General features: G+C 66.4%; 52 protein-coding genes, 4 tRNA genes, 1 other RNA gene and 2 pseudogenes (1 of these 59 running past the window's edge). 35 read left to right on the forward strand and 24 right to left on the reverse strand.

What is annotated here, in order from left to right; genetic code table 11:
• Window positions 1–5: 5 nt before the first annotated feature.
• Window positions 6–746: a FadR/GntR family transcriptional regulator gene (locus tag ARGLB_RS13385; protein WP_043419145.1), complete on the reverse strand. Its 741-nt coding sequence runs from the start codon at window positions 744–746 to the stop codon at window positions 6–8.
• 242 nt (window positions 747–988) lie between these two features.
• Between ARGLB_RS13385 and gnd the strand changes: the two genes are divergently transcribed.
• Together gnd and ARGLB_RS13395 are read left to right on the forward strand one after the other, a co-directional pair.
• On the forward strand, window positions 989–2,425 hold the full coding sequence (gene gnd, locus ARGLB_RS13390; protein ID WP_003803330.1) for an NADP-dependent phosphogluconate dehydrogenase: 1,437 nt from the start codon (window positions 989–991) through the stop codon (window positions 2,423–2,425).
• Window positions 2,426–2,561: 136 nt separating this feature from the next.
• Window positions 2,562–3,395 (forward strand): oxidoreductase, encoded by an 834-nt coding sequence (locus tag ARGLB_RS13395; RefSeq protein ID WP_003803331.1) that lies wholly within the window; start codon window positions 2,562–2,564, stop codon window positions 3,393–3,395.
• Here ARGLB_RS13395 and epsC read toward each other — a convergent pair.
• The 3 genes from epsC to msrA form a co-directional block, all read right to left on the reverse strand.
• A complete protein-coding gene (gene epsC, locus ARGLB_RS13400) occupies window positions 3,392–3,976 on the reverse strand; it encodes a serine O-acetyltransferase EpsC (RefSeq protein WP_003803332.1) in 585 nt (194 codons plus the stop codon). The genes ARGLB_RS13395 and epsC overlap by 4 nt on opposite strands.
• Window positions 3,977–4,017: 41 nt before the next feature.
• Window positions 4,018–4,953 carry a cysteine synthase A gene (gene cysK / locus ARGLB_RS13405; protein WP_003803333.1) on the reverse strand — a complete coding sequence of 312 codons (936 nt, stop codon included), beginning with the start codon at window positions 4,951–4,953 and terminating at the stop codon, window positions 4,018–4,020.
• A 67-nt stretch (window positions 4,954–5,020) separates the two neighbouring features.
• Window positions 5,021–5,545 (reverse strand): peptide-methionine (S)-S-oxide reductase MsrA, encoded by a 525-nt coding sequence (msrA, locus tag ARGLB_RS13410; protein ID WP_003803334.1) that lies wholly within the window; start codon window positions 5,543–5,545, stop codon window positions 5,021–5,023.
• Window positions 5,546–5,646: 101 nt separating this feature from the next.
• On the opposite strand from msrA, the gene ARGLB_RS13415 reads away from it, so the two are divergent.
• Together ARGLB_RS13415 and ARGLB_RS13420 are read left to right on the forward strand one after the other, a co-directional pair.
• Window positions 5,647–6,549, forward strand: a complete 903-nt coding sequence (locus ARGLB_RS13415) for a Nif3-like dinuclear metal center hexameric protein (protein WP_003803335.1) — start codon at window positions 5,647–5,649, stop codon at window positions 6,547–6,549.
• Between the two features lie 180 nt (window positions 6,550–6,729).
• Window positions 6,730–7,467, forward strand: a complete 738-nt coding sequence (locus tag ARGLB_RS13420) for a zinc ribbon domain-containing protein (RefSeq protein ID WP_003803336.1) — start codon at window positions 6,730–6,732, stop codon at window positions 7,465–7,467.
• 66 nt (window positions 7,468–7,533) lie between these two features.
• Here the strand turns inward: ARGLB_RS13420 and ARGLB_RS13425 are convergent, their stop codons facing one another.
• Together ARGLB_RS13425 and ARGLB_RS13430 are read right to left on the reverse strand one after the other, a co-directional pair.
• Window positions 7,534–8,298, reverse strand: a complete 765-nt coding sequence (locus ARGLB_RS13425) for a YaaA family protein (protein ID WP_003803337.1) — start codon at window positions 8,296–8,298, stop codon at window positions 7,534–7,536.
• Between the two features lie 63 nt (window positions 8,299–8,361).
• On the reverse strand, window positions 8,362–9,009 hold the full coding sequence (locus ARGLB_RS13430) for an alpha/beta hydrolase (RefSeq protein WP_003803339.1): 648 nt from the start codon (window positions 9,007–9,009) through the stop codon (window positions 8,362–8,364).
• A 16-nt stretch (window positions 9,010–9,025) separates the two neighbouring features.
• Between ARGLB_RS13430 and ARGLB_RS24120 the strand changes: the two genes are divergently transcribed.
• The 5 genes and pseudogenes from ARGLB_RS24120 (at window position 9,026) to ARGLB_RS13445 (ending at window position 13,077) form a co-directional block, all read left to right on the forward strand.
• Entirely contained in the window at window positions 9,026–9,301 is a 276-nt protein-coding gene (locus ARGLB_RS24120; RefSeq protein WP_003803340.1) for a hypothetical protein, read from the forward strand.
• A gap of 57 nt (window positions 9,302–9,358) precedes the next feature.
• Window positions 9,359–9,750: RNase P RNA component class A (gene rnpB / locus ARGLB_RS22475), an RNA gene on the forward strand.
• A 575-nt stretch (window positions 9,751–10,325) separates the two neighbouring features.
• Window positions 10,326–11,819: a glyceraldehyde-3-phosphate dehydrogenase gene (locus ARGLB_RS13435; RefSeq protein WP_083839658.1), complete on the forward strand. Its 1,494-nt coding sequence runs from the start codon at window positions 10,326–10,328 to the stop codon at window positions 11,817–11,819.
• Between the two features lie 115 nt (window positions 11,820–11,934).
• Entirely contained in the window at window positions 11,935–12,144 is a 210-nt protein-coding gene (locus ARGLB_RS13440; protein WP_043419152.1) for a TolC family protein, read from the forward strand.
• Window positions 12,145–12,274: 130 nt separating this feature from the next.
• Window positions 12,275–13,077, forward strand: a pseudogene (locus ARGLB_RS13445) (HNH endonuclease family protein).
• Between the two features lie 28 nt (window positions 13,078–13,105).
• Here ARGLB_RS13445 and def read toward each other — a convergent pair.
• From def to orn, 3 genes are all read right to left on the reverse strand, one after another.
• Window positions 13,106–13,678: a peptide deformylase gene (def, locus tag ARGLB_RS13450; protein ID WP_003803345.1), complete on the reverse strand. Its 573-nt coding sequence runs from the start codon at window positions 13,676–13,678 to the stop codon at window positions 13,106–13,108.
• A gap of 126 nt (window positions 13,679–13,804) precedes the next feature.
• Window positions 13,805–13,877, reverse strand: a tRNA-His gene (locus ARGLB_RS13455).
• 154 nt (window positions 13,878–14,031) lie between these two features.
• The gene (orn, locus tag ARGLB_RS13460; RefSeq protein ID WP_050934364.1) at window positions 14,032–14,661 is read right to left on the reverse strand and encodes an oligoribonuclease; all 630 of its coding nucleotides are present in this window, start codon (window positions 14,659–14,661) and stop codon (window positions 14,032–14,034) included.
• Between the two features lie 250 nt (window positions 14,662–14,911).
• Between orn and mptB the strand changes: the two genes are divergently transcribed.
• The gene (mptB, locus tag ARGLB_RS13465) at window positions 14,912–16,468 is read left to right on the forward strand and encodes a polyprenol phosphomannose-dependent alpha 1,6 mannosyltransferase MptB (protein WP_043419154.1); all 1,557 of its coding nucleotides are present in this window, start codon (window positions 14,912–14,914) and stop codon (window positions 16,466–16,468) included.
• Here the strand turns inward: mptB and ARGLB_RS13470 are convergent.
• The 4 genes from ARGLB_RS13470 to ARGLB_RS13480 are packed head-to-tail and all read right to left on the reverse strand — an operon-like array spanning window position 16,461 to window position 18,926.
• Window positions 16,461–17,147, reverse strand: a complete 687-nt coding sequence (locus tag ARGLB_RS13470; RefSeq protein WP_003803348.1) for a DNA alkylation repair protein — start codon at window positions 17,145–17,147, stop codon at window positions 16,461–16,463. The genes mptB and ARGLB_RS13470 overlap by 8 nt on opposite strands.
• A gap of 14 nt (window positions 17,148–17,161) precedes the next feature.
• Entirely contained in the window at window positions 17,162–17,671 is a 510-nt protein-coding gene (locus ARGLB_RS24125) for a GNAT family N-acetyltransferase (protein ID WP_003803352.1), read from the reverse strand.
• Window positions 17,599–17,778 (reverse strand): hypothetical protein, encoded by a 180-nt coding sequence (locus ARGLB_RS24130; protein ID WP_245531538.1) that lies wholly within the window; start codon window positions 17,776–17,778, stop codon window positions 17,599–17,601. The genes ARGLB_RS24125 and ARGLB_RS24130 overlap by 73 nt, the downstream gene beginning before the upstream one ends.
• A gap of 56 nt (window positions 17,779–17,834) precedes the next feature.
• Window positions 17,835–18,926, reverse strand: coding sequence for a LacI family DNA-binding transcriptional regulator (locus tag ARGLB_RS13480; RefSeq protein WP_003803354.1), 1,092 nt, complete (start codon window positions 18,924–18,926; stop codon window positions 17,835–17,837).
• A 175-nt stretch (window positions 18,927–19,101) separates the two neighbouring features.
• On the opposite strand from ARGLB_RS13480, the gene ARGLB_RS13485 reads away from it, so the two are divergent.
• From ARGLB_RS13485 to ARGLB_RS13500, 4 genes and pseudogenes are all read left to right on the forward strand, one after another.
• Window positions 19,102–20,271 carry a Gfo/Idh/MocA family protein gene (locus ARGLB_RS13485; RefSeq protein ID WP_003803356.1) on the forward strand — a complete coding sequence of 390 codons (1,170 nt, stop codon included), beginning with the start codon at window positions 19,102–19,104 and terminating at the stop codon, window positions 20,269–20,271.
• On the forward strand, window positions 20,271–21,485 hold the full coding sequence (locus ARGLB_RS13490) for a dihydrodipicolinate synthase family protein (RefSeq protein WP_003803358.1): 1,215 nt from the start codon (window positions 20,271–20,273) through the stop codon (window positions 21,483–21,485). The genes ARGLB_RS13485 and ARGLB_RS13490 overlap by 1 nt, the downstream gene beginning before the upstream one ends.
• A pseudogene (locus ARGLB_RS13495) lies at window positions 21,482–22,338 on the forward strand (sugar phosphate isomerase/epimerase family protein). Before ARGLB_RS13490 ends, ARGLB_RS13495 begins: the two are co-directional and overlap by 4 nt.
• 284 nt (window positions 22,339–22,622) lie before the next feature.
• Complete coding sequence (locus ARGLB_RS13500; RefSeq protein ID WP_003803363.1) at window positions 22,623–22,907, forward strand: SRPBCC family protein; 285 nt, start codon at window positions 22,623–22,625, stop codon at window positions 22,905–22,907.
• Window positions 22,908–22,930: 23 nt separating this feature from the next.
• Here ARGLB_RS13500 and ARGLB_RS24135 read toward each other — a convergent pair whose 3' ends face one another.
• Window positions 22,931–23,413 (reverse strand): LapA family protein, encoded by a 483-nt coding sequence (locus ARGLB_RS24135; protein ID WP_003803364.1) that lies wholly within the window; start codon window positions 23,411–23,413, stop codon window positions 22,931–22,933.
• 207 nt (window positions 23,414–23,620) lie between these two features.
• Window positions 23,621–23,693, reverse strand: a tRNA-Arg gene (locus ARGLB_RS13510).
• A 210-nt stretch (window positions 23,694–23,903) separates the two neighbouring features.
• On the opposite strand from ARGLB_RS13510, the gene ARGLB_RS13515 reads away from it, so the two are divergent.
• The 3 genes from ARGLB_RS13515 to ettA all read left to right on the forward strand — a co-directional run bounded on the left by ARGLB_RS13515 (window position 23,904) and on the right by ettA (window position 26,868).
• Window positions 23,904–24,473, forward strand: a complete 570-nt coding sequence (locus ARGLB_RS13515) for a single-stranded DNA-binding protein (RefSeq protein WP_003803366.1) — start codon at window positions 23,904–23,906, stop codon at window positions 24,471–24,473.
• Between the two features lie 231 nt (window positions 24,474–24,704).
• The gene (locus ARGLB_RS24140) at window positions 24,705–25,142 is read left to right on the forward strand and encodes a DUF6993 domain-containing protein (RefSeq protein ID WP_245531539.1); all 438 of its coding nucleotides are present in this window, start codon (window positions 24,705–24,707) and stop codon (window positions 25,140–25,142) included.
• Window positions 25,143–25,185: 43 nt separating this feature from the next.
• Window positions 25,186–26,868: an energy-dependent translational throttle protein EttA gene (ettA, locus tag ARGLB_RS13530; RefSeq protein ID WP_003803368.1), complete on the forward strand. Its 1,683-nt coding sequence runs from the start codon at window positions 25,186–25,188 to the stop codon at window positions 26,866–26,868.
• A gap of 105 nt (window positions 26,869–26,973) precedes the next feature.
• On the opposite strand, the gene ARGLB_RS13535 is transcribed toward ettA, so the two are convergent.
• Entirely contained in the window at window positions 26,974–27,945 is a 972-nt protein-coding gene (locus ARGLB_RS13535; RefSeq protein WP_003803371.1) for an acyl-CoA thioesterase, read from the reverse strand.
• Window positions 27,946–28,008: 63 nt separating this feature from the next.
• Here ARGLB_RS13535 and ARGLB_RS13540 point away from each other — a divergent pair, with 63 nt between their 5' ends.
• Window positions 28,009–28,671: a DUF8185 domain-containing protein gene (locus ARGLB_RS13540; protein WP_003803373.1), complete on the forward strand. Its 663-nt coding sequence runs from the start codon at window positions 28,009–28,011 to the stop codon at window positions 28,669–28,671.
• A 19-nt stretch (window positions 28,672–28,690) separates the two neighbouring features.
• Here ARGLB_RS13540 and ARGLB_RS13545 read toward each other — a convergent pair whose 3' ends face one another.
• The 4 genes from ARGLB_RS13545 to pepN all read right to left on the reverse strand — a co-directional run bounded on the left by ARGLB_RS13545 (window position 28,691) and on the right by pepN (window position 32,978).
• Window positions 28,691–29,164, reverse strand: a complete 474-nt coding sequence (locus ARGLB_RS13545) for a globin (protein ID WP_003803375.1) — start codon at window positions 29,162–29,164, stop codon at window positions 28,691–28,693.
• 2 nt (window positions 29,165–29,166) lie between these two features.
• Window positions 29,167–29,829, reverse strand: a complete 663-nt coding sequence (locus tag ARGLB_RS13550) for a mechanosensitive ion channel family protein (RefSeq protein ID WP_003803377.1) — start codon at window positions 29,827–29,829, stop codon at window positions 29,167–29,169.
• A gap of 107 nt (window positions 29,830–29,936) precedes the next feature.
• Complete coding sequence (locus ARGLB_RS13555; protein ID WP_003803378.1) at window positions 29,937–30,416, reverse strand: OsmC family protein; 480 nt, start codon at window positions 30,414–30,416, stop codon at window positions 29,937–29,939.
• A 9-nt stretch (window positions 30,417–30,425) separates the two neighbouring features.
• Window positions 30,426–32,978 carry an aminopeptidase N gene (pepN, locus tag ARGLB_RS13560; protein ID WP_043419160.1) on the reverse strand — a complete coding sequence of 851 codons (2,553 nt, stop codon included), beginning with the start codon at window positions 32,976–32,978 and terminating at the stop codon, window positions 30,426–30,428.
• A 208-nt stretch (window positions 32,979–33,186) separates the two neighbouring features.
• On the opposite strand from pepN, the gene ARGLB_RS13565 reads away from it, so the two are divergent.
• From ARGLB_RS13565 to ARGLB_RS13580, 4 genes are all read left to right on the forward strand, one after another.
• On the forward strand, window positions 33,187–34,218 hold the full coding sequence (locus ARGLB_RS13565; RefSeq protein WP_003803382.1) for a hypothetical protein: 1,032 nt from the start codon (window positions 33,187–33,189) through the stop codon (window positions 34,216–34,218).
• Between the two features lie 125 nt (window positions 34,219–34,343).
• On the forward strand, window positions 34,344–34,838 hold the full coding sequence (locus tag ARGLB_RS13570) for a ribose-5-phosphate isomerase (RefSeq protein ID WP_003803384.1): 495 nt from the start codon (window positions 34,344–34,346) through the stop codon (window positions 34,836–34,838).
• Window positions 34,838–35,752: an Fpg/Nei family DNA glycosylase gene (locus ARGLB_RS13575; RefSeq protein ID WP_003803386.1), complete on the forward strand. Its 915-nt coding sequence runs from the start codon at window positions 34,838–34,840 to the stop codon at window positions 35,750–35,752. Before ARGLB_RS13570 ends, ARGLB_RS13575 begins: the two co-directional genes overlap by 1 nt.
• A 32-nt stretch (window positions 35,753–35,784) precedes the next feature.
• Complete coding sequence (locus ARGLB_RS13580) at window positions 35,785–36,942, forward strand: winged helix DNA-binding domain-containing protein (protein ID WP_003803387.1); 1,158 nt, start codon at window positions 35,785–35,787, stop codon at window positions 36,940–36,942.
• 46 nt (window positions 36,943–36,988) lie between these two features.
• Here ARGLB_RS13580 and ARGLB_RS13585 read toward each other — a convergent pair.
• Window positions 36,989–37,062 (reverse strand) — tRNA-Gly (locus ARGLB_RS13585).
• Between the two features lie 139 nt (window positions 37,063–37,201).
• On the opposite strand from ARGLB_RS13585, the gene ARGLB_RS13590 reads away from it, so the two are divergent.
• The 6 genes from ARGLB_RS13590 (at window position 37,202) to ARGLB_RS13615 (ending at window position 42,507) form a co-directional block, all read left to right on the forward strand.
• Window positions 37,202–37,276, forward strand: a tRNA-Pro gene (locus ARGLB_RS13590).
• Window positions 37,277–37,355: 79 nt separating this feature from the next.
• Entirely contained in the window at window positions 37,356–38,744 is a 1,389-nt protein-coding gene (gene tig, locus ARGLB_RS13595) for a trigger factor (protein ID WP_003803389.1), read from the forward strand.
• A gap of 243 nt (window positions 38,745–38,987) precedes the next feature.
• Window positions 38,988–39,602, forward strand: a complete 615-nt coding sequence (locus ARGLB_RS13600) for an ATP-dependent Clp protease proteolytic subunit (RefSeq protein WP_003803391.1) — start codon at window positions 38,988–38,990, stop codon at window positions 39,600–39,602.
• A gap of 38 nt (window positions 39,603–39,640) precedes the next feature.
• On the forward strand, window positions 39,641–40,300 hold the full coding sequence (locus ARGLB_RS13605; RefSeq protein ID WP_003803394.1) for an ATP-dependent Clp protease proteolytic subunit: 660 nt from the start codon (window positions 39,641–39,643) through the stop codon (window positions 40,298–40,300).
• 203 nt (window positions 40,301–40,503) lie between these two features.
• Complete coding sequence (gene clpX / locus ARGLB_RS13610) at window positions 40,504–41,790, forward strand: ATP-dependent Clp protease ATP-binding subunit ClpX (protein ID WP_003803395.1); 1,287 nt, start codon at window positions 40,504–40,506, stop codon at window positions 41,788–41,790.
• A gap of 102 nt (window positions 41,791–41,892) precedes the next feature.
• Window positions 41,893–42,507: a mycothiol-dependent nitroreductase Rv2466c family protein gene (locus ARGLB_RS13615; RefSeq protein ID WP_003803397.1), complete on the forward strand. Its 615-nt coding sequence runs from the start codon at window positions 41,893–41,895 to the stop codon at window positions 42,505–42,507.
• A gap of 385 nt (window positions 42,508–42,892) precedes the next feature.
• Here the strand turns inward: ARGLB_RS13615 and valS are convergent, their stop codons facing one another.
• A complete protein-coding gene (valS, locus tag ARGLB_RS13620) occupies window positions 42,893–45,514 on the reverse strand; it encodes a valine--tRNA ligase (RefSeq protein ID WP_003803399.1) in 2,622 nt (873 codons plus the stop codon).
• An 82-nt stretch (window positions 45,515–45,596) separates the two neighbouring features.
• On the opposite strand from valS, the gene ARGLB_RS13625 reads away from it, so the two are divergent.
• Together ARGLB_RS13625 and ARGLB_RS13630 are read left to right on the forward strand one after the other, a co-directional pair.
• Window positions 45,597–45,971, forward strand: a complete 375-nt coding sequence (locus ARGLB_RS13625) for a DUF488 domain-containing protein (protein WP_003803401.1) — start codon at window positions 45,597–45,599, stop codon at window positions 45,969–45,971.
• Between the two features lie 77 nt (window positions 45,972–46,048).
• Window positions 46,049–46,828, forward strand: a complete 780-nt coding sequence (locus ARGLB_RS13630) for an SDR family oxidoreductase (protein WP_003803403.1) — start codon at window positions 46,049–46,051, stop codon at window positions 46,826–46,828.
• A 9-nt stretch (window positions 46,829–46,837) separates the two neighbouring features.
• On the opposite strand, the gene ARGLB_RS13635 is transcribed toward ARGLB_RS13630, so the two are convergent.
• Complete coding sequence (locus ARGLB_RS13635) at window positions 46,838–47,920, reverse strand: endonuclease/exonuclease/phosphatase family protein (protein ID WP_003803405.1); 1,083 nt, start codon at window positions 47,918–47,920, stop codon at window positions 46,838–46,840.
• A gap of 337 nt (window positions 47,921–48,257) precedes the next feature.
• Between ARGLB_RS13635 and ileS the strand changes: the two genes are divergently transcribed.
• The 4 genes from ileS to ndk are packed head-to-tail and all read left to right on the forward strand — an operon-like array spanning window position 48,258 to window position 53,877.
• Window positions 48,258–51,587: an isoleucine--tRNA ligase gene (gene ileS / locus ARGLB_RS13640; protein ID WP_003803406.1), complete on the forward strand. Its 3,330-nt coding sequence runs from the start codon at window positions 48,258–48,260 to the stop codon at window positions 51,585–51,587.
• Between the two features lie 3 nt (window positions 51,588–51,590).
• Window positions 51,591–52,952 (forward strand): bifunctional folylpolyglutamate synthase/dihydrofolate synthase, encoded by a 1,362-nt coding sequence (locus ARGLB_RS13645; RefSeq protein ID WP_003803408.1) that lies wholly within the window; start codon window positions 51,591–51,593, stop codon window positions 52,950–52,952.
• Entirely contained in the window at window positions 52,952–53,416 is a 465-nt protein-coding gene (locus ARGLB_RS13650) for a DUF4233 domain-containing protein (protein WP_003803410.1), read from the forward strand. The genes ARGLB_RS13645 and ARGLB_RS13650 overlap by 1 nt, the downstream gene beginning before the upstream one ends.
• 41 nt (window positions 53,417–53,457) lie before the next feature.
• A complete protein-coding gene (gene ndk, locus ARGLB_RS13655; RefSeq protein WP_003803412.1) occupies window positions 53,458–53,877 on the forward strand; it encodes a nucleoside-diphosphate kinase in 420 nt (139 codons plus the stop codon).
• Between the two features lie 131 nt (window positions 53,878–54,008).
• Here ndk and ARGLB_RS13660 read toward each other — a convergent pair whose 3' ends face one another.
• Window positions 54,009–54,692, reverse strand: coding sequence for a vitamin K epoxide reductase family protein (locus ARGLB_RS13660; protein ID WP_003803415.1), 684 nt, complete (start codon window positions 54,690–54,692; stop codon window positions 54,009–54,011).
• 457 nt (window positions 54,693–55,149) lie between these two features.
• On the opposite strand from ARGLB_RS13660, the gene ARGLB_RS13665 reads away from it, so the two are divergent.
• Window positions 55,150–56,366 carry the 5' portion of an Rne/Rng family ribonuclease gene (locus ARGLB_RS13665; protein WP_043419164.1) on the forward strand. It continues 2,077 nt past the right edge of the window, so 1,217 of the gene's 3,294 nt are visible here — the first part of the coding sequence; its start codon is at window positions 55,150–55,152; its stop codon lies off the right edge, out of view.

A 56,366-nucleotide genomic window follows, 5' to 3' on the forward strand; every position in this document is an offset into this window, starting at 1 on the left:
CAGAGCTAGGCCGACTGCGGGCGCCGCTGCAGCGGAACGAAAACCCTCGGCTGCTCCACCCAGACGGGTTCCATCTCCGAGATGGTGCGGCGCATGATCCTGCTCGACGCCTCGCGGGCCTCCGACGCGTTGCCACCAAAGATGGCTTCAGCCACATCGAGGTGCCACTGCAGCGTGAGGTCGCGGGGGCGGTCGGGCATGAGGCCGTGCACGGTGCGGCCGGTCAGGGTTTCGGCCACCTGGCCCACGAGGTTGGCAAACATCTCATTGCCGGAGCCGCTGAGCAGCAGGGAATGGAACTGGATATCGAGCTCCAGGAAGCGTGGCACGTCGCCGGCCTTGCCGGCCTCGCGCATTGCCAGGGCCACGTCGAGCAGCTCCTGCCGAAGTTCCTGCGGTGCATTGACCGCCGCGAGTTCGGCGGCCACAGGCTCGACGGCGGAGCGGAGTTCCGCCAGGGAACGCAGCTGGGCGCCGCGCCCTTCCCCGGCCAGCCGCCACCGGATGACGAGCGGATCAAACGGATTCCAGCGGTGCGCCGGCAGGACCTTGATGCCGACGCGCTTAGTGGTTTCGACCAGGCCAAGCGACTGCAGCACACGGACGGCTTCCCGGATCACAGACCGGGATACCTGCAGTTCGTCCTCCAGCTGCTCCGCCAGCATCACGTGCCCTGGCGGGAGGCTGCCGTCGACGATTCTGGTACCCAGGTGCTCGACGGCACGGTGGTGGAGGCTGGTTGACATAGTGGTAAGCATAATCGGGCGGGGAGGCTTTGGTGCCCAGCAACCAGGGCAGTCTGGACGGCGCTGTGGGGACACGCCATAAACTCTTTAAGGCGCGGTTTGCGTCCAAGGAGTGGTCACCCGCTTTCGCCCTCGACCGCGAATATATATGCTTTATTCACGATCTGCTTTTCTGACGGGTGCTCCGCAGGACATGCGGGACCCAACGCACACACGTTGCACAGACTGAATGGGAGTTTTTGATGTCAGCACACATCGGTGTCACCGGCCTTGCGGTGATGGGCGCCAACCTGGCCCGCAACCTTGCCCGGAACGGCTTTACGGTTGCCCTGCACAACCGCTCGGTCGGCAAAACCGACACCCTGCTCGAAAAGCACGGCCACGAGGGTGACTTCGTCAGGACCGAGTCCCTTGAGGAACTGGTTAACTCCCTCGAAAAGCCGCGCCGCGTCCTGATCATGGTCAAGGCCGGCAAGCCGGTTGACTCCGTGATTGAGCAGCTCGAACCGCTGCTGGAGGCCGGCGACATCATCATCGACGCCGGCAACTCGCACTACGAGGACACCCGCCGCCGCGAAGCCGCACTGGCCAAGAAGGACCTGCACTTCGTGGGCGTCGGTGTCTCCGGCGGCGAAGAGGGCGCCCTCAACGGCCCGTCCATCATGCCCGGCGGCTCCAAGGAATCCTACGAAGCCCTTGGCCCGCTGCTCGAAAAGATCTCCGCCAAGGTCGACGGCGAGCCTTGCTGCGCTTGGGTCGGCACCGACGGCGCAGGCCACTTCGTCAAGATGGTCCACAACGGCATCGAGTACGCCGACATGCAGGTCATCGGCGAAGCCTTCGATCTGCTGCGCTCCGGTGCCGGGATCGAGCCGGCAGAGCAGTCCAAGATTTTCACCGAGTGGAACAAGGGCGAGCTGTCATCCTTCCTGATCGAAATCTCCGCCGAGGTCCTGGGCCACGTTGACGCCAAGACCGGCAAGCCGTTCGTCGACGTCGTGGTGGACGCAGCGGGCCAGAAGGGAACGGGACGCTGGACGGTCATCTCGGCACTGGAGCTTGGCTCGCCGGTTTCCGGCATCGCCGAGTCCGTCTTCGCCCGGGCACTGTCCTCCCAGGCCGACCAGCGGAAGCTGGGCCAGGAGCTGCTCGCCGGCGAGGAAGCCGCCGTCGAAATCCCCGAGACCTTCGTTGAGGACGTCCGCCAGGCGCTCTACGCCTCCAAGCTCGTTTCCTACGCCCAGGGCCTGGACATGCTGACTTCGGCAGCCAAGGAATACAACTGGGACCTGAAGCTGGACGAGATTGCCTCGCTGTGGCGCGCCGGCTGCATCATCCGCGCCGAACTGCTCAAGGACATCACCAAGGCCTACGCTGCGGACGAGAAGCCTGCCAACCTGCTGTTCGCCCCGGCCTTCACCAAGGCCATCGCTGACGCGCTTCCGGCCTGGCGCCGCGTTGTGGCCACCGCCGTCCAGCTGGGCATCCCGGTACCGGTGTTCTCATCCTCCCTGGCGTACTACGACGGTCTGCGCCGCAAGCGCGTGGCCGCTGCCCTGATCCAGGGCCAGCGCGACCTCTTCGGTGCGCACACCTACGGCCGCGTCGACGCCGAGGGCACGTTCCACACCCTCTGGGGCGAGGACAAGTCCGAAATCGAGGCAGTGGACACCCACTAGCTTCTGCGCCACACCGGCTTTGACCGTAACGGCCGGCGCTTGCCCGATAGTCTGGGGAGCGCCGGCCGTTGCCGTTTAACGGAATCGGCCTTGCGTGCCGGCTGTCCGCCGTTGCCGTGTCCAAGGAGTGCCGCACATGTCCCAGCCAGTTGCGTTTGTCACCGGTGCGTCCACCGGCATCGGGTTCGAAGCCGCCCGGAAGCTCAGCGAACACGGGTTCACCGTGTACGCCGGGGCCCGGCGGGTCGAAAAGATGGAACCGCTGAAGGCCGGCGGAGTCAACGTCCTGGCCCTGGACGTGACCGACGAGGCGTCCATGGCAGCAGCTGTCGCGGCCATCCTGGAAGCCCACGGCAGGATTGACGTCCTGGTCAACAATGCAGGCTACGGCTCCTACGGATCGCTTGAGGAAGTGGAGCTGGCCGAGGGCAGGCGGCAATTCGAAGTCAATGTCTTCGGCCTGGCACGCATGACCCAGCTGGTGCTTCCCGCCATGCGTGCCGCAGCGCAGGGGAGGATCATCAACGTGTCCTCCATCGGCGGCAAGATGTACGAGCCCCTCGGCGCCTGGTACCACGCCACGAAGTTCGCGGTGGAAGGTCTAAGCGACTCGCTGCGGCTGGAGCTCAAACCGCACGGCATCACGGTGTCGATCATCGAACCGGCGGGGACACGGACGGAATGGGGCGGCATCTCGGGCGAGAGCCTGCTGGCAACATCCGGGCACGGACCGTACGGGGAGCAGGCGAAAATCGTCGCCGGGGCGCTGGCATCCACTTCAAGTTCAACCATGGCGACGCATCCGGGTGTGATCGCCGATGCCATTGTTCACGCCGCGACGGCGCCGCGACCGAAAACCCGCTACCCGGCCGGCAAGGGTGCCCGCGCTATCCTGACGTTGCGCAGGCTCCTGCCCGACACCGCGTTCGACGTTGTGCTGTGGACGATCTACAAGCGGTTTGCCCGCTAGATCCGGTATTCGATGTAATACTCTGCCGGGTCCACGGCGGGCTTGGTCTCCCGCTGCGCGTCGCGGTGCCGCCAGCTCGCCGGGATGCCCGTAACAATGGACTCCGGCGGTGCGTCCTTGACGACGACGGCGTTCGCCCCCACGGCGCTGTCGTTGCCGATGAGGATCGGACCCAGGATTTTGGCGCCCGCGCCGATCGTCACCCGGTCCCCGATGGTCGGGTGGCGCTTGACCTTCGCGAGGGAGCGGCCGCCGAGCGTGACGCCATGGTAAATCATGACGTCCTCACCGATCTCGGCCGTTTCGCCGATGACCACACCCATGCCGTGATCGATGAAAAAGCGGCGTCCGATGGTGGCGCCGGGATGGATCTCGATGCCGGTCAGGAACCTGGTGAGCTGCGAGATCAGCCGTGCCGGAAACCGCGTGGACGGGTTCTGCCACAGCTTGTGCGTCAGACGGTGCGCCCAGATGGCGTGCAGCCCTGAGTACGCGAAAAAGTTCTCAAAAGAACCTCGAGCCGCCGGGTCGTGGGACCGGGCGGCGTCGAGGTCTTCCTTAAGTCTTGCGAAGAAACCCACAAAGATCTTTCTACAGGAAACGGAAAGCAGCTGGCTAAGGTCTAGCCGCGGATGTCGTCATAGAGCACGGTGGAGATGTAACGCTCACCGAAGTCGCAGACCACCGCGACGATCAGCTTGCCGGCGTTCTCCGGGCGCTTTGCCAGTTCCAGGGCGCCCCAGACGATGGCGCCGGAGGAGATGCCGCCCAGGATGCCTTCCTTGACGCCGAGCTCGCGGGCGACGGCCACGGAGTCTTCCAGGGTGGCGTCCAGGACCTCGTCGTAGACGTTGGTGTCCAGGAGTTCGGGGATGAAGTTGGCGCCGAGGCCCTGGATCTTGTGCGGGCCGGGTGCTCCACCGTTGAGGATGGGGGAGTCCTTGGGTTCCACGGCAACGATCTGGACGTCCGGGTTGCGCTCCTTCAGGACCTGGCCGACGCCCGTGATGGTGCCGCCGGTGCCGATGCCGGAGACAAAGATGTCAACCTTGCCGTCGGTGTCGGCCCAGACCTCCTCAGCGGTGGTCTTGCGGTGGATCTCCGGGTTGGCTTCGTTGGCGAACTGCTGTGCCCAGATGGAGTTCTCGGTGTTGGCCACGATTTCCTGGGCCTTTTCCACGGCACCGCGCATGCCTTCGGAGCCCGGGGTCAGCACAATCTCGGCACCGAAGGCGCGGAGCATGACGCGGCGTTCGGTGGACATGGTTTCCGGCATGGTCAGGATGACCTTGTAGCCGCGGGCTGCGCCCACCATGGCCAGCGCGATGCCGGTGTTGCCCGAGGTGCCTTCGACGATGGTTCCGCCGGGCTTCAGCGCGCCCGACTTCTCCGCAGCGTCGATGATGGCGACGCCGATACGGTCCTTGACGCTGTTGGCCGGGTTGTAGAACTCAAGCTTGACCGCAACGGTGGCGTCAAGGCCTTCAGTCAGGCGGTTGAGCTTGACCAGCGGGGTGCCGCCCACCAGTTGTGTTACATCGTCGTAGATCCGTGCCATGTGTACTTGCGCCTATCTCTCAGGAGGGAATACTTTGGTCAGCCTAACGATGGGGTCAGCGCCCCTGCTAAGCATTAAGCCATGCAGAGTAATATTTCCGCGCCTTGGCCAGCTTCGGGTTAATAATGACCTGGCAATACCCCTGCTCCGGGAACTTGGCGTAGTAGTTCTGGTGAATGTTCTCCGCCGGATAGAACACAGGGAGCCGGCTGACCTCTGTCACAATCGGCCGGGACCACAGGGCCTGGTTCCGTTCGATCGCCTCCTCGAAGAGGATTTTCTCCTCGGTGGTCTCATAGAACATTGACGAGCGGTACTGCGTTCCGACGTCGTACCCCTGGCGGTTGAGCGTGGTGGGGTCGTGCAGGGCGAAGAACATGTCCAGGATGACCTCGGCCGGGATGACATCCTCATCGAAGGTCACAGCAACCACCTCGGCGTGCCCGGTGGTGCCGGAACAGACAGAGTAGTAGTCGGGGTGGCGTTCATGGCCGCCGGTGTATCCCGAAACCACCGACGAGACGCCCATCGTTTTCTGGTAGACGGCGTCCAGGCACCAGAAGCAACCCCCGCCAAGCACAAAAGTTTTCATGTCCTCTTCAATGGTTCGCACGCGCCAATGATTCCCCCAGCCCACCCTAGGGTCATATGCCGCTCAGAGGCCAGAGCCGACTGTAGGGTAAAAGTATGAGTATGGAACCTGTGAACAGTGACGTTGCAGCGGAACCGGAAGAAGCTCCCGACGCCGCCGGGTCACCCGCCGTTGCAACGCTGGGGCAACTCATGCTGGCCGTGGAGGAGCTCTGGCCGGAGTCCCTTGCAGAGGCATGGGACGAGGTGGGGCTCGTGGCCGGCCATCCGTCAGCTGAAGTCACGCGCGTCATGTTCGCCGTGGATCCCACACTAGAGGTCATTGACGAGGCCATCGAATGGGGCGCGGAACTGCTCATCACGCATCACCCGCTGCTGCTCAAAGGCGTCACCTCGGTGGCCGCCAACACAGCCAAGGGCCGGGCGGTCCACCGCCTGATCGAGTCCGGCACGGCACTGCTGACGGTCCATACCAACGGAGACTCAGCGGTGGGCGGCGTTTCCGACGTCCTTGCCGACGCCCTGGGACTGCAGAACGTGGCGCCACTGACCCCGGCAGCCGACGGCCTTCCGGAGGAAGGCATCGGGCGCGTTGGGGACCTTAACGAGCCCATGACGCTGGGCGATTTCGCCGCGCGGGTCTTCGGCATCCTTCCCTCGGTGGCCGGCGGCGTGCGCGTCTCCGGGGACAAGGACGGTCTGGTGCAGCGGGTTGCCGTGTGCGGCGGGGCCGGGGATTCCCTCTTCGACGAGGTCAGGGCCAGCAACGCGGACCTTTACATCACCGCCGACTTGCGCCACCACCCGGCCTCCGAAGCCAGGGAGGCGGCGGTGAACGGCCGCCCCTACCTCATCGATGTCTCGCACTTTGCCAGTGAATGGCTGTGGCTCCCGGCTGCCGCCGAGGCGCTGGGCAACGTGCTCGCGGACCAGGGCCTCGACGTCGAAATCAAGGTCAGCACCACCAACAGCGACCCGTGGGACTTCATACTGACTCCCGGCTAAGCCTGGCGCGCGAAGTCCATGGCAGGGCCCATGCCAGCGAGGGGCCCGCACCGAGCGCAGCGAGGTTTGGGAACCGGTGGGGATGCGTAGCGAGGCTGGGGAGCGCGTTAGGCGCTAGAGTCTAGAAGACCCCATAGGGGTGCCGGCCAAGGGCCGGATGGGATCAAGCGGAGGTAAAACGTGGCCAAGGCAGCACCGGCGGAACAATTGAAGTTGCTCGAGCTCCAGGGCCTCGATGCCCGGCTGAAGTCACTGTCGAACCGCCGCCGCAGTCTTGAAACCGATCCGCGGATCACCGACCTCGAAGCGGCCCTGAGTGTTGCCAACGGGGAACTGGGCGCCGCGAAACTCGCCGTCCACGATGCCGAAGCCGAACTGAAGCGGGCCGAGGCGGATGTGGAGCAGGTGGCAACCCGGATTGAACGGGACGAGGCCAGGCTCAACAGCGGCACCGGTCTCTCCAAGGATCTCGTTGCCCTGCAGAAGGACATCGCCTCGCTGAACAAGCGGCGCTCGGACCTGGAGGACGTCGAACTGGAGGTCCTGGAGCGGCTGGATGTCCTGCGCGAACGGCAGGCGGCCCAGCAGAGCATCGTGGACGATATCCAGGGCTCGTTCGGCGGGATCCGGGCCGAACTCGACGAGCAGTTGGCGGAGGTCAACGCTGAGGAGACCGTACTTCGCAGCCAAAGAGCAGAGTTCGCCGCAGGGCTGGACGCCGGAGTGCTGGCTGTTTACGAAAAGACGCTGGCTCGGCGCGGCGTGGGCGCGGCGCGGCTCTTCCACGGAACGTCGGAAGGCTCGGGCATGCAGCTGAGCCCCGGCGACCTGGCCGAGATCAAGGCCGCCGCCGAGGATGACATCGTGTTCTGCCCGGACTCCGGCTGCATCCTGGTGCGCTCCGCCGAGTGGGTCTGACGCAACTAACTTGCAGTTGATGCCGTTCTGGGCTCTCAAAACGGCATTGACTGCCAGCCGGTTGGGTCAGCCCGGCAGGACGATGTTGAGGGCGTGGGCCTTGCGCGCCGTGCCCGGAACGAGTTCGGCCTGCCACTTCTCGGCTGCCGCCTTCCGCAGCTGCTCCGGCGTCGCCGGGGCTTTGCCGCGCCGCGTCAGCAGGTGCCGGGCCAGCTCGCCCCGGGTGTGCTTGGCAAAGTGGCTGACCACCTTGCGCGCGCCGTTCACCTCCGTGAATACATTGACCGTCACGGTGTCGGCCGGCGGGGGAGTCCAGGCGGCCGCGTAGGTGCTGGACCGGCAATCGACCAGGAGCTCGCCGCCGGCAATTTCGCCGAGGGCGTCGGTCAGCTGCGGTTTCCAGAATGAGGCAAGGCGTCCGACGTCGGGCAGTGCTGTTGACATGGACAGCCGGTAGGCGGGCACTGAGTCTGCGAACCGGATGGCGCCCCACAGTGCGGAGATGACCAGCACCGACTCATCCGCCCGGCGCCGCTGCGCCGGCGTCATCGACTTGTAGCCGAGGGCGTCGTACAGCACGCCGGAGTACACCTGGTGCGCCGGCGCCGCCGGTTCGGCGTGGAGCCGCGTGTTGCGTTCGACGTCGTCCTTGAGCGAGGCTCCGACGCCCAGCAGGGCGAGGGCATCCTCATGTGCGCTGACTGTCCCCAGCGCATCGAGCACCTTCGCCCGGTAGGTATTCAGCACAGGGAAACTCAACGAAGCCCAGTCCATGGCGTCTCCACGGACGGCCGGAGTCTTGCCTTCGGATGGGGGGAGCAGAATCAGCACCGTACGATCTTACCGGCCGGGTGCGGGATCAGCTGAAGGGCGGGATCGATTGACGGCGGGGGCTCAGCCCAGGGAACGGCCCAGGAAGTCCAGCACGTCCGGCAGGACGGACCGCCAGTACAAGGCGTCGTGGCCGCCGGGCTGAAAACCGCCCTCTACCCTGCCGGGAAGTCCCGAACGGTACTTGTGCACCGTAGGGGCAAGATTGTCCTCACTGCCGCAGTCGATCCTTTTGGGAATCGCCGCAAGTCTCGGCCGGAGCGCAAAAACGTCGTTCGCCCTGAAATCGGCCGGGCCGTCGAAGGCGCCCTCCATGCCCTCTTCGTAGCTGGACCAGACGGCCGGGCTCATGGCCGCAACGGCGCGAACTCCGGACACCCTGCCCCGGGATGCCAGGAGGAGCGCGCCGAACCCGCCCATCGACGTGCCGAAGATGCCGACCTTTCCGAGGTCAAGCCCCTGGTCGCCCAGGAACGGCAGGAACTCCTGCACCAGCATCGACTGCGTGTCGCTGCCGTCGGCGCGGGCATGCCACCAGGAATCGCCGCCGTCCACGGCGGCGACCGCAAAGGACGGGCCGCCGTCGTCCAGGTGACGCTGCAGGGCCCGGTCCGCCGCGAGGTCGCCCAACAGAACCTCACTGCTGCCGCCCAGCCCGTGCAGGAACACAGCCACCGGCAGCAGCTGGCCCGCCTCGTCCGGAAGCGGCACGGCCAAGGACCAGTGCGTGGTGACCGACGGACGGAAGCGGGAGACAAATGCCCCTGTCCGGGTCGACACCGTGGAAGGCGGCGATGGGGGAGCCGGCGGAACGGCCGCCGTCGTTGCTCCCGGCGAAGTAGGTGTTCCGGCCGAATCGGGCAGGGAACTGGACGTCGCGGGGCCGGGAACAGGTGGCGGCGGCGCCGTGCAGGCGGATGCCGAGGTCAGACCGGCAGCGACACCTGCCAAATGCAGCAAGCGTCGCCGTGTGAAGGACGGCTGGTCCATTTCCCGATTTTAGACCCCGCGCCGGGCGCGTGTCCGGGTCCGCGCGAATGCCCGTAAACTGGACTGCGGATGGGTTGACCAGGCGGCCGCGCGCCACGCAAGTGGCTCGAGGAACGTCCGGGCTCCACAGGGCAGGGTGGTGGGTAACGCCCACTCGGGGTAACCCGCAGGCCAGTGCCACAGAAAACAGACCGCCTGCGTCGCGCCGGTTTGAAAGCGGCACGAAGCAGGTAAGGGTGAAACGGTGGTGTAAGAGACCACCAGCTTCCCGGGTGACCGGGAAGGCTAGGTAAACCCCACCCGGAGCAAGGCCAGACAGGACACGTTTGAGGGCTGCCCGCCCGAGTGTCCGGGTAGGCCGCTGGAGGGCGCCGGCAACGGCGCTCGTAGATGGATGGCCGCTACTCCCGCGCCGGCAACAGCGCGGGAGCACAGAACCCGGCGTATCGGTCAACCCATCCACTCAAAGCCGGCAGCAGGTTGGACCGTCATGCTGCGTCCTGGCCGGCGACTCCGTGAGCGGGACAGTCCGGGTTGGTGGGGCGGGGATGCTGCGGACTGTACCGCCAGGGTGCACACGTGCATCCGGGTGTCCGGTTGGTTGGGCGCTGCCATGCACTCCCGGCTCCGAGGGCGACCATTTCATACATCATTTGGCCTTTCTTTCGCAGACGGCATATTTACGAGTGCATCGCCGTCAGGGCCGTCAGCTTATGGCCCCCCGAAGGCGTGCGGATAGTGGTTGCCGGGATTGCGTCGATAACAATCCGGCATCCCGGGCGACAGGCATCACACCCGGTGTGAGTGATTTCACGGGCTCCGGGGCAAGAGAAGCCCCCGGGCGCGCCTAGAATGGATGGTGAACGTAGAAGTTCTACCGCCGGATCTGCGTTCGCAGCCGGCGGTTTTTCTTTGCACGGTCAACGGCATCCGGGGTGGACCGAAACCCTGCCGGTGCCAGCTTGCCCTGGATAACTTCCAGTGGCCGCCATCCGGTTTACGAGGACGTAGCCGGTTGAACCAAGGAAGGTAGTTCTGTGAGCCAGACGTCAGATTCTTGTCTTGATACGTGGATGGGCCGTGAGGCGCTCGCCGAGGCCATGATCCCGGTTATCGGCCGGCTGTACCGTGAAAACAACGTGGTTACCTCCATCCACGGACGCAGCCTGATCAACAAGTCCACCATGAACATCCTGAAGGCGCACCGCTTTGCGCGCCGGATGAGCAAGGATGAGCTGCTCCTCGAGGAGACGGCACCGCTGCTGAACACGCTGGCGCAGCTGGACCTGGGTGCCGCTGCCATCGACATCGCCCGTCTGAACCAGAAGTTCAAGTCCGACGGCGGCGATCTGACTCTGGAGGAATTCCTCCGCGCCGAGCTGGCTGAGGTAGTGGGCAAGCGCGGCGCCGACGACCGCACCAGCACCGACGTCGTGCTCTACGGCTTCGGCCGCATCGGCCGCCTGCTGGCGCGCCTGCTCATCGAAAAGGCGGGCGGCGGCCACGGCCTGCGCCTGCGCGCCATCGTGGTCCGGCGCGGCTCCGACAACGACCTGGCCAAGCGGGCAAGCCTGCTGCGCCGCGACTCCGTTCACGGTTCCTTTGAAGGAACCATCAAGGTGGACACCGACGCCAACACCATCACGGCCAACGGCGTCCAGGTCCAGGTCATCTACTCGGACAACCCGGCAACGATCGACTACACCGCCTACGGCATCAAGGACGCCCTCGTGGTGGACAACACCGGCCGCTGGCGCGACGCCGAGGGTCTCGGCCAGCACCTGCTGAGCAAGGGCGTGTCGCGGGTGCTCCTGACCGCGCCGGGCAAGGGTGACCTGAAGAACATCGTGCACGGCATCAACCACCGCGACATCACGGACGCGGACCGGATCGTGACGGCCGCCTCCTGCACCACCAATGCCATCACCCCGGTCCTGAAGGCCCTCAACGACAAGTACGGCGTGATCCACGGCCACGTGGAGACCGTTCACTCGTTCACGAACGACCAGAACCTGATCGACAACTTCCACAAGGGCGACCGCCGCGGACGCTCCGCCGCCCTGAACATGGTGATCACCGAAACCGGCGCCGCCAAGGCTGTGGCCAAGGCTCTCCCGGAACTGCAGGGCAAGCTCACCGGCAGCTCCATCCGCGTCCCCACCCCGGACGTGTCCCTGGCTGTCCTGAACCTCAGCCTGGAACACGGCACCACCAAGGACGAGGTCAACAACTACCTGCGCGAGATGTCGCTGCACTCTGAGCTGCGCAAGCAGATCGACTACATCGACTCCCCGGAGGTCGTCTCCACCGACTTCGTCGGTTCCCGCCGTGCCGGCATCGTGGACGGCCTCGCCACCATCGCCAACGACAAGAACCTGGTCGTCTACGTCTGGTACGACAACGAGTTCGGCTACAGCTGCCAGGTGGTCCGCGTCATGGAGGAAATGGCAGGGGTCAACCCGCCGACCTTCCCGGCCAAGGATTCCGCAAAGGACGCTGCCCCGGTCCTGGCCGTGGCAGCCCCGGTCTAACCGAAGCGTTCCGTCAGCCCCGCCGGCACACCTGTGCCGGCGGGGCTGACCCGTTCCCGGGAACTTCCCGGGCAATTCTATGGAATCAGCCGGTAAACGGGCACAAACTTGTGTCATGGAACAGAACCCGACACTCCAGCATGAGACAACCCTGGAACATGCCCTCGAAGTTGCCAAGGCCAACCAGAAAGAAGCCCAACGGCTTCTGGACCAGGCCCGCACTTCACATGCGGCAGGGGAGATCGGCGATGACAGGGTGGCCCAGCTGGAGCGGCTGCTTGATCTCGCCAACACCGATCTTCATCGGGTCATGCGCGAGCAGTAGGCCACCCGCCCTCCACTGGGCACCTGTCCTCCACACTGTGGATACCCGCACAGCGCCGGCCGGTTTCGCCTAGGCTCCTGGATGTGTACCCGCATCCTGACCCGGAGCCCTGGCGCCCCGAGGCGTGCCTGTGAGCATCAGCTGGGCCGGCTACCGGCGCGCCCGGCGTAAATCCCGGCAGGCGTGGGCGGTGCTCGGTGTCGCCGCGGCAGCGGTGGTCGCCGCCACTGTGTGGTTTTTTGCGGCAGGCCAGTTCATCGCCGCCGAGCCCGCCGTGTCCGGGCCCAGCGAGGCTCCGGTATTCGATGCCGCCTGGATGAAGCCCGTGACGCCCCCGTACCCGGTGCCGCGGGGCAGCGCGGCCGCTGCGCTGGGAGCCCTGGCGGTTAAGGGCAGGGCAGGGCATCCGGCAGCGACTACGACCGGTCCGCCTTCGGCCAGGCCTGGCAGGACGCCGACCACAACGGCTGCGACACCCGCAACGACATCCTGCGCCGGGACCTTCACGACGTTGCGTTCACCAAGGGATCAAAGTGCAAGGTTGCCGCCGGCACCATGCATGAGCCGTACGTGGGGCTGGTGGTCAGGTTCGTCCGCGGGGCAGATTCCAGCAAGGACGTGCAGATCGACCACGTCGTCGCGCTGGGCGACGCCTGGCAGAAGGGGGCCCAGCAACTGACGCCGCAGCAGCGGCAGAACCTCGCCAACGATCCGCTCAACCTCATCGCCGCGGACGGTGACGCCAACCAGGAGAAAAGCGCGTCTGACGCCGCCACCTGGCTGCCGAAGAACAAGGCGCTTCGGTGCCACTATGTGGCGCGGCAGATCTCGGTGAAGGCAGCGTACGGCCTCTGGGTCACGCAGCCGGAAAAGGACGCCATGGCCCGCGTGCTGGCTTCATGCCCGCAGCAGCAGACGGTGGTGCCCGGGTAGGGCCTCAGCGGCAGGAAGAGCGCCGGTATCAGTGGCCGAACGGGTCCGGGTCCACGCCCGGCATCCAGGTCAGGCCCGGGACGCCCCAGCCGCTCTTCTTGGCCTGCTTCATCGCCTTGCGGGCATACCTGTCGATGAGCCGGTTGACGTACAGCTTGCCGTCCAGATGGTCGTATTCGTGCTGGATGATGCGGGCAAACCAGCCGGTCGCCTCGAAATCCACTGGCTTTCCGTGCCCGTCAAAGCCCTGCACGCGTACCCATTCGGCACGCTTGAGCGGATACTGCCCACCGGGGAAGGAGAGGCAGCCCTCCACCTCCTCGTCCGGATCCGGCAGCGCCCCGGAGACCTTGGAGAGGGTCAGCACAGGATTCACCACGACGCCGGCCGGGGGAGCGCCGTCCTCGTTCTCGAACTTGTACACGAAGATCCGCTTGCCCACGCCGATCTGCGGCGCGGCCAGTCCCACGCCGTTCGCCATGTCGTTCGTTTCGAACATGTCGGCAATCAGCTGGCGGAGCCCGTCGTCGAACTCCTCCACTTCAGCAGCCCGGCGGTGCAGCACCGGCTCACCCCAGATGGTGATGGGCAGAACGGTCATGTCAGGGAATTTCCTTCGGCGCTTTGCCGGGGCGAGCCGGCAGGGGGTGGAAACCAACAAAGGCCGCACCGGATAACCGGTACGGCCTTTGTTGCTGGCCGGCAATAAACTGCCGTCCTCGGTGCGGGTGAGCGACGGGGGTTGAACCCGCGACCTCCTGGACCACAACCAGGCGCTCTGCCAACTGAGCTACGCCCACCATGTGCCCTGCGGACCGTCCGGTTTCCCGGCCTTCCGAAAAGGCAACGACATATAGCTTACCTGCTGTTGGGGGATGCTTTTGCCACTTTTGGCTGTTTCGGCAAAATTTCCCTCAAACGTGGCGCAGATTACTTTCCGGGCTGCTCCGCTGCTTACTTTCCGGGCTGCTCCGCAGCGGTCGGCGTCAGGCCTTCCGCTGCCGGCTGGCCGACCGCGGAGGGCGACGACGAGATGCGCTGGGAGATCTTCTGGGCCGTGGCGCTGTCCGGTCCCGGTGCGGGCACGAAGACGGCGTCGCGGTAGTACCGGAGTTCGTCGATGGAATCCTTGATGTCCCCGAGGGCGCGGTGGCCGCCGAGCTTCGCCGGCGCCTGGAAGTAGGCGCGCGCATACCAGCGCCGGGACAATTCCTTGATGGTGCTGACGTCGATGATGCGGTAGTGCAGGTGCTCCACCACCGAGGGCATGTCCCTGGCGAGGAAGACCCGGTCCGTTCCCACCGAGTTGCCGGCGAGGGGCGCCTTGCGGGGGTCGGGGACCCACTTGCGGATGTAGTCCAGCACCAGGGTCTCCGCCTCTGCCATTGTTTTGCCGGCCGGAAGCTCGGTCAGCAGGCCTGACCGGGTGTGCATGTCCCGGACGAAGTCGTTCATTTGCGCGAGGGCGGCGTCGTCCGGCTTGATCACCACGTCCACCCCGTCGCCGAGGATGTTGAGTTCGGAGTCGGTCACCAGGGCCGCGACCTCGATCAGGGCGTCGTTGACGCTGTCGAGGCCGGTCATTTCGCAGTCGATCCAGACGATGCGTTCGTTAGTAATAGGCACCTGTTCAGCCTACCGTTCAGCCGCGTGCAAGCCTTGGAGAGGCGCTCCGGTGCTAACATTTCGGGTACGTGGCAACGCCACCTTGCGCCGCCGTGTCCCCGGCGACGCCCATTTTGGCTGGCCGCTCAGCTTGGCTGCAGATGGGGCAGCACGCCCACATGAGATATGCCTAAAGAGATAGGCGCAGAAGAGATTGGACGATCCTGAGATGACGGCGCCTGTGCCTGCGATAGGGGAAACGGCCACCGGCGCTTCCACGGACCCGGCCGGCCCGGAAGTGGACAACCCGCGCTCCCCGATCCTCTCCGGCTTCATCGGTTCCATGTTCCTGCTCGTCGGCTCCCTCGGCGTCGGGTGGCTGGCGCCCGGCTCGGAGCTGCGGCGGATGCCGCTGTTCATCTGGATGCGCACCGAGGCGTTCGGCGTCGGGCTGTCCATTGTGCTGCTTGCGGTGGGCGGCATGCTGCTGGTCCGGGCATGGCTCAGGCTTGGCCAGCACATCCACGTGTGGGGCCGGGAGGCCCGCAGAGCCACCCTGCAGGCCGTCGTCGCGTGGGGCCTTCCCATGATGTTCACCGTCCCGCTGTTCAGCCGGGACGTCTACGCGTACATCGGCCAGGGCCGGCTGATGGTGGAGGGCTTCAACCCGTACGAGAACGGCATCTCGGCGCTGTCCAACTACTTCCAGCTGGGCGCGGACAAGATGTGGACCGAGGCCCCGGTTCCCTACGGCCAGGTGTTTTTGTGGATCGAGCAGTTCGTGGTCTGGTCCACCAACGTCCACCCGGAAGCCAGCATCATGCTGTTCCGCCTGGCCGCTCTGGTGGGTGTGGTGCTCTGCATCGTCTACGTCCCCAAGCTTGCCGAACTGCACGGGGTCAACCCGCACCGTGCCCTGTGGCTGACGGCGGCGAATCCGCTCTTCCTGACCAACTTCATCGCCAGCGTCCACAACGATTCGCTCATGATCGGGCTCGCCCTCGCCGGCCTGTACTACTGCGCAACGCGGCGGGTCATTTTCGGCATTGTCCTCGTGACGGCCTCCATCGCGGTGAAACCGATCACCGTGGTGTTCCTTCCGTTCATCGGCCTGCTGTGGGCCGGCAAGGGGGCCAGCTGGCCCCGGAAGTTCGTGTTCTGGGGCCTGACGGCCGGGATCAGCCTTGCCCTGCTCTACGCAATGAGCCTGGTCAACGGCTTCGGGTTCGGCTGGATCAATGGCCTTTCGGCGCCCGGCAGCGTCTGGATCTGGTACGCCCCCGTGGGGCTGCTCGGCCTGGTGGTCGCATCCATCGCCAACGCGTTCAGCCTGGACGGCTGGGGGCTGGCCAAATGGGTGTACGACGCCGGCAAGCTCCTTGCCGTGGGCATCGTCGGCTGGCAGATTTTCCGCGGTGAACATGACCGCCTCATGCGCCGCCTGACGCTCGCCTTCGCGGCTGTTGTGGTGCTGGCGCCCATGATCCAGTCCTGGTACGTGGTGTGGCTGATCCCGCTGTTCGCCGTCACGGGCATCCGTGACGACTGGCAGGTCAAGGCCCTGTACTTCATCGTTTCGTTCTTCATGGTCTATGCCATCTCGGACCAGCTGGAAGTCTTCCCCTACCTGCAGACGGACGACCTGGGCCTCGCCCTGGCGCTGGCCCGCAACGCAGCCGCGATCATCGCCCTGCTGTTTGCGCTGTACCTGATCTTTCTGGACCGCAGCACCAAGCTGCTCTTCAGCAAGGCGGACCAGCCTGTCACGGTACGCCCCGTTATCTGACCTGCTGGTTTTTCAGGGCTTCCCTGCGTGAGAGCGGGCTGAGCGACGGCCCGTTCCGTGCCACAAATTCCAGGACCCATTCCGGGTCGGTTTTGGCGTACTCACGCAGCGCCCACCCGATGGCCTTGCGGATAAAGAATTCCCTGTCGGCCATGTTCGCCTCGATGACGGCGGTGAGCAGGCCGGTGTCCGTCTGCCCTTTGGCTCCCAGCTGGGCCGTAATCGACGCCCGCCGGATCCAGAAGTCCCCATCGACGCTCCATTGGAGCAGTACGCGGGTAAGTTCCTCCCGGTGGGCCTTGAGCAGTGCGCCGATCCGGTGGGTGACCCCGTCCACATAGTCCCAGGATGAGCCCGTTCGGATGATCTCCTCATACACCGGAAGCATCAGCGGGTCTCCGGCCACGCTCCGCAGCCCGGTCAGGTCGATCGCAGCGTAGCGTTCCTCGCGGTAGCGGGCGTCCCGCCACAGGGCAAGCACCGTTGACCTCAGGTCGTCGGCGGTTTCAAAGGGATGGGCGGCGGCCACGGCCTTGGCCGTTCTGCGCACGTCCGGCACGCGGACGCCAAGGGATGGTGTTGCGGACTTCATGTAGGCCTGCGCCGCGGCGCCGCGGACGGGATCTGCCGCCGCCCGCAGTTCGGAGCGAATCAACGCCAGGACTGCTTCGTTTGCCATGCTGCTCGTCCGCGTCATCCCACCTGCAGGCGCACAACGGCGCGCCCCGGTACAGCGTCGCTGACCACGTCAAACCCGGCGGCCAGGAACAGCCCGAGTGTGCCAGGGTAAAGGTCCGCCGGTCCGGCCTTCGGCCGTTGCGCAGGATCCACCGGATACCCCTCCACGACGGCGGCACCGTTGGCATGCGCGTGGTCGACGGCGGCAGCGAGCAGGGCGGCGGCCACGCCGCTGCGCCGGTGGCCGGGTGCGACGACGAAACAGCTCACCGACCACACGCTCCCGGCGCCGCTGTCATCCTCTGTGACTGCCGCGCCGGCAGCCTTGAACACCTGGGAACGGAGGATCCGCGGGTAACACCCGCGCGGCTCCACGGCGCACCAGCCGACGGCGGAACCACTCCGGTACGCCAGGACCCCCGGTGCCGGCCCGCCGCCGTCGAACTTGTCTTTCAGCTGTGCCTTGCGGTCAGTCGGAGGCGTGGCAGCGAAGCCGCGGCCCCGGGCAGGGCAAAGAAGCGGCACCAGCAGCGTGAGGGCTCACCGCGGACGCCGAACAGCTGCTCCACGGCCGGCCACTCGGCGGCCGCGGTGGTGATACCGCCTGCTGCCTCCTGTGCAGGCTCTGTCATGGCCGCCTTTCCATGCTGGGGGGACTGTCCGGCTGCGGGACTGTCTTGGCTGAAACTTATGTGGCCGGTTCGCCGGCCGGCTCGGTACTCCGGCGGAGCGTCACTTCGCCGGTGACCCCGACGGTGGCGGCGGCCGTTGGGCCGGAACCCGCGACGGGCACTGCCAGCCTGCCGATCTCCTCCAGGGGCAGGCGGACAGTGGAGAGGGCGGGCCGGAAGTCGCGCAGGGTTTCGATGTCGTCAAACCCGGCGATGGCGGCGTCCCGAGGGATCCGGAGCCCCTTGGAGCGCAGCGCGGCGGTGGCCCCGATCGCCATGACGTCGTTGACGGCGAAGATACAGAGCCGGGGGTATCCGGCGTCAGGACCGGCCCCTCGGCTGCCGCCAGGCGCGCTGATGCGGGCTGTGAGTTCCAGGCCCGCCTCGTATCCGCCTGTGCGGTCGAATCCGGTGTGCAGGACGTCCGCCGGCGGCAGCCCGGCGTCCGCCAGACCTCGCTGGAAGCCGCGTACCCGGTCGTCGGAGGTCAGGAGCCCTTCCGGACCGGCAATGATCACGAACTCCCCGGCGTGCGAGGCGGCCAGTTCCCGGGCGAGTGCGGCCGCGAGATCCTCGTTGGGAACCTCAACCACGTGATAGCCCTCGTCGGATTCGGCGCCCACCACGGCGTGGCCCACCACGCCCACCCGGCCGCCGTTGCGGCAGTAGCGGTCGAGCTCGGCGGCCAGTTCGGCGTTGCCCTGCCTGTCGGACGTCCGTGTAGACCGCGACCCGGCGATCACTATCGAGTCGGCCCGGCGCGCGGCAAACGCTGCCACTGCCGCCCGCTCGTCGGCGGGGCTTCCCGCCGTGGTGGCCAGCAGCACCATCTTGTTCTGGTGCCGGGCGGCGGTCTGGACGCCGCGGGCGATGGCCGAGAAGTAGGGGTCGGCAATGTCGTGCACGATGAGCCCGATGAGGCCGGAGCTTGACTTGGCGAGGCCCTGGGCCTGGGCGTTGGGGATGTACCCCAGGGAGTCAGCGGCCTTCCGGACGCGCTCTGCGATGTCCGGCCCGGGGGTCCTGGCCGAACCGTTCAGGACCCGGCTGGCGGTGGCAGGGGAGACTCCGGCCAGGCGGGCTACTTCGGTCAGCGTGCTTGCAGCCACAGGCGCAACTCCTCTTCAACAGGCCCCAGCCTCGGGAAACTCGGCTGATGCCCACATTATCGCAGTTGCAGAAAAGTCAGGAAAGCGCTTGCCAGATTGGCTCCGGTTCTGCACTATAGAAGCAGCGGGAATGCGCTTTCCCGATTCACTATCCACCACGACTGAATGAGGACTCATGGGCTTCGAAACAAAGACGATCCGTATCGCCATGAACGGCATTACCGGCCGGATGGGCTACCGCCAGCACCTGCTGCGCTCCATCCTCCCGATCCGCGACGCCGGCGGCTTCACCTTGGAGGACGGCACCAAAGTCCAGGTCGAGCCGATCCTCGTCGGCCGCAACGAAGCGAAAATCCGCGAACTGGCAGAGCTCCACAAGATTTCGGAATGGACCACCGACCTTGACGGCGTGATCAACGATCCCACTGTCGACGTTGTCTTCGATGCCTCCATGACCAGCCTGCGGGCGGCGACCCTGAAGAAGGCCATGTCGGCCGGCAAGCACATTTTCACCGAGAAGCCGACGGCGGAAACCCTGGAGGAAGCCATCGAGCTGGCCCGCATCGGCAAGGAAGCCGGGGTCACCGCCGGCGTCGTGCACGACAAGCTGTACCTCCCCGGCCTGGTCAAGCTGCGCCGCCTGGTGGACGAAGGATTCTTCGGCCGGATCCTGTCCATCCGCGGCGAATTCGGCTACTGGGTCTTCGAAGGCGACGTGCAGGCGGCCCAGCGCCCGTCCTGGAACTACCGCAAGGAAGACGGCGGCGGAATGACCACGGACATGTTCTGCCACTGGAACTACGTCCTGGAAGGCATCATCGGCAAGGTCAAGAGCGTCAACGCCAAGACCGCCACCCACATCCCTGCGCGGTGGGACGAGGCAGGCAACGAGTACAAGGCAACTGCCGACGACGCCTCGTACGGCATCTTCGAACTGGTTACCCCGGGCGGTGACGACGTCATCGGCCAGATCAACTCCTCCTGGGCCGTCCGGGTCTACCGTGACGAACTGGTGGAGTTCCAGATCGACGGCACGCACGGCTCCGCCGTCGCCGGTTTGAACAAGTGCGTCGCGCAGCAGCGCGCGCACACGCCCAAGCCTGTCTGGAACCCGGACCTTCCGGTCACCGAATCCTTCCGCAGCCAGTGGCAGGAAGTCCCGGCGAACGCGGAGCTGGACAACGGCTTCAAGCTGCAGTGGGAAGAGTTCCTGCGCGACGTCGTCGCCGGCCGCGAGCACCGCTTCGGGCTGCTCTCCGCCGCCCGCGGCGTGCAGCTTGCCGAACTCGGCCTGCAGTCCAGCGACGAACGCCGCACCATCGACATCCCGGAGATCACGCTCTGATGACGTCACTGATCCTTCCCACATCCGACGGCGGAACCCGGGAGTACCGCCTCCGCTCCGCCACCACCTGGGCCAAACCGACGGCACCGCTGACATCCCGCCGGGCGTACGCGGCCGCCCACGTCATCCCCGAGGTCACCGCCGACAACACCCCCGGCGCCCCGGCACGTCTCGACTGGGAGGCCACCCTGGCCTACCGGCACGAACTCTGGTCCTACGGGCTGGGTGTTGCAGACGCGATGGACACCGCCCAGCGCGGCATGGGCCTGGACTGGCCCGCCACCCAGCAGCTCATCAAGCGCACCGGGGCGGAGGCGGCCTCCGTGGTCTCCGCCGGCGGGACCGCCACGGCCGGCATGACGGTCCGGGACCTCGTGTCCTGCGGTGCCGGCACCGACCAGCTGGATCTCGCCACACTGCCCTCCGGCGAAGCCGGCCTGCAGGCTGTCCTCGCCGCCTACCGCGAGCAGGCCGCCGTCGTCAGCGAGGCCGGACCCAAGGTGATCCTCATGGCCTCCCGGGCACTGGCCCGGGTGGCGTCCGGTCCCGAGGACTACGTGAAGGTCTACTCCACGCTGCTGCAGGAGGCCGACCAGCCCGTCATCCTGCACTGGCTCGGCACCATGTTCGACCCCGCACTGGCCGGCTACTGGGGCTCGGACGACGTCTCCGTGGCCACGGAGACCTTCCTTTCGCTCATCCGCGAGAATGCGGACAAAGTGGACGGCGTTAAGGTCTCCCTGCTGGACGCGTCGCATGAGGTGGCGCTGCGGGCAGCTCTTCCCGAAGGTGTCCGCCTCTACACCGGCGACGACTTCAACTACCCGGAACTGATCGACGGCGACGGCACCCTCCACTCGGATGCCCTGCTGGGGATCTTCGCGGCAATCTATCAGGCCGCGTCCGCGGCGCTGCAGAGCTATGACGCCGGAGAGGCCGCCAAAGCGCGTGCCATCCTGGATTCCACCCGGGAGCTGGGCAAGCACATCTTCAGTGCCCCCACGTTCTACTACAAGACCGGGATCGCCTTCCTGTCCTGGCTCAACGGCAAGCAGCCCGGATTCCAGATGGTTGGCGGGCTGCATTCGGGCCGCTCCGTGGTGCACCTGGCGAAGACCTTTGAACTGGCCGACGAAGCAGGGTTGCTGAAGGACCCTGCGCTCGCAGCGTTCCGGATGTCCGATTTCCTTCGCATCAACGGAGTGGGAGTATGACCTTCAATTCAGAACCGTCCCCTTTTTCACGGCTATCGCTCAACAGTGCCACCACCAAGAAGTGGACGCTCGCCGAGGCTGTTGACGGCTGCGCCCGTGCAGGCATTCCCGCCATCGGGCCCTGGCGGGACATCGTGGCCGACGCAGGGCTGGACAAGGCGGCGAAGCTGATCAGGGACGCCGGGCTGCGGGTTTCCTCGCTGTGCCGCGGCGGGTTCCTCACGGCTCCGGACGCCGACGGCCAGGCGGCGGCACTCGCCGACAACAGGGCCGCGGTCCTTGAGGCAGTTGCCCTCGACACGCAGGAACTGTTCCTCGTGGTCGGGGGTCTGGCGGCGGGGGAGAAGGACGTCGTGGCTGCCCGCCAGCGCGTGGCCGACCGGCTCGGGGACCTCGTCCCGTTCGCCGTCGAGCACGGCGTCCGGCTGGTGCTGGAACCCCTGCACCCCATGTACGCCGCCGACCGCGCGCTCATCTCCACGCTGGGCAGGCGCTGGACCTGGCGGCGCCGTACGACGCCCGGGCTGTGGGGGTCGCCGTCGACACCTTCCACGTCTGGTGGGACCCGGAACTGAAAGCCCAGATCGAGCGCGCCGGCAGGGAGAACCGGATCGCCTCCTACCAGGTGTGCGACTTCAACCTTCCGATCGCGGCGGACGCGCTGCTCTCCCGAGGCATGATGGGCGACGGCGTGATTGACTTCGCCACGATCAGCACCTGGGTCCGGGACGCGGGCTACACCGGCGACATCGAAGTGGAGATCTTCAACCAGGAGATCTGGGATGCCGACGGCGACGGCGTCCTGGCCAGGATGAAGGACCGGTACGCCGAACTGGTGCAGCCCTTCGCCTAAACCCGGCAAGAACGCGGCCGGAGCAGGGGTCCGGTCCCGGACACGGGACCGGACCTCGCTCTGTCTGGCCCCCTCTGCCACTATGCCCTTACGCCGGTGCCTCTCGGCGGGTAGGGTGACGCAAGGAGGGGAAGCCGTGGACAAAAAATTCAGGGATGCCGAGGCGAACATTGTTGTCGCCGCACAGCCGGAGCGGGTCTGGCAGGCACTGACGGATCCGGCAAGACGTCAAGGAATACTTTCTCGGCACGCATGTCACGTCCACCTGGCGGGAAGGTGAGCCTGTGACGTTCGAGGGAGAGTGGCAGGGCAAGTCCTACCGGGACAAAGGGACCGTGCTGGAAGCCCGTCCCAACGAGCTTTTGCGCATCACCCACTACAGCCCTACATCCGGACTTCCCGACGAGCCGGAGAACTACCACACCGTGGAGTACGGTCTGGAGCCCGTGGCGGAGGGCACGCGGGTCAGCATCAGGCAGGGCAACAACAAGAGTGATGGCGAGGCCGCGGAGTCGGAAAACCTTTGGGGCATGGTGCTTGGCAACCTCAAGGAGTACCTGGAGACCTGACCGGGGTGGCCTGAGGCGCGGCTCTACCGCTGTCGGCCGGCCTGTACCCTGCGCCGGTGCGCAGCAGCGCGCAGCTGGATGATCCGGGCTGCGCCGGCCATCGCGACGAGGACACCTCCGCCCACTGCCGCGATGAAGAGGGACATCCCGAGCGACACCGCCCCCTCCAGTCCGAAGAACTTCACCTGCACGAGTTCCTGGTTCTGCAGGATGAAGGCGATCAGCAGCACCAGGACCACCAGCGCCGAGGCTACTGCCGCCCAGATCATCCCGGCACGGGTCACACGCCGATCGGGCTCTGCCGCGCCGGGTTGCAGTGAGGCAGTTCCGTCGTAGCCCGGGATGGCGGCGGCCCCGGGATGGCGGCTGGCCGCGGCGGTACCTGCGGCGGCTCCTGTGGGTGCCTGTTCCGGGGGCACTGCGGGGCCTGGCTGACCTGCCGCGGAGCTCGAGGGCCGGGGCGTCTCTGGATTGGCGGGGCTTTCGTCCGGCTGGCTGTGCTGCATGCGGGTGTTCCTTCCTCGACTGTTGGTCCAGGTTGGCCGGCCTGTGCACGTCGCCGGCGCCCAGTCCGATCATAGGCACAGTCTGCGCATCATAGTAAGCATGCTTTGCAATTGCCGGTGGGCAAAGAAAAACACCCCGGTCCGAAGACCGGGGTGTCAACGATGACCCGACTCATCCGTAAAGGATGTCTCGACTCACCACAAACGCGCCCCAGGAGGGAATCGAACCCCCGACCGGCGGATTAGAAGGCCGCTGCTCTATCCCCTGAGCTACTGGGGCAATGGCTGGCCGGCACATTGCTGGCGCCTAAAAAGTCTACATTGACTTGCGTGCCACGAGCGTCAGGCGCCGCGCCGATTCACCTTTGCGTCCCGGGCCTCGCCGTTCCGGTTTTCCACATACGGAACATCGGCTCTCGCTGTCGCGCTGCTGCCGGTTGATGCTTGGAATGCCTGCAAGGGGCAGGACAATTCGAGACAGGACACCAAGATGACCGACACCATTACTGTCCGCGGCTTCGTTGCCACGGAGATCCGCAGTTCCACCACTCCAGGGGGCGTCCCCACGGCTTCGTTCCGCCTTGGTTCCGCCGAACGGCGGTACGACCGCACCGCCAATGCCTGGGTGGACGGCAACATCAATTGGTTCACCGTCCAGGGGTACAGGCAGCTGGCCGGAAACATGGGCTGCAGCATCAAGAAGGGCCAGCGCGTCATCATTGTGGGCAAACTGAAAATGCGCAGCTGGGAGAAGGACGGCCGCGTCTACCACGACGCCGAAATCGACGCCGACGCCGTGGGCCACGACCTCAAGTGGGGCACCGCCAACTTCATCCGCAATTCCGGCAACCCGCACGCCGCCGACGCCTTTGGTTCCGCTAACGGTGACCGCAGCGCTACCGGGTCCTCGGTAATGGACGGGGACGGGGCCGACGAGGACCGGGAGGAAGACGACGAATCCGATGAAGACCCGGCCGCAGCAGGCATCTTCGTGGACGGTGCCGGCGACGAGATGCAACTCGATGCGGAAACGGGCGAACTCACCGGAGCGGCTGCCTGAGCGCCGGTGGCGTGCGGCACCGCACCCCCTGGCGGTGCCGCATGGCAGAATGGCTGCGTGATGCGAGCGATGACACTCCGGCGGAACAGGGCATTCCGTGGCAAGGCAACCGGTGCCCGGGGAGCAACTGGTACCAGCGGAAATGCCCGGGGCGTTGCCGGCCGGCTCGCATTGGCGGCTGTATTGCTGTCGGGGCTCGCCGCCTGCACGGCACCAGGGGATCAGGCCACCGTGAAGCAAACGGCGCAGGGACAGTCCGCCGGAGCAAAGGCGGCCGCGCAGCCAGCCGCGGCGGCATCGGCGTCGGCATCGGCCTCGGCGCCGGCAAAAGCGTCAGCTTCTGCGGCGGCCACCAAAGCGCCTGCGGCTTCGGCGACCACGGCCAAGCTGCAGCAGACCATGGCCGACGTCCTGGGAAGCGTTGTCGCAGCCAATTCCAAACCTGCTGCGGCTGACATCACCGCGGCACTCACAGCGGCGGGTGTTCCGGCGCGGAACCTTGAGGTATCGGCGGGGCGCACACCCACCGGCCTCGACGTGGATTCCATGGAAGCGGCGGCGGTCCAGGGCAAGGAATGTGTGATCGGCCAGATCCGGGATGGAAAGGTGACCGTGGCCGTGCTGCCGGCGCTGTCGAACGGGAAGTGCTTCGTAGGCGCCCCGGCCTGACGCGAATGTGAGATATGCCCGCCAACCCACTAGATTTGGAACCATGGCGGAATTTATCTACACAATGACCAAGGCCCGAAAGGCTGTTGGCGAAAAACTTATTCTCGACGACGTAAGCATGTCCTTCTTCCCGGGCGCCAAGATCGGTGTTGTTGGCCCCAACGGTGCCGGTAAGTCCACCATCCTGAAAATCATGGCCGGCCTGGACACCCCCTCAAACGGCGAAGCCCGGCTGAGCCCCGGCTACACCGTGGGCATCCTGCTGCAGGAGCCGCCGCTGAACGAGGAGAAGACCGTCCTGGGCAACGTCCAGGAAGGCGTGGGCGAGATCTTCGGCAAGATCCAGCGCTTCAATGCCATCTCCGAGGAGATGGCGAGCCCGGACGCAGACTACGACTCACTCCTCGAGGAGATGGGCCACCTGCAGGAAGCCATCGACTCCGCCGACGCCTGGGACCTGGACTCCCAGCTGGAGCAGGCCATGGACGCCCTCCGCTGCCCGCCGGCCGACGCGGATGTCACCCTGCTCTCCGGCGGTGAGCGCCGCCGCGTGGCGCTCTGCAAGCTTCTCCTGCAGAAGCCGGACCTCCTGCTGCTTGACGAGCCCACCAACCACCTGGACGCCGAGAGCGTGCTGTGGCTGGAACAGCACCTCTCCTCCTACGAGGGCGCAGTCCTGGCCGTCACCCACGACCGGTACTTCCTGGACCACGTCGCCGAATGGATCGCCGAGGTGGACCGCGGCCACCTGTACCCCTACGAGGGCAACTACTCCACCTATTTGGAGAAGAAGCGCGCCCGCCTGGAAATCCAGGGCAAGAAGGACGCCAAGCAGGCCAAGCGGCTCTCCGAGGAACTCGAATGGGTCCGCTCCAACGCCAAGGGCCGGCAGACCAAGTCCAAGGCACGTCTGGCCCGCTATGAGGAAATGGCAGCCGAAGCTGACCGCACCCGGAAGCTGGACTTCGAAGAGATCCAGATCCCGCCGGGACCGCGCCTGGGCGGCCTGGTTTTGGAAGCCAAGAACCTGCAGAAGGGCTTCGACGACCGCACTCTGATCGACGGCCTGTCCTTCTCCCTGCCACGCAACGGCATCGTCGGCGTCATCGGCCCGAACGGTGTGGGCAAGTCCACGCTGTTCAAGACCATCGTGGGCCTTGAGCCTCTCGACGGCGGCGAGCTGAAGATCGGCGACTCGGTCAAGATCTCCTACGCCGACCAGAGCCGCGGCGGCATCGACCCCAACAAGACCCTCTGGGAGGTCGTGTCCGACGGCCTGGACTTCATCCAGGTGGGCAACGTTGAAATGCCGTCCCGCGCCTACGTTGCGGCGTTCGGGTTCAAGGGACCGGACCAGCAGAAGAAGGCCGGCGTGCTCTCCGGTGGTGAGCGCAACCGCCTGAACCTGGCGCTGACCCTCAAGCAGGGCGGAAACCTGCTCCTGCTCGACGAACCGACCAACGACCTCGACGTCGAAACCCTCAGCAGCCTGGAAAACGCGCTGCTGGAGTTCCCGGGCTGCGCCGTCGTGGTCTCCCACGACCGCTGGTTCCTGGACCGGGTGGCCACCCACATCCTCGCCTACGAAGGTGACGAGGAGAACCCGTCGAAGTGGTACTGGTTTGAAGGCAACTTCGAATCCTACGAGGAAAACAAGGTGCAGCGCCTCGGTCCCGACGCTGCCAAGCCGCACCGCGTCACGCACCGCCGCCTGACCCGCGACTAATCACGCCGGGACTAGCTTCCGCGCTGGTTACGAAAAGGCCGGCCCCGGGCTGATCTGGTCAAACAGATCAAGCCCGGGGCCGGCCTTTTTTGTATGCGGAGTCCGTCAGGCCTTGCGCATCTGGTGCTGCAGGATCTTGGTCTGCACCGCGCCGGCCACCTTGCTCTTGATGTCGGTCGGCACCCGGACCATCCCCTCCTGCGCCACGGACGCCACGTGCAGGCCGTCCCGGTTGAAGATCTTGCCGGTGGCCAGGCCGCGCGCCCCCTGTGCGCTGGGCGATTCCTGCACATACAGGAGCCACTCGTCAACGCGGACGGGGCGGTGCCACCACATGGCGTGGTCGAGGCTCGCCACGCTCATTCCCGGCGTGATCCAGCTCAGCCCGTGCTTGCGGAGAATTGACTCGAGCAGCGTGTAGTCGCTGGCGTAGGCCAGCGCGGCACGGTGCGTGTTGGCGTTGTCCGGCATGGGGCTGAAGGTCTTCATCCATACGGCGTTGCGTGCCTCCTTCTTCCCGGTGGCGGCCACATAGAGGGCGGGATCCACATGGCGGATGTCGAACGGCCGTTCGTACGCCCAGTGCCGGGCGACGGGGTGGTCGAACTTGCCCAGCAGGTCAGCGGTGCTGGGCAGTGTTTCCGGATCGGGGATGCCGGCGGGCATCTCGGACTGGTGCTCTATGCCGTCGTCGCCGGCCTGGAACGAGGCGATCATGGACAGAATCGGCGTGCCGTCCTGGTAGGCGTGCACGCGGCGCGCCGAGAACGAGCGGCCATCCCGCAAGCGCTGGACCCCGAAGGTGATGGGCTTGTTCGCGTCGCCCGGCCGGAGGAAGTAGCCGTGCATGGAATGGACGGTGCGGTCCTCGTCCACGGTGCGCATTCCTGCGACCAGGGACTGGGCCAGGACCTGGCCGCCGAAGACGCGCTGGTGCGGCTGGCGCTGGGACGGACCCATGAAGATGTCCTCGTCGGTGCGGGCGCCTTCCAGCTCGCCGAGGTCAAGCAGTTCCATCAGGGAGTTCGTGGGGTCATTCGTGGGCAAGGCCTGCAATCCGGCGTCCGCTTCAGTCATGGTTTGACTCTAGACTGCGCCCCGGCACCGCTCAACCGAGCCCCAGCCGGTAGTGTTCTTAACGTGTCTGATCTCCTTACCCAGTCCTTCCGCTTCGCCGACCCCCGCGATCTCGCCGATCTGAAGACCTTCGTCACCCGCGCCAAGGCCATCGATGACGGTGCCATCCGCCTGCAGGCCGCCGGCACGGTGCTGGCAGCCTACGTCTGCGTGCTCCGCCCCCGGATCCTGGGGGAGTCCACCCCCACGATTCTCGGCCTGCGCACCATGGGGCTGGCAGAGCCGTCTGCTGTTGACGTCACGGTTCCGCTCGCTGCCGTCCTCGACCGGCTGGCCCGGGCAGGGGAGAACGACGCCGATCTTCCGGTCCCGCCGTCGACCGTCACCGAATCATGGGCCGGCGTGGGCGCGCCGCGCAGCGGCTGGGAACTGGTGGACACCGTGCCCGACGCTGAACTGCGGCAGGCCGCCGAAGCCGGCATCGCCGAAGTGGCAGGCATCGTCCCTGACAAGCCCGGAGCCATGATCGTGAACAATGCCCGGGCCGCCGTCTGGGGACGCGGGCTGGAGGGCCGGCACGGCGTGCCGGCGGGAGCGGCGTTCGCCGCCCTCGCCCTGGGATTCCTGGGCGAGGGCGAACAGAAGCTTTACCGTTCGGGGCGCTGGTTCCGGCTCAGCGGCAGCCGCGGACACGTGCTGGCGCGGACGGGCGCCGGCCTGCTTTAGGCCGCGGGAGCAGCCGGCGTCAGCCCTGGGTGTCGGACGGGCTGTTCACCATGGACAGGGCCGCGCGTTCCATGTAGTCCCACAGCGTGCCCTCATACAGCGGTGGCAGGTCCAGGGAATCGACCGCCGTCCGCATGTGGTGCAGCCACCGTTCTTTGGCCTCGGGCGTCACGCGGAACGGCATGTGGCGCATCCGCAGCCGGGGATGGCCGCGCTCCTCGCCGTAGGTGGTGGGGCCGCCCCAGTACTGCTCCAGGAACATCAGGAACCGCCGCTTGGCCGGGCCCAGATCCTCTTCCGGGTACATGGGGCGCAGCAGCGGATCGGTGGCGACGCCGTCGTAAAAGACGTCGATGAGCTTTACGAACGTTTCGTGGCCGCCGACGGCGTCGTAGAAGTTGTCCGTATAACCCGGCTGGCTGAAGGGGTCGTTGCGCATCAGCGGCTTGCGGACGCCCGGCTCCGGCGGGGTGGGGAGGGATGGGATGGTCATGGCTACTCTCCGGCCTTCTGCTGGGGTGCGTGCTCGGCTTCCACTGCTGTTTCCTCTGGCTCCGCCGGGGGCACATAGTTGCCCTGCGACCGGTTGCCTACGCGGAGGATCTCACCGTTGCGGAGGTACCAGATGGCGCCGTTCTCGTCGCGGACGCGCGTGATCCTCAGCCCGATCGACTCCACGATGCCCACTACCTCGCTGGTTTCAATGGTGTCGCCGATGCCGTACTGGTCCTCGATGGTGATGAAGATCCCCGCGAGGAAGTCCCTGATCAGCTGCTGGGCGCCGAAGCCGATGGCGATACCGAGGATTCCCACGCTGGTCAGCAGCGGCGCCACGTCGACGTCGAGATTCTTCAGCATGTAGATGCTGGTGATGACCGCAATGACCACACCGATGCCGCTCTTCAGTAGCGAGCCGATCGTTTGGGCCCGCTGCACGCGCCGCTCATGGTCAAGAGCGCGCAACGCTGGCGCCACCCAACGGAAGTGCGGCTTCTTGAACAGTGTGGTGCCGTTCGCCACGCGCCGGGTGATCCTGGCGATCAGGAAACTTGCGATCAGCCACAGGACGATGCCTGCGCCGAGGCTGATGGCCACGCCGGCCAGGTCAAGTCCGGTGGGCTCCAGTGAGGCCGAGGGCGTTGTGAACATGCTGTACATCTGCAGGAAGGCTCCTTGCTGCTGTCCGGCGGCGGCCGGTCTCCTCGCTTACCGGGGAGACCGGCCGCTCCTTGGTCAGTTTTAAGCCTAGCGGGGTCTGCCGCTGGCTAAGGACTTCCGGCTGTGGTAACAGGAGCGTGCAGTACGGGGAAATTTACGCTACGGGCAATGAAACACACCTGGTTGGCCTCGTGGTGCATCTGCTCCGCCAGCGCAACGTGCCCGGGATCCGCAACGGTCACCTGTGGGCGCAGCGTCACGGTTTCGAACTGGCCGCTCCCGTCGCGGTTCAGCCGCATCATTCCGGTGGCGTTGTCCTCATAGGACAGGACCACCACGCCATGCCTCACCGCGACGTGCAGGAAGGAGAGCATGTGGCACTGCGCCAGCGCGGCCAGCAGCAGCTGCTCGGGGTTGTACCGGGAGCGGTCCCCGTGGAAGGTGGGGTCGGCCGAGCCCTGCAGGACCGGCAGCCCGGGAATCTCGATGTCGTGGTCGCGGGAGTAGTCCCGGTAGGACGACGTGCCGTTTCCCAGGTTGCCGGTCCAGCGGACCGTTAACGCGTAGTGGTGTTCGCCGAGAGCCACTGGCCCGTCCTAGACATCCGCCGCGCGGGCCCGCAGCGCCCGGGCCACGCCGTCACGGTTTTCCAGCATCATCCGGCGCAGCGCAGCGCTCTCCTCCGGCAGGGACGCCAGGAATTCGTCGGTCCGGTCCACGGTGGCCTGGCTGGTCAGCTGCGCCGGGTACAGTCCGATGACGATCTGCTGGGCCAGCGCATGCGTCCGTTCGGCGACGATCCCGGGCACGGCCTCGAAGTACTTCTCCGAGTACGGCTCGAGCAGCGCTGTGTCCAGCACCCGCGTGAAGCCGGCGACGGCCGAGGCCTGGATGGCGTTGGAGAGATCGCCCTTGACCACGATCGACTCCCAGGCTTCCGCCTTGGCCTCCGGGGTGGGGATGGCAGCCTTGGCCAGCGCAGCCGCGTTCTGGCCGCTGGAGGTGTTGTCCCGCTCCAGTTCCGCATCGATGTCCGCCTGGTCCAGCCTGCCGCCGGCCACGAGGGCGGCCACAAGCTCCCAGCGGAGGTCCTGGTCCACGGTCAGCCCGGCCAGGGTGACCGAGCCGTCCAGCAGCCCGGCGATTTGGTCCAGCTGCTCCCCGCTGCGGGCCAGGAGCGCGAACGACTTGACGAACTGCAGCTGGGCATCCGACCCGCCCGGCACATCCGTTGCCAGCTCCCACAGACGGTCGACGGCGGCAACGGTGGTGGCTTCGCGGTGCTCCTCAGCCACGTAGAAGGTGAGCGTCGTGGCCAGCTGCCGCAGCTGCACCAGGATCACCGAGGAATCAGACTCGGAGGCGATATTGGCCAGGATCAGGTCGACGTATCCGCGGGCGGGGCTCTCCCCGTCCCGTGCGGCGTCCCAGGCCGAGCCCCACACCAGGGTCCGCGGCAGGCTCTCCCGGAAATCCTTCAGGTGCGCCGTGGCCGTGGCGAGGGACTGCTCGTCCAGGCGCACCTTGGCGTAGGCGAGGTCATCGTCGTTGAGCAGGATCAGGTCCGGCCGCTTGAGGCCGGCCAGTTCCGGCACTTCGGTGCGTTCGCCATCGACGTCCAGCTCCTCACGGTGCACGCGCTCCAGCGTGCCCTCGTCGGTGAGGTCATAGAACCCTACGGCCAGGCGGTGCGGCCGGATGGTGGGCTGCTCGGCAACCGCGGACTGCAGGATTGTGAACGACGTGATGGTGCCGTCCGCATCCACTGCCAGCTCTGGCTTGAGCGAGTTCACCCCGGCCGTTTCCAGCCACAGGCGTCCCCACTGGTCCAGGTCGCGTCCGCTGGCCTTCTCCAGCTCGACCATCAGGTCGCCGAGCTCGGTGTTCTGCCAGGAATGCTTGGCGAAGTATTCGCGCACGCCGGCCATGAACTTGTCCGGCCCCACCCAGGCCACGAGCTGCCGCAGCACTGAGGCGCCCTTGGCGTAGGTGATGCCGTCGAAGTTCACCTCGACGTCATGCAGGTTGTCGATTTCGGCGAAGATCGGGTGGGTGGTGGGGAGCTGGTCCTGGCGGTAGGCCCAGGACTTTTCCACCGAGGCGAACGTGGTCCAGGCGCTCTGGAACTTGGTGTTCTCCACCGCTGCCAGGTGCGACATGTATTCGGCGAAGGACTCGTTGAGCCAGAGGTCGTTCCACCAGCGCATGGTCACGAGGTCGCCGAACCACATGTGGGCCAGTTCGTGCAGCACGGTGATGGCGCGGCGTTCCACCTGCGCCTCCGGGACCTTGCCGCGGAAGACGTAGCCCTCGAGGATGGTGACCGCGCCGGCGTTCTCCATGGCGCCGGCATTGAACTCCGGCACAAAGAGCTGGTCGTACTTCTCAAACGGGTACGGGCAGCCGAACTCGGCCTCGAAGAACTCGAATCCCTGCCGGGTGAGCTCAAAAATGTTGTCCGCGTCCAGGTACTGCATCAGGGACTTGCGGGCGAAGACGCCCAGCGGCACAACGCGGCCATCCGAGCTGGTGACGTCGCTGCGCACCGACTGGTACGGGCCGGCGATCAGCGCGGTGACGTATGAGGACAGGCGGGGCGTGGGCGTGAAGTCCCAGACCGAGCGGGCGCCGCCGTCGTTCCCCGGCGTGGCCGCCACCGGCTCCGGCGTCGGGGAATTGGAGATGACGTCCCAGTGCGAGGGCGCGGTGACGCGGAACCGGAAGGTGGCCTTGAGGTCGGGCTGTTCAAAGACGGCGAACATCCTGCGCGAGTCCGGCACCTCGAACTGCGTGTACAGGTACACCTCGCCGTCCACCGGGTCCACGAAGCGGTGCAGGCCTTCGCCGGTGTTCATGTAGGGGGCGTCCGCCACCACGGTGAGCTCATTGTCCGCGGCAAGGTCCGGCAGCTGGATCCGGACACCGTCGGAGACCTCGGCAGGGTCCAGTGCGCGGCCGTTCAGTGTCACGCTGTGGACGGCATCCGTCACGGCGTCGATGAACGTCGACGATCCGGGCGTTGCCGCGAACCTGACGGTGGTGGTGGAACCGAAGACAGTCTCACCCCTGGCCAGGTCGAGGCTGACATCGTAGGAGTCGACGGCGATCAGGGCGGCGCGCTCGCGTGCTTCGGCGCGGGTCAGGTTCATGCCTGGCAAGGTTGTGCCTCCAGAGGTTGTGGTGGCCGGACTGGCCCGGCCCGCGGGCTGCTGCGCCCGGTGTTCACGAGCGCAGTTGCATCACTGTGAAGCCATTGTTTCATTTCGGCGCCGCTTGGCAAGTTACCTGGCTCACGTGGCTGGTCCATTGGCTGCGGGTGTCCTCTCCAGCCGGCCCGCGCAGGGGTAGCGTTAAGGCATGGGAAAGTTCCTCGATGCAGTGGACACCAAGGCGCTGCGGTTCGCGATCGGCTTCCCCGTGTTGCTTGCTGCCGGGTTCGCGGTCTGTGCCGCGCTGTTGCGGCCGGATCTGCCGGAGCCGCTGGCGGTCATGTGGAATAACGACGGCGGTACCGCCTTCGCGCCGTTCCCCGCCTTTGTGGGCGGCGGGGCCGCCCTGATCGTCCTCATCGGCTGGCTGGTACTGCTGCAGGCGGTGCCGCTCTCGCGGCCCACCGTGATGCGCCGGATCATGATGGGCGCCGGGCTGACGGTGAGCCTCTTTGTCACTTCCGTGCTGGCGGCCGCCCTGGTGGGCCAGGCCGGGGTGGCGGACGCCCGGGAATCCAGCGTGGATGTGATTGTCCTGGCATCGGGCAGCGGTGCCGCCTTGTCCCTGGGGGTCATCATCGGGTTCGTCTTCAAGGCGGACCACCAGTGGACCCCCGAGGATGACCGCGCCCTGCAGCGCGCGCTGGAGCAGGAGCTCGATCCCGATCTGGCCGGGGATTCCGTGCGGTTCTGGGTGCATGCGCGCAGCTCCGTCTTTGTCATGATCGCCATCGCCAGCCTGTTTCCCGCTTCACTGATTGCCATCGCCGTGCCGTGGCTGGGGGCCCTGCTGGTGGCGGCCGCCGTGGTCGGGGCCGCGTTCCTGTTCGCCAGGGTCACCGCGGACCGCAGCGGACTGCGTGTCTTCCTCGCCGGCATCCTGCGAGTCATCGATGTCCCCGCGACCGCCATCTCGGCAGCCCATCCGGCCGACGTCCGCGCCGCCGACTACGGCGGCTGGGGCTACCGCAACCACGACGGAACCGCAGCGGTGCTCGTCAGCAGCGGCCCCGCCGTCGTGGTCCGCAAGACCGACGGCCACCGGCTGGCCGTCAGCGGCGGAAATCCCGACTCAGCTGCCCTTCTGGCGGAGGTGCTCACCCGTGTGGCGGCAAGGGCGCGCCGCGACACCCGCCCGCCGGACACCCGCCCGCCAGCTCAGGGCGACGCGGAAGCGTAACTGCCGCGTAACTGCCCGGGAGGCACACCCCGCCGGCGTAGGCACACCGAGTACTCTTGGATCTGTTGATTTGACCTGTACCAGCCCGGCTGCGCCCCGGTGCTCATGACTGAACGGAACCTACCGTGACAACAAACCCTGCATTTCCGCGGGTCCACATCGCCACCGACCACGCCGGCATGGAGCTGAGCGCCCATCTGGTCAAGCACCTGACGGCGAACGGCTACGACGTGGTGGACCACGGCCCGAAGGAATACGACGCCCTGGACGACTACCCGTCCTTCTGCATCAACGCGGCGCTGGCAGTGGTGGCGGACCAGGAAGCAGGCGTCCACGCACTGGGCATCGTGCTGGGCGGATCCGGAAACGGCGAACAGATCGCCGCCAACAAGGTCAAGGGCGTCCGCGCCGCCCTCGCCTGGAACCACGCCACCGCGACCCTGGCCCGCGAGCACAACGATGCCAACGTCGTGGCCGTCGGCGGGCGCCAGCACAGTGTCGAGGAAGCCACGTCACTGATCGAGGCGTTCCTGCAGGAACCCTTCAGCAACGACGAGCGGCACGTCCGCCGCATCGGCAAGATCGCCACCTACGAAACCACCGGCGAGATCGTCGAATAGTGCCGGAGGGCCACTCCATCCACCGGCTGGCCCGCCAGTTCGGTGACGTGTTCGCCGGCGGGCGGCTGGCTGTCAGCAGCCCGCAGGGCCGCTTTGCCGCCGGCGCCGCCCTGCTGGACGGGCACACCATGATGCACGCGTCCGCGCACGGCAAGCACCTGTTCCTGCACTTCGAGCACGGGCTGGTGCTGCACGTGCATCTGGGCCTCTACGGGGCCTGGGACTTCGGCGGGGACAGCCAGTTCCGCGGTGCCTCCAGCATCGGCGCGCCCCGCAGGGTAGGGGAGCGGGAAGTGGCAGACGACGGTACTGGTCCCACAACCGGTACTGCACAGGCCGGGTACGCCGGACCGCCGGCGCCGGTGGGAGCCGTACGGGTGCGGCTGGTGAGTGACCATGGCTGGGCGGACCTGCGCGGCGCCACCACCTGCGCGGCCATCACCGAGGCCGAGGCGGCAGCGGTGCTGGACCGGCTGGGCCCCGATCCTCTCCACAACACCGGCGGCAGCCGGGACGACTTCGTCCGGCGCATCCTGGCGAAACGGACCCCGCTCGCCACACTCCTGATGGACCAGAAGGTGATCGCCGGCGTCGGGAACGTCTACCGGGCTGAAGTGCTGTTCCGTGGCCGGATCGACCCCCTGCTTTCCGGCCGTGCGCTCACGGCGGATGCCGCGGGCCTCCTCTGGGACGACACGGCCGCGGTGATGGCCGACGGCGTCCGCGACGGGCGGATCATCACCACCACCGCCGGCTTCTGGACCCGGAGTGATCAGCTTCCGCCGGGGGAGGAGGCGCACTTTGTCTACCGCCGGCAGGGCCAGCCCTGCCGCGTCTGCGGCACCGCGGTTGCCCTGGCCGAACACGCCGCCCGCAAACTGTACTGGTGTCCGTCCTGCCAGCAGACCGCCTGAGCCGGCCGGCTTCAGACGGGAGGTGACGGGCGGTGGCTGATGGGCCGGTACGGGAGTATTCGTGGGCGCAGGTCTGCGCCAGGCGCCTGGAGCGCCACTGGCTGGCGGCTCCTTCGCAAACAGCCACCCCGGCCGGCATCGTGCGGGCCATGTGCGGCGCGCACGCCCAGGTAATGCAGGCCGCAGAGTTGTCCGTAGGGATGCGCGGCGCAGGAATTTCCCGGTCCGACGTGCGCAAAGCACTCTGGGATGACGGAACCCTTGTCAGGACCTTCGGGCCACGCGGCACCGTGCACCTGCTGCCCGCGGCCGACCTCTCGCAGTGGACGGGCGCCCTGGGTGCCGTTCCGTCCCACCCGGCGCTGGGACAATTCCTGACGCCCGGCCAGACGGACCAGATCGTGGCCGCCATTGCAGACGCCCTGCGGGACAGCGAACTGACCGCCGATGAACTCAATGACGCCATAGTCGCCAGAACCGGCGCCTGGGCGGCTGAACCGGTGATGCCCGCCTTCCAGACCATGTGGCCTCGCTGGCGCGCGGCGATGGGGACCGCGGGCATCCGCGGGGCCCTGTCCTTTGGCGCCGGTAGGGGCAGGGCATCGACATACCGCGGCCCCGGGCAGCTGCTTCCCGGGTTCCGGCCGGCTGATGCCGCGCCGGCGCTTGGCTGGCTCCTCCGGGCCTACCTGCAGGCATACGGACCCGCTACGCCGGCACATTTCGCCCGCTGGCTGGCGGTTCCGCGCGAGTGGGCGTCCGGCCTCTTCGATGCCCACCGCGGAGAGCTGGCCCAGGTCACCGTGGCAGGGACGCTGGCCTGGGTGCTGCGGAGCGACGCCGGGGACATCGCCGCGGAACCGTCGGGCATCAGGCTGCTTCCCTACTTTGATTCATATGTGGTGGCAGGCCAGCCCCGGAATCTGCTGTTCCCGGGCGTGGCCAGTACCCGTGCCCTGGCCAGGGGGCAGGCAGGTAACTATCCCGTCATAGTCATCGACGGCGTCGTCCGCGGACTGTGGCACCAACGCCGGTCCGGAAAGAAACTGGAGATCACCGCGGAACTGTTTCAGCCGGCGGGGGCATCCCAGCTGGAGGAGCTGGCCCGGCAGGCGGAGCGGGTCGGGACCTTCCTCCAGGCCGAAGCGCGCCTCACCCTGGGCACCGTGGATGTCCGGGGCCACGCCTAGACCCGGTTAACGCGAAAGAGGCCCCTCATCGAGGGGCCTCTTTCAGTGGAGGGGACGACGGGAATCGAACCCGCGTAATCAGTTTGGAAGACTGAGGCTTTACCATTAAGCTACGTCCCCGAGGAAAGCGTTCCGGCGCACTGGCCTTTGGGCTTTTCTTCGGCGGCTGTTCAAGCCGGATATAACTAAACCTAATTCATGCCCCCAGTGTCAAATGTGCAATCGCGGCAGGGATGAACGTAGACTGTCCTGTGCATTACGGGGTGTAGCTCAGCTTGGCTAGAGCGCCTGCTTTGGGAGCAGGAAGTCGCAGGTTCAAATCCTGTCACCCCGACTCTGCGGCCCGGGCCCCAGGCCTGGTCACAACAACGCGTTTGCAGAACCCATCCAACAAAACCAGGAGTACTTAGACCGTGAAGAGCGCTGTCGAGAACCTCACCCCCACGCGGGTCAAGCTCAATGTTGAGGTCCCCTTTGAGGAATTGAAGCCCAGCATCGACGAGGCATACAAGACTGTTGCTTCGCAGATCCAGGTTCCTGGCTTCCGTAAGGGCAAGGTTCCCGCCAAGCTGATCGACCAGCGCGTCGGCCGCGGCTACGTACTGGAGACCGCCATCAACGAAGGCCTCAACGGCTGGTACCAGGCGGCCGTCCAGGAATCCGGCATCCGCCCGCTGAGCCGTCCCGAGGTTGAGATCACCGAGGTTCCGGACCCCTCCGCCACCGACGGCGAGCTGAAGTTCCAGGCCGAGGTCGACGTCCGCCCCGAAATCGAACTGCCCGACTACTCCGGCATCAAGGTCGAGGTTGCCGCAGCCGAGTCCTCCGACGCCGACGTCGACAAGGCCCTGGACGAGCTGCGCGGCCGCTTCGGCACGCTCAAGACCGTGGAGCGCCCGGCCGCTGACGGCGACTTCCTCAGCATCGACATCACCGCAAGCATCGACGGCGCCGAGGTGGACTCCGCTTCCGGCCTGTCCTACCAGGTTGGTGCAGGCACCATGCTCGAGGGCATGGACGAGGCCGTCACCGGCCTGAGCGCTGACGAGGACGCCATCTTCGACACCACCCTCGTGGGCGGCGACCACGCCGGCGAGTCCGCGCAGGTCAAGGTTGTCGTCAAGTCCGTCAAGGAGCGCGAGCTGCCCGAGGCGAACGATGACTTCGCCCAGCTGGCTTCCGAGTTCGATACGCTGGCCGAACTGCGCGAGGACCTCGCCAAGCAGGCCGCCGACTCCAAGGTCGTCGAACAGGGCGTCGAGGCCCGCGACAAGGTCCTGGACAAACTCGTTGAGCTGGTTGAGGTTCCGGTACCGGAATCCGTCGTCGAAGAGCAGCTCGAGCAGCACTTCAAGGCCGAGAACTCCCACGGTGAAGGCGAGCACGACACCGAAGAGCACCGCGCCGAGGTCAAGGCCAACACCGAGCGCGCCTTCCAGAACGAGATCATCCTCGACGCCATCGCGGAGAAGGAAGAAGTGGGCGTCAGCCAGAACGAGCTGATCGACTACATCGTCACCACCGCCAGCCAGTACGGCATGGACCCGAACCAGTTCGCCCAGATCATCGACCAGAGCGGCCAGGTTCCGATGATGGTTTCCGAGGTCCGCCGCCGTAAGGCGCTGGCCGTCGTCCTGGGCCAGGCCGAGGTCACCGACTCCGAGGGCAACAAGGTCGACCTGAGCGACTTCGTCCGCCCCGGCGGCGAAGAGGCTCAGGCCGTCGAAGCCGAAGCGGAAACCGAAGCTGAAGAGGCCGGCGAGACCGTCGCGAACGACGATCCCGCAGCCGTGAAGTTCTAGCAGCTGCACGTATCAGTGCCGCCAGCCCCCGGGTCCTCGGATCCGGGGGCTGGCGCGTTAACGGCCGGTGTACGGCTCCCGCGGGCAATCGTGCGCCGTCAGCGAACAGCGCGATTCCGACGAACAAATCCGCCCCGAAAGCGGTTAGTGTCCAAGTAGTGAAGTTCAGTGATGTCGTTCAGTGATGTCACCGTCACCAGCGAGAGGTAAGTACACATGTCACAGCAAGCAGCGGCCCCCCGCATGGCAACCGTCGATCCTGCAGCCCAGGACAACTACATCTACAACCGCCTGCTGAAAGAGCGCATCATCTGGCTTGGCTCCGAGGTCCGCGACGAGAACGCGAACGCCATCTGCTCACAGCTGCTGCTGCTGTCCGCCGAGGATCCCAACAAGGACATCTACCTCTACATCAACTCTCCCGGCGGCTCGGTGACGGCCGGCATGGCCATCTACGACACCATGCAGTTCATCCCCAACGACGTCGTTACCGTCGCCACCGGCCTGGCTGCCTCCATGGGACAGTTCCTGCTGTCCTCCGGCACCAAGGGCAAGCGGTACGCCACCCCGAACGCCCGCATCCTGATGCACCAGCCTTCCGGCGGCATCGGCGGAACGGCTTCGGACATCAAGATCCAGGCCGAGCTGATCCTTCACATGAAGAAGGTCATGGCTGAGCTCACGGCAGACCAGACCGGCCAGACCGTGGAAACCATCCTCAAGGACAACGACCGCGACAAGTGGTTCACCGCCACCGAAGCGCTCGAATATGGCTTCTTCGACAAGATCTCGGCGCACGCGGGATCTGTCGCCGGCGGCGGCGGAACCCAGAACGCGTCATCCAACGGCCAGAGCTAACCGGCATCACGACAGAACTGAATCCAGGAGCAATGAACATGAACTACAATTTCGGATCGTCTGCCGGTAACCTGCCGACAAGCCGCTACGTTCTGCCGCAGTTCGAGGAGCGCACGCCGTACGGCTTCAAGCGCCAGGACCCCTACACCAAGCTCTTCGAGGATCGCATCATCTTCCTCGGCGTCCAGGTGGACGACGCCTCTGCCGACGACGTTATGGCGCAGCTGCTGGTGCTGGAGTCCACGGACCCGGACCGCGACATCACCATCTACATCAACTCGCCAGGCGGTTCTTTCACCGCCATGACCGCCATTTACGACACCATGCAGTACATCCGCCCTGAGATCCAGACCGTGTGCCTGGGCCAGGCAGCAAGTGCCGCGGCCGTGCTGCTGGCCGCGGGAACGCCGGGCAAGCGGCTCGCACTGCCCAACGCGCGCGTTCTGATCCACCAGCCGGCGCTGTCCGGGGGCCAGGGCGGACAGGCGTCCGACCTGGAGATCCAGGCGGCCGAAGTCATGCGCATGCGGACCTGGCTGGAGGACACGCTGGCCAAGCACTCCGGCCGGACGCCGGAACAAGTCAACAACGACATCGAGCGGGACAAGATCCTCACCGCCGCGGAGGCGCAGGATTACGGCCTGATCGACCAGGTCCTCGATTCCCGCAAGATCAAGCCGCAGGCACTTGCCCGCTAAATGCGGGCCCGGGCCGGGTAAGTAGCAGTAACGGACGCCGGTGGGGTTTAGATTTTTGAACCGCACCGGCGTCCGGTTTCCACCCCTCGGGCCGAATGTGACCTAGAGTGGATGTAATCATTGCCGGATCCGCCAGGTAGGGCCGTGATTCCAGCAACCGGTGCAAAAGCTGCCCTTGCGGCAAGATACTAAGGGGTTCACATATGGCTCGGATTGGCGAGAGCGCGGATCTGCTCAAGTGCTCTTTCTGCGGCAAGAGCCAAAAGCAGGTGCGCAAGCTCATTGCCGGGCCCGGCGTCTACATCTGCGACGAGTGCATCGAGCTCTGCAACGAGATCATCGAGGAAGAACTCGCCGAGGTCGCCGATCTGGGCAGTTTCGAACTGCCCAAGCCCCGTGAGATCTTTGACTTCCTGCAGGAATACGTCATTGGCCAGGAACCGGCGAAGCGTTCCCTTGCCGTCGCGGTGTACAACCACTACAAGCGGATCCAGGCCGGCCATGCGCCCAAGAGCGGCACACTGGCGGACGGCGTGCACCACGACGACGTTGAAATCGCGAAGTCCAACATTCTCCTGATTGGCCCCACCGGCTGCGGCAAGACCTACCTTGCGCAGACCCTGGCGCGCCGGCTGAACGTGCCCTTTGCCGTTGCCGACGCCACCGCCCTGACCGAAGCCGGGTATGTGGGCGAAGACGTGGAGAACATCCTCCTCAAACTCATCCAGGCCGCCGACTACGACGTCAAGAAGGCCGAACAGGGCATCATCTACATCGACGAGATCGACAAGATCTCGCGCAAGAGCGAAAACCCCTCGATCACCCGCGACGTTTCGGGCGAGGGCGTGCAGCAGGCCCTGCTGAAGATCCTGGAAGGGACGGTTGCCTCGGTTCCCCCACAGGGCGGCCGCAAGCACCCGCACCAGGAATTCATCCAGATCGACACCACCAACGTCCTCTTCATCGTTGCCGGCGCCTTTGCCGGCCTGGAGGACATCATCGGTTCCCGCTCCGGACGCAAGGGCATCGGTTTCGGCGCGCCGCTGAACGAGGTCAAGAGCACCGACTCCTACGGTGAAGTGATGCCGGAAGACCTGCTGAAGTTCGGGCTTATTCCGGAATTCATCGGCCGCCTGCCGGTCATCACCACGGTGTCCAACCTTGACCGTCCGGCCCTGATCCAGATCCTGTCCACGCCCAAGAACGCCCTGGTCAAGCAGTACCAGAAGATGTTCCAGCTGGACGGCGTCGAGCTGGTGTTCGACGACGCCGCCCTGGACCTGATTGCCGACCAGGCCCTGGAGCGGGGAACCGGAGCCCGCGGACTGCGCGCCATCATGGAGGAAGTCCTCCTGCCGGTGATGTTCGACCTGCCCAGCAGGGACGACATCGCCAGCGTGGTCATCACGGCGGACGTCGTGGCCAAGAAGGCCCAGCCCACCATGATCACGCACGACGTCGTGGCCAAACGCCGCAACAAGTCCGCGTAGCCGGAATAAATCCGCCCGATCGGTCGCTGTTGATTAAGCGTGCTCTGCGAGCATGGCTTTGCGGCACGCCACACCCCGAAGACTTCCCTGAGGAGATTTGCTGTGTCTGAAACCGCCGCCAACAAGGCCGATTTCTGGTTCGACCCGCTCTGCCCGTTCGCCTGGATCACCTCCCGCTGGATCGGCGAGGTGGAGGCCGTCCGTGACATCACAACGGAGTGGCATGTGATGAGCCTGTCTGTGCTGAACGAAGGGCGCGACCTCGATCCCAAATACCGTGAAGCCATGGACAAGGCCTGGGGCCCGGTCCGGGTCATCATCGCCGCGCAGGAACAGCACGGCGGCCACGTGGTCAAGCCGCTGTATGACGCCATGGGATCGCAGATTCACGACGGCGGCCAGAAGGATTTCTCGATCGTCATCAGCAAGGCGCTGGCCGACTGCGGCCTCCCGGCTGAACTGGCAGCCGTTGCCGGCTCCGACGAATACGACGCCCAGCTGCGCGCCAGCCACGAAAAGGGCATCTCCCTGGTGGGCCAGGACGTCGGAACGCCGGTGGTGGCCTTCAACGGCACCGCGTTCTTCGGACCTGTCCTGACTCGTATTCCGCGGGGAGAGGAAGCCGGGAAGATCTGGGACGCGTCGGTGACCCTCGCGGCCTACCCGCACTTCTTCGAGATCAAGCGCAGCCGCACCGAAAGCCCTGCCTTCGACTGACCGTTTGAGCCCCGGCAGAACTACATCAGAGTAGTTCTGCCGGGGCTCTTGCGCATCCGGAACCGGAGGACAAAGATAGAACTTACCCACTTCGAAAGAAGTGAGACGCAAGAACCAAAGATTCAGTGACATGCTTCCAACGCAGCCTTCGGCAAAGTTAGAAGCAGGCTACCGGTGACAAGGTAGGAAGACCTGAAATTTCTGAGGATCTTGCCAGACTGTCAAAGATGTCACCAGACAGCCGAAAAGTCGAAGCCCCACCAACGGCAAAACGCTGATGGGGCTTCCCCTTTGCCCAAAAACAGTGGGCCAAAACCGAGGCCCAAAAACCGAAGCCCCACCAGCGTCAGGCTGATGGGGCTTCGAAGTGTTCGGCCTGGTCTAATCAGGCCTGCGCCGGCTCCTCGGCCGGGGCCAGCTCCACGTTGCTGACCGTAAGCTCGCCCTCGCCCGTGTTGAGCGAGATCTCCTGCGCGTTGGCCGCGGCCCTGAGGTCTCCGAGCCCTGCCTGAAGCTGGGCCACGAGCGACTCCGGGGCCGTAATCGTCGCCGACAGGACCTCGGTGCGCTGCTTGACCTTGGCCTCGGACTTGGCCTTGCGGATGCCGCTGAGCGCAATGCCCACGGTGCCCAGCATGCCGGTGTCGCCGTCGGTGATCTCCAGCGGCGCCGGCCACGCGGCACGGTGCACGGAACCGGTCCGCCACCAGCTCCAGACCTCTTCGGTGGCGAAGGGCAGGAACGGCGCGAAGAGGCGCAGCAGCGAATCCAGTGTGGTGGCCAGGGCTGCCAGCACGGAGGCCTGTTCGGTCTCGCCGGCGGCACCGTACGCGCGGTCCTTGATCAGTTCGACGTAGTCGTCGGTGAACTGCCAGAAGAACGATTCGCTGATCTGCAGAGCCCGGGCGTAGTCGTAGTTGTCGAACGCCTTGGTGGCCTGGGCGACGACGTCGGAGAGCTGCGCCAGCAATGCCCGGTCCAGGGGGTTGGTCAGGACGGACAGGTCCGTGGAGACCACCGAGTTTTCCGTGGCGCCAAGGTTCAGGACGAACTTCGAGGCGTTCAGCAGCTTGATGGCCAGGCGGCGGCCGATCTTCATCTGGGCGATCTCATAGGCCGTGTCGGCGCCCAGGCGTGCGGAGGCAGCCCAGTAGCGGACTGCATCGGAGCCGTACTCGTTCAGGACGTCCGTCGGCACCACCACGTTGCCCTTGGACTTGGACATCTTCTTCCGGTCCGGGTCCAGGATCCAGCCGGAGATGGCCGCATGCTTCCAGGGCGCGACGTCCTGCAGGGCGTCGGCGCGTACGGCGGAAGAGAACAGCCAGGTGCGGATGATGTCGTGCCCCTGCGGGCGCAGGTCGAACGGGAACACCTTGGCGAACAGGTCCTCGTCCCGGCTCCAGCCTCCCACGATCTGCGGGGTCAGGGAGGAAGTGGCCCAGGTGTCCAGCACGTCAGCGTCACCGGAGAAGCCGTTGGGCTGGTCGCGCTGGGATTCGTCGTAGCCCGGTGCGGCGTCGGCCGCAGGGTCCACCGGCAGCAGGTCGTCGGACGGGAGGACAGGGTTGTCGTAGTCCGGGTTGCCCTGGGCGTCCAGCGGGTACCAGACCGGGATCGGCACGCCGAAGAAGCGCTGGCGGGAGACCAGCCAGTCACCGTTGAGGCCCGCAATCCAGTTCTCATACCGGGAGCGCATGAAGGACGGGTGGAAGTCGATGTCCTGCCCGCGGCCGATCAGGCGTTCGCGGCGGTCCTCGTCGCGGCCGCCGTTGCGGATGTACCACTGGCGGGATGTGACCACCTCGAGGGGCTTGTCACCCTTCTCGAAGAAGTTCACCGGGTGGGTGATCTTCTTGGGCTCACCGTCGAGCAGGTCCGCTGTCGTGAGCAGCTCCACGACGGCCTCCTTGGCGGAGAAGACCGTCTTGCCGGCGATCGCGGCGTAGGCCTCGCGGCCGGCATCCGTGGTGATCCACTCCGGAGTCTCGCCGAGGATGCGGCCGTCGCGGCCCACGATCGCGCGGGTGGGGAGCTGGAGTTCGCGCCACCAGGTGACGTCGGTCAGGTCACCGAAGGTGCAGACCATCGCGATGCCGGAGCCCTTGTCCGCCTTGGCCAGCGGGTGCGCCTTGACCTCCAGTTCGACGTCGAACAGGGGGGACTTCACGGTCTTGCCGAACAGCGGCTGGTACCGTTCGTCGTCGGGGTTTGCCACCAGCGCGGCGCAGGCCGCGAGCAGTTCGGGACGGGTGGTCTCGATGAAGATCTTCTCGCCGTCGGCAGTGAAGAACGGGTAGCGGTAGTACGCGCCCGGCACCTCGCGGTCCTCAAGCTCGGCCTGGGCCACAGCGGTACGGAACGTGACGTCCCACAGCGTGGGGGCCTCGGCCATGTAGGCGTCGCCGGCGGCCAGGTTCGCGAGGAATGCGCGCTGGGAGACGGCCCGGGACGTGTCGTCGATGGTGCGGTAGGTGAGGTTCCAGTCAACGGACAGGCCCAGGGTCTGGAACAGGTTCTCGAAGACCTTCTCGTCCTCGACGGCCAGTTCTTCACACAGTTCGATGAAATTCTGGCGGGAGACGACGTCGAAGTCGCGCTGGTTCTTCGCCGGCTGCGCCGGCGGCTGGTAATCCGGGTTGTACGGGATGGCGGGATCGCAGCGGACACCGTAGTAGTTCTGGACGCGGCGCTCGGTGGGCAGGCCGTTGTCGTCCCAGCCCATGGGGTAGAAGACGTTCTTGCCGGTCATGCGCATGTAGCGTGCCTGCACGTCGGTCTGCGTGAAGGAGAACATGTGGCCCACGTGGAGGGAACCGGAAGCGGTGGGCGGAGGAGTGTCGATCGAGTAGACCTGTGCCCGGGTGGTGTCCGGGTCGAACCGGTAGGTTCCTTCCGCAAGCCAGCGCTGCGTGAGGGCGGCCTCCAGGCCTTCCAAAGCCGGCTTGTCGGGAACGTTGATGGGGGTTGTGGCGGGCGTGTCTGTACCCTGCGTTGATTCAGCCATGGAGCAATTGTTTCATGCCGGGCGTTTGTTTCCGGCCCGCAGTGCGTGCCCGCTGCCGGACGGCGGGAGTAGCATGCGGCCTATGGCCAAAGCACGCGCTTCCTTTGCGATCAAACGCATCTATGAGGAACCGGCGCACGACGACGGCTGCCGGGTTCTGGTGGACAGGCTCTGGCCGCGCGGGGTCAGCAAGGAACGGGCCCAGCTGGAGCTGTGGCTCAAGGGCGTCGCGCCGTCGCCGCCTCTGCGGCAGGAATTCGCCCACATGCAGGAGCGGTTCGCGGACTTCCGTGCCCGATACGAGGACGAACTGGCGGGCAATCCGGCGGTGGACCAGCTCGTGGACCTGGCGGCACAGCACGGGAAGGTGACGCTGCTGTACGCGGCCCGGGATCCGGAGGTGAACCATGCCAGGGTCCTGCTGGAGTTCCTGGCGGCGCGTGGTCGAGCCAAGTGAACCCTCCGAAAAAGGTCAGCGGTTCGCGGAAGTAAACATTGGGCTCGCCCACCTACGGTTGGCGCTAGGGTGGTGCCATGACTGAGGTATCCGCAAGCTCTGACGTGTCCAGCAACAAAGCCGCCCTCGTAACGGGTGCCAGCTCCGGCATTGGTGAGGCCACCGTGCGCGCGCTCCGTGCCGATGGCTGGACCGTGTACGCCGTCGCCCGCCGCCAGGAACGGCTGGCCGCGCTGGAAGCCGAGACCGGCGCCGTCGCCCTGGCCGCGGACATCGCCGAGGACGCGGATGTTGCCCGCCTGCTGGCAGACGTGACCTCCGCCGGCGGGATCGACACGCTGGTCAATATCGCCGGCGGTGCCCGCGGGGCGGACCGTGTGGGGCAGGCCGTGACCGACGACTGGGAGTGGATGTACCGCGTGAACGTCCTCGGCACCATGAAGCTCACGCGCGCCTTCCTGCCAATGCTGCGCGAAAACGGCGAGGGCACCGTCCTGAACCTGACCTCCACCGCCGGGCTGGATGCCTATGAAGGCGGGGGCGGCTACAACGCCGCGAAATTCGCCCAGCATGCCCTGACCGGGGCGCTGCGGCTGGAAGAGGCCGAGCACAACGTCCGGGTCATCGAGATCGCGCCCGGCCTGGTCCAGACCGAGGAATTCGCCCTCAACCGGCTCGGTGACGCTCAGGCCGCCAGCAAGGTGTACCAGGGCGTGGAGAAGCCGCTCACCGCGGGGGACGTGGCCGACGTGGTGCGCTACGCCGTGAGCGCACCGCACCACGTAAACCTCGACCAGATCGTCATCCGACCGGTGGCGCAGGCCTCGAACTACAAGCTGATCCGCAAACAGGCCTGAGGCCATCCTCTATCCGTTCGCGGGGACGTCCAGCGTGGCCAGCACGGCGGCATGGTCCGTCCCGGCGACGCGGTGCACGGCATAGCCCGACGCCGGAATGCGCGCGCTGGTGACCACGTGGTCGATGGTGATGCCGGGCAGCGGCCGGCCGTCCATCGGCCAGGTGGGCGTGAACCGCGCCCCGGATGCCGTGCCGACGTCCACCAGCTTCCGGCCACCCGGGCCGCCGTCGAGCAGCCTGCGGAACTCGGAGTGGTCGTAGGTGGCGTTGAAATCGCCGAGCAGGAGCTGGTTGCCCTGGCCGTCCGTCCCGATTCGGGCCACCAGGCGGCCCAGCGATTCCAGGTCGCTGCGCCACTGCCCCACGCGGCCAGCCACCGGCGGGACGGTGTGCACGTTCGTGACCTCGAGCGTGGCGGCCGCCCTTCCCGGGCTTGTGTTGCCGGAGGTGGTGTTGCCGGCACCCGCAACGGGCACTGTCAGCCGGAAGGTCGGAATCTGGAACGGCCTGTCGGGAATCAGCCCGATGGCCTGGATGGGGTGTTTTGAGTACGTTGCGCTGCCGGAGCCGTTGTCCACGGGGCTGCTGATCCGGTTGGGAAGGAGGGTTCCCAGTCCCTCGGCGGCGAGCCGGTCTTCCAGCGCCTGGGTGTGCTCCTGGATGGCGAGCAGTTCCACCCCGTTGTCCCGTACCAGCCGGACGATTTCGGCGGCGTCGGCCCTGCCGAAGCGGGAATTGATGCTCATCACGGTCAAAGGAACCGTACTGCCGGGATCGGAGGCGCCGGCACCCGTCCGGCCTGCCTCCGTTTGTCCTGCGCCGTCCTGTACCGCGTCCGCTCTACCCGCGTCCGGCGTCCACAGCCAGAAGAGCTGGGCTCCGAGGAGCAGTACGGCAGCGGCCGTGACCACGGGCCGCCGGCCCAGCAACGCCAGGGCAAGTGCTAGGGCGGCAGGAATCACCAGCCACGGCGTAAAGGACAGCAGCTGCACCACCTGCGTGGGCCACTCGGCCGGGATGGCACGGAACACCGAAAGCGCTGCGACCGGCAGGAGAATGCAGAGCGCAAACACCCGGGCCGAAGCAGTCATGGACCGAGTCTAGGCCGACGGCGCTCATGGTTGTGGCCGCCGCGGCCACAGCAGTTAGACTGGATCCAACAGCTTTGACCCGGCAATCACCGGTGAGCTTCCGGAAGAACACCCGGCCCGCGGTGCTGACAACCGATCGCGGGGGACCAGGCCAGTAGAACCGGACGGGTAAGCCCGTCACAGCAGCAAATGAGCGGCCGCCGTCGAACCCCCCCCGGGGTTGGGCAGCGGTAAGTGAGGTGGTACCGCGGTGCCGGTGCAGTCGCATGACTGCGGACGCGCCGTCCTCGCATCCTGAATGTTCCACTTGTTCACCAGCTCAACCCAGGATGTCGAGATGACGTATTACCCCAAGGCCTCAGCAGTCCCGTCCGGTCCGGGCTCCTCTGCAGGAGTGTCCGCCTCCGTGAAGTTCCCGGAGATCGAGGAGCGGATCCTCAAGTACTGGGATGAGGACGGTACCTTCCAGGCAAGCATCGACCAGCGCAGCGCCGACCTTCCCGGCGGCGCCCCAGGCAGCAACGAATTCGTCTTCTACGACGGCCCGCCCTTCGCCAACGGCCTGCCGCACTACGGCCACCTGCTCACCGGCTACGCCAAGGACCTGGTGGGCCGCTACCAGACGCAGCGCGGAAAACGCGTTGAACGCCGCTTCGGCTGGGACACCCACGGCCTGCCCGCCGAGCTGGAAGCCATGAAGCAGCTGGGCATGACGGACAAGACCCAGATCGAGGCCATGGGCATCGACAAGTTCAACGACGCCTGCCGCGCCTCCGTCATGAAGTACGCCAACGAATGGCAGGCGTACGTTACCCGCCAGGCCCGCTGGGTGGACTTCGACAACGACTACAAGACACTCAACGTCGAGTACATGGAGTCCGTGCTGTGGGCTTTCAAGCAGCTTCACGAGAAGGGCCTGACGTACAACGGCTACCGCGTGCTGCCGTACTGCTGGAAGGACGAGACGCCGCTGTCCAACCATGAGCTGCGCATGGATGACGACGTCTACAAGAACCGCCAGGACCAGACCGTCACGGTGACCTTCCCCGTCAAGGCGGGGGAGTCGGAACTGTCCCGGCAGCTGGCCGGTGTGCAGGCGCTCGCCTGGACCACCACGCCCTGGACGCTGCCCACCAACCTGGCGCTCGCCGTCGGGCCTTCCATCAGCTACGCCGTGCTGCCCGCCGGACCGAACGGCGTCAAGGCCGCCTCGGCGGAGGCGCCGGTCACCGGCAGCTTCCTGCTCGCCGAAGACCTGCTGGGCACTTACGCCAAGGACCTGGGGTACGACGACGCCGCTGCCGCGGCCGCCGCCGTCACGTCCACCCACACCGGCGCCGAACTCGAGGGACTCACCTACGAGCCGCTCTGGCACGACTTCGCCGACACCGAAAAGTACGGCACCCAGAACGCCTGGCAGTTCCTCGTGGCCGACTACGTCACCACCACCGACGGCACCGGCATCGTCCACCAGGCCCCGGCCTACGGTGAAGACGACCAGAAGGTCTGCGAGGAAGCCGGCATCCCCGTGGTCCTCTCCGTGGACGAGGGCGCCAAATTCCTGCACCTGTTCGCCCACGGCGACCTGCACGACATCGTCGGGCTGCAGGTCTTCGAGGCCAACAAGCCGATCACCCAGGTGCTCCGTGCCCAGGGCCGCCTGGTCCGCCAGGCCAGCTACGAGCACAGCTACCCGCACTGCTGGCGCTGCCGCAACCCCCTGATCTACCGCGCAGTCTCCTCCTGGTACGTCGAGGTCACCAAGTTCCGCGACCGGATGTCCGAGCTGAACCAGGAGATCAACTGGATCCCCGGCAACGTCAAGGACGGCCAGTTCGGCAAGTGGCTCGCCAACGCCCGCGACTGGTCCATCAGCCGCAACCGCTACTGGGGCAGCCCCATCCCGGTGTGGCAGTCCAGCGATCCCGAGTACCCGCGCACGGACGTGTACGGCTCCCTCGCGGAAATCGAGGCCGACTTCGGCCGGCTGCCGCTGAACAAGGATGGCCTGGTGGACCTGCACAGGCCGTTCATCGACGAGCTGACCCGGCCCAACCCGGACGATCCCCGCACCCCCGAAGAGGGCCAGTCCGTCATGCGCCGCGTGGAGGACGTGCTGGATGTCTGGTTCGACTCCGGCTCCATGCCTTACGGCCAGGTGCACTACCCGTTCGAGAACGAGGCCTGGTTCGACACCCACAACCCGGCCGACTTCATCGTGGAGTACATCGGACAGACCCGCGGCTGGTTCTACATGCTGCACATCCTGTCCACCGCGCTGTTTGACCGCCCGGCCTTCCGGAACGTCATCAGCCACGGCATCGTGCTGGGCTCCGACGGCCAGAAGATGTCCAAGAGCCTGCGCAACTACCCGGACGTCTCCGAAGTGCTGGACCGTGACGGCTCCGACGCCATGCGCTGGTTCCTCATGTCCAGCCCCATTCTGCGCGGCGGCAACCTCGTGGTCACCGAACAGGGCATCCGCGACGGCGTCCGCCAGGTCATCCTGCCGCTGTGGAACGTGTACAGCTTCTTCACCCTGTACACCAACGCTGCTGCCGGAGGTCAGGGCTACGACGCCAAGCTGCGCTACGACGGCTATTCCGACACACTGGACCAGTACCTGCTGGCCAACACCGGCGACCTCGTCCGGAACATGACAGCCCAGCTGGACACCTACGACATCTCCGGGGCCTGCGACGAACTCCGCAGCTACCTGGACATGCTCACCAACTGGTACGTCCGCCGCAGCCGGCAGCGCTTCTTTGACGAGAGCGCCGACGCCTTCGACGCCCTCTACACCGCCCTGGAGGCTGTCTGCCGCGTGGCTGCGCCGCTGCTGCCGCTGGTCTCCGAGGAGATCTGGCGCGGCCTCACCGGCGGCCGCTCCGTGCACCTCGCCGACTGGCCGGACCCGCAGCTGTTCCCGTCCAACGCCGCCCTGGTCGAAGCCATGGACCGCGTGCAGCAGATCTGCTCCACCGGCTCCTCGCTCCGGAAGGCCGCCAACCTGCGCGTCCGACTGCCGCTGCAGGAACTGACCGTCGTGGCACCCGGCGCAGATGCGCTGGAAGGCTTTGCCGCCGTCGTTGCCGACGAACTGAACCTGCGCTCGGTCCGCCTGCTGGATGCCGCCAGCGCCTCTCCGGAGGAGTTCGGCATCGAGCAGAAACTCGTGGTCAACGCCCGGGCCGCCGGCCCGCGCCTCGGCAAGAACGTGCAGCTGGCCATCAAGGGGTCCAAGTCCGGCGACTGGTCCGTCTCCGACGCCGGTGTGGTCACCGCGGGCGGCCTTGAGCTGGAACCGCAGGAATACACGCTGGAGACCGTGGTGGCAGAGTCCGACGGCGGTTCCGCAGCTGCGTCTTCTGCTGCCGCAGTGCTCCCCACCGGCGGCTTCGTGGTTCTGAACACCGAGGTCACCCCCGAGCTCGAGGCCGAAGGCCTGGCCCGTGACATGGTCCGTGCCATCCAGCAGGCGCGCAAGGACGCCGCGCTGAACGTGAGTGACCGGATCCGGACCACCGTGAACGCCGCGCAGAACGTCATCGACGCCCTGCTGGCGAACGCCGAACTGGTGAAGACCGAAACGCTGACACTCGAGCTGGAGGCCGTGCCGGCCGACGCGGCGGAACCGCGCATCACTGTCGAAAAAGTGGGGGCCTGAGACATGACCGACGAATTCTCCGTGGAGAGCGTCTACGCCGAGCTGCTGGGCCGGGCGCCGGAAAACAAAATGGAGCCCCGGCTTGCGCCGCTGTTCCGGGCCATGGATGTGCTGGGTGAGCCGAACAAGGCCTATCCGATCATCCACATCACCGGAACCAACGGCAAAACGTCCACGGCCCGGATGATCGAGGCCGGCCTGCGCGCCCACGGCCTCAGCACCGGGCGCTACACCAGCCCGCACCTGTCCAAGGTGACGGAGCGGATCAGCCTGGACGGCGCGCCCGTCTCCGACGAGACGTTCGTGCGCATCTGGGACGAGATCCGGCCCTACCTGCAGATCGTCGACGACGAACTCACCGCCGAGGGCCAGCCCCGGCTGACGTACTTCGAGTGCCTGACCATCCTGGCTTTCGCCGTGTTCGCCGACCAGCCGGTCAACGTGGCGATCATGGAGGTGGGGCTCGGCGGCATCACCGACGCCACCAACGTGGGCGACGGCCAGGTGTCCGTGGTGACCCCGATCTCCCTCGACCACACCGACCTGCTGGGCGACACCACCGAGGACATCGCCTACGAGAAAGCCGGCATCATCAAGCCCGGCGGCTTCCTCGTCAGCGCGGCCCAGCCGCTGGATGCCGCGCAGGTCCTGCTGGAGAAGGCCAAGGAGGTGCAGGTACCGTTCCGCTTCGAAGGCGTGGAATTCGGCGTCGAGTCGCGGCAGGTCGCCGTCGGCGGCCAGGTGGTGACCGTCCAGGGCATCGCCGGACGCTACCCGGACCTCATGGTTCCGCTGCACGGTGCCCACCAGGCCGAGAACGCCGCCGTGGCCGTGGCGGCCCTGGAGGCGTTCCTTGGCGGCGGGGAGAAGGAGCTGTCCCTGGAGGTCCTGCAGGAGGCATTCGCCACCGTCTCGTCCCCGGGCCGGCTCGAGGTTGTGCGGACAGCCCCCACCATCATCGTGGACGCTGCCCACAACCCGGACGGCATCCGGGCCTCGGCCGAGGCAATCCAGGAGGCCTTCAGCTTCAGCAAGCTGGTGGTCGTGGTGGGCGTGCTCAAGGAAAAGGACGCCGCGGAGATCCTGCGCCAGCTCAAGGAATCACTGGGCGACCTCGCGGAGGAATTCTGCTTCACCCAGTCCAATTCGCCGCGGGCGGTACCCGCAGCGGAGCTGGCGGAGCTCGCCGTCGACCTCGGCTTTGGCGAGGAAAACGTGCACATCGCCGAGAAGCTGGACGACGCACTGGAGTGGGCCGTTGAGCGCGCCGAAGCCAACGACGACCTCGCCGGCGGCGTGCTGGTGACCGGTTCGATCACACTGGTGGCGGACGCCCGCATCCTGCTTGGCAAGGCAGCCGCCTGATGGCGCGGCTCACCAAGTCCCAGCGTGAATGGCGCCCGGGGATGCCCAAGAAACGCCGGTCCACCAAGGTCATGTTCGCCTCGACGGTCCTGCTGCTGGAAGCCTTCGTGGTCTTCTTCGCCACGCTGGCCGTATTCGGCCTGCGCCGTGCCGAGATCTCCCCGGCGCTGATCCTGTCCGTGGGCATCGGACTGAGCGTGGTGCTGATCCTGGCCTGCGCCGTGCTGTCCAAGCCCTGGGGCATCGGGCTGGGCTGGCTCCTGCAGCTGGTGCTGATCCTCAGCGGCTTCGCGGAACCTATGATGTTCCTTGTGGGCGCGCTGTTTGCCCTCGCCTGGTGGTACGGCATCCGGGCAGGCATCCGGATTGACCGCGAGTCCGCCCAGCGGGACCGCGAGCAGGCCGAGTGGGAGGCCGCCCACCCTGAGGCCTCCGGCAATGAAGGCACCGACCAGACCCCGTAGACTTACCGTCGAAACCCACAACCAACCTCATTGGAGCACCTGTGAGCATTGAGCGCACCCTTGTCCTGATCAAGCCGGACGGCGTCACCCGCAACCTGACGGGCGAAATCCTCAAGAGGATCGAAGCCAAGGGCTACACCCTTGCCGAACTCAAGAAGACCAACGCCAGCCGGGAACTGCTCGAGCAGCACTACGAGGAGCACGTGGGCAAGCCGTTCTACGAGCCGCTCGTGGAGTTCATGCTCAGCGGCCCCGTCGTCGCAGCGATCTTCGAAGGCCACCGTGTCATTGAAGGCTTCCGGTCGCTGGCCGGCACCACCGACCCCACGACGGCGGCCCCCGGCACCATCCGCGGCGACTTCGGCCGCGACTGGGGCCTGAAGGTCCAGCAGAACCTCGTCCACGGCTCGGACTCCGTGGACTCGGCCGAGCGCGAAATCAAGATCTGGTTCCAGGCCTAAGCCTCCCGCCAGTTAAGCGCGCCGGCAGGTCAGGCGCGAACGTACAGTTGTGGCCCCTCACTCCTCGGCAGTGGGGGGCCACAACTGTACGTTCGCGCAATTGAGCGGGGCCCAAGTGTGCGTTCGCGCTGCTAGAAGCCTGAGGTGCCGGCGAACACCTGGATGAAGGCGAAGAAGATCGTCGCAATCACGGCAACATAGAGCAGCGCCGTGATGATCCAGCCCGAGTCGCCCAGGATCCGGGCCAGGCCCGCCGGTGCCGGAATCACGCCGTGGACCACATTCCGCACGGTCACCCAGACAAAAAGCGGAATCATCGCTGCCCAGACAACCATGCAGAACGGGCACAGGATGCGGATGGAGTACAGGGCCTGGGACCACAGCCACACCACGAAGATGAAGCCGAGCGTGATGCCGGCCTGCAGCCCGAGCCAGTACCAGCGGGCGAACCGGGCGCCGGCAAGCAGCGCCATTCCCGCGGTGATCGTGACGGCGAAGGCGACAATTCCGATGAACATGTTCGGGAATCCGAAGAGTGAACTCTGCCACGTCTGCATGACCTGCCCGCAGGAAATCCAGGGGTTCACGTCGCAGACGGTGGCGTGGTTGGGATCCTTGAGGACCTCGAGCTTTTCCAGCACCAGGATGCCCGATGCCAGCCAGCCCACGACGCCGGTGATGACCAGCAGCCAGCCGAAGGGGCGGTCGCGTGTCATGGCCGGTACGGCGGCACCGGCCCGTGCCGCGGCGGGCCCGGCACCGTCCTGGTGGTCCTGTTCGTAGTCCGTGCCTGTCGAAGGCGGTATGCGTGGCATGGGATGGCGTCCTTTGTCCGGGGTGCTCCTGCCCAGATTGTATCGCCGCCAGCTTGGGGCAGTCTGTACTCACCGCCAAAGGCCGCATTGACCGGCTTTGTCACACAATTACAGCGTATTTGAACGGCAATATGAGAGAATAAACGTGGCTGGAGAGCGAACCACATTCGAACTCCAGTCCGGTGGCTTGTTCCCAAGACCGCCAATGAGCAGTGGTGCAGGCTTTGGAAAGAAGATCCAGCCTCCCACCTTCCATTGGACGGCACCTGGTTGTGGATGTCAGAAACAACGGGTTCCAGTAACAATCCCGCCGGCCTGTCAGGCCTGCCGCACCCCACTGCCGGTGCGAGCCTGCTGGTATCCAATTGACTTCTGTCAATGCCTGCGGGTTTTGACAATATGTGCCCCAATGGGTGCCGAATGTGGCGGTACGTCAGGGGCAGGAGTGTTGCCACATATGGATAATGACCAGGTTATAGCCGTGAATGTTGAACCGGCTGCCGCCGGCGAAGCCGCTGAGGCTCCCAAGAAAGCCACCAGGACACGGCGCAAGGCGCCGCCCAAGGCCACAGCAGCGGACGCGGAGTCCGCGGCCTCGCCTGACACTGCAGTGGCTGATGCCGCAGTGGCTGATGCCGCAGTGACGGAGTCCGCTGTCGCCGAAGGCGCCGAGGCCCCGGCCAAGACCCCGGTGCGCCGGACCCGCGCCCGGAAGAAGGTTGCCGAAGAGCCGTTGCCCGCGTTTGCGGAAGCCGCCGGGGCCGAAGTTGACGTGAAGGAAGCCGGCGAACAGGCAGCCGCCACGGAGCAGGCAGTCGAGGCTGCGGCCGCTCCGGCCGCCGAGGAACCTTCTGCCGAGTCAAAGCCTGTGCGCCGCCGCCGGGCAACAAAACCGAAAGCCGCGGAGCCGGCCGAAAGCCCCGTTGAGCAGGCGGAGTCTGCCGAGCCTGCCGCCGCCGCGACTGCCACTGAGACGGCGCTAACCGGCCGGACGGAGGTGCCCGCCCCGGCTGCTGGCGCCCCTGCAGCCCAGGCAGCGCCGGCCGGAGCAGCCCCTGCCGAACAGGCGGCTGCACAGGAAGCCGGTGCCGAGGAAGAGCCCGAAGAAGAGGCTGCAGGGCAGTCGCCCCTGGGTTCGCTCTTCCTGGAGCCTGCCTCAGTTACATCGATCATCTTCCAGGCCCCTGACCTGAACACCGTCATCCGCCCTGCCGCTCCCGCCAAAGAGGACGTGGCAGCCGAGGAGGGCGAGGACGAGCTGGAGGACGAGGGCGGCCGCCGCCGGCGGCGCAGCCGCGGCCGCCGCGGCCGCAGCCGGACCGACCGCGAGCTTACCGACGGCGATGAGGGAACTGACGATTCTGACGAAGCCGGCGAAGACGAGGGGGCGCAGCCGGAAGACGGCGTGACGTCCCGCCGTCGCCGCCGCCGCCGCCGCGGTGACCAGGACCTGGAACTGACCGGCGGGGGAGACGACGATCCCCCCAACACGGTCACCCGCGTCCGTGCCCCGCGGACCATCAGCGAGGCGCCGGCGAGCAACCGCGTCACCAGCGTCAAGGGTTCCACCCGCCTGGAGGCCAAGAAGCAGCGCCGCCGCGAATCGCGGGACACGGGCCGCCGCCGCACCGTGATTACCGAGGCCGAGTTCCTGGCCCGTCGGGAATCCGTGGA

Origin of the sequence: Arthrobacter globiformis NBRC 12137 (assembly GCF_000238915.1) — a bacterium.
GTDB lineage: Bacteria > Actinomycetota > Actinomycetes > Actinomycetales > Micrococcaceae > Arthrobacter > Arthrobacter globiformis.

Excerpts from the sequence above, each read along its gene's own strand:
- ARGLB_RS13385 (WP_043419145.1), bottom strand. The coding sequence starts at position 746 with ATGTCAACCAGCCTCCACCACCGTGCCGTCGAGCACCTGGGTACCAGA.
- gnd (WP_003803330.1), top strand. The coding sequence starts at position 989 with ATGTCAGCACACATCGGTGTCACCGGCCTTGCGGTGATGGGCGCCAAC.
- ARGLB_RS13395 (WP_003803331.1), top strand. The coding sequence starts at position 2,562 with ATGTCCCAGCCAGTTGCGTTTGTCACCGGTGCGTCCACCGGCATCGGG.
- cysK (WP_003803333.1), bottom strand. The coding sequence starts at position 4,953 with ATGGCACGGATCTACGACGATGTAACACAACTGGTGGGCGGCACCCCG.
- msrA (WP_003803334.1), bottom strand. The coding sequence starts at position 5,545 with ATGAAAACTTTTGTGCTTGGCGGGGGTTGCTTCTGGTGCCTGGACGCC.
- ARGLB_RS13415 (WP_003803335.1), top strand. The coding sequence starts at position 5,647 with ATGGAACCTGTGAACAGTGACGTTGCAGCGGAACCGGAAGAAGCTCCC.
- ARGLB_RS13440 (WP_043419152.1), top strand. The coding sequence starts at position 11,935 with ATGGAACAGAACCCGACACTCCAGCATGAGACAACCCTGGAACATGCC.
- def (WP_003803345.1), bottom strand. The coding sequence starts at position 13,678 with ATGACCGTTCTGCCCATCACCATCTGGGGTGAGCCGGTGCTGCACCGC.
- orn (WP_050934364.1), bottom strand. The coding sequence starts at position 14,661 with ATGACCGGCCTCGACAGCGTCAACGACGCCCTGATCGAGGTCGCGGCC.
- mptB (WP_043419154.1), top strand. The coding sequence starts at position 14,912 with ATGACGGCGCCTGTGCCTGCGATAGGGGAAACGGCCACCGGCGCTTCC.
- ARGLB_RS13470 (WP_003803348.1), bottom strand. The coding sequence starts at position 17,147 with ATGGCAAACGAAGCAGTCCTGGCGTTGATTCGCTCCGAACTGCGGGCG.
- ARGLB_RS24130 (WP_245531538.1), bottom strand. The coding sequence starts at position 17,778 with ATGACAGAGCCTGCACAGGAGGCAGCAGGCGGTATCACCACCGCGGCC.
- ARGLB_RS13485 (WP_003803356.1), top strand. The coding sequence starts at position 19,102 with ATGGGCTTCGAAACAAAGACGATCCGTATCGCCATGAACGGCATTACC.
- ARGLB_RS13490 (WP_003803358.1), top strand. The coding sequence starts at position 20,271 with ATGACGTCACTGATCCTTCCCACATCCGACGGCGGAACCCGGGAGTAC.
- ARGLB_RS24135 (WP_003803364.1), bottom strand. The coding sequence starts at position 23,413 with ATGCAGCACAGCCAGCCGGACGAAAGCCCCGCCAATCCAGAGACGCCC.
- ARGLB_RS13515 (WP_003803366.1), top strand. The coding sequence starts at position 23,904 with ATGACCGACACCATTACTGTCCGCGGCTTCGTTGCCACGGAGATCCGC.
- ettA (WP_003803368.1), top strand. The coding sequence starts at position 25,186 with ATGGCGGAATTTATCTACACAATGACCAAGGCCCGAAAGGCTGTTGGC.
- ARGLB_RS13535 (WP_003803371.1), bottom strand. The coding sequence starts at position 27,945 with ATGACTGAAGCGGACGCCGGATTGCAGGCCTTGCCCACGAATGACCCC.
- ARGLB_RS13545 (WP_003803375.1), bottom strand. The coding sequence starts at position 29,164 with ATGACCATCCCATCCCTCCCCACCCCGCCGGAGCCGGGCGTCCGCAAG.
- ARGLB_RS13550 (WP_003803377.1), bottom strand. The coding sequence starts at position 29,829 with ATGTACAGCATGTTCACAACGCCCTCGGCCTCACTGGAGCCCACCGGA.
- pepN (WP_043419160.1), bottom strand. The coding sequence starts at position 32,978 with ATGAACCTGACCCGCGCCGAAGCACGCGAGCGCGCCGCCCTGATCGCC.
- ARGLB_RS13565 (WP_003803382.1), top strand. The coding sequence starts at position 33,187 with ATGGGAAAGTTCCTCGATGCAGTGGACACCAAGGCGCTGCGGTTCGCG.
- ARGLB_RS13600 (WP_003803391.1), top strand. The coding sequence starts at position 38,988 with ATGGCAACCGTCGATCCTGCAGCCCAGGACAACTACATCTACAACCGC.
- ARGLB_RS13605 (WP_003803394.1), top strand. The coding sequence starts at position 39,641 with ATGAACTACAATTTCGGATCGTCTGCCGGTAACCTGCCGACAAGCCGC.
- clpX (WP_003803395.1), top strand. The coding sequence starts at position 40,504 with ATGGCTCGGATTGGCGAGAGCGCGGATCTGCTCAAGTGCTCTTTCTGC.
- valS (WP_003803399.1), bottom strand. The coding sequence starts at position 45,514 with ATGGCTGAATCAACGCAGGGTACAGACACGCCCGCCACAACCCCCATC.
- ARGLB_RS13625 (WP_003803401.1), top strand. The coding sequence starts at position 45,597 with ATGGCCAAAGCACGCGCTTCCTTTGCGATCAAACGCATCTATGAGGAA.
- ARGLB_RS13630 (WP_003803403.1), top strand. The coding sequence starts at position 46,049 with ATGACTGAGGTATCCGCAAGCTCTGACGTGTCCAGCAACAAAGCCGCC.
- ARGLB_RS13635 (WP_003803405.1), bottom strand. The coding sequence starts at position 47,920 with ATGACTGCTTCGGCCCGGGTGTTTGCGCTCTGCATTCTCCTGCCGGTC.
- ileS (WP_003803406.1), top strand. The coding sequence starts at position 48,258 with ATGACGTATTACCCCAAGGCCTCAGCAGTCCCGTCCGGTCCGGGCTCC.
- ARGLB_RS13645 (WP_003803408.1), top strand. The coding sequence starts at position 51,591 with ATGACCGACGAATTCTCCGTGGAGAGCGTCTACGCCGAGCTGCTGGGC.
- ARGLB_RS13650 (WP_003803410.1), top strand. The coding sequence starts at position 52,952 with ATGGCGCGGCTCACCAAGTCCCAGCGTGAATGGCGCCCGGGGATGCCC.
- ARGLB_RS13660 (WP_003803415.1), bottom strand. The coding sequence starts at position 54,692 with ATGCCACGCATACCGCCTTCGACAGGCACGGACTACGAACAGGACCAC.